This is a genomic window from Acinetobacter genomosp. 15BJ (assembly GCF_000400715.1).
Lineage (GTDB): Bacteria > Pseudomonadota > Gammaproteobacteria > Pseudomonadales > Moraxellaceae > Acinetobacter.
Genome location: NZ_KE007347.1, coordinates 1282189 through 1339859, shown reverse-complemented (window position 1 = coordinate 1339859; position 57671 = coordinate 1282189). Strand labels below are relative to the sequence as shown.

At 40.8% G+C, this 57671-nt stretch carries 46 protein-coding genes and 1 pseudogene (1 of these 47 running past the window's edge); 35 read left to right on the top strand and 12 right to left on the bottom strand.

Annotated features, from left to right (window positions below; all coding sequences use genetic code 11):
- The 3 genes in view from F896_RS07875 to F896_RS07885 are tightly spaced (at most 23 nt apart) and all read right to left on the bottom strand, a layout consistent with a single transcriptional unit that may run on beyond the window.
- A protein-coding gene (locus F896_RS07875) for an alpha/beta fold hydrolase (RefSeq protein WP_016164061.1) crosses the window boundary here: on the bottom strand, window positions 1–662 show its 5' portion. Its footprint begins 235 nt before the window's first position; 662 of the gene's 897 nt are visible here — the first part of the coding sequence; it begins with the start codon at window positions 660–662; the stop codon falls past the left edge of the window.
- A 7-nt stretch (window positions 663–669) separates the two neighbouring features.
- Window positions 670–1617, bottom strand: coding sequence for a metal-dependent hydrolase (locus F896_RS07880; RefSeq protein ID WP_016164060.1), 948 nt, complete (start codon window positions 1615–1617; stop codon window positions 670–672).
- Between the two features lie 23 nt (window positions 1618–1640).
- Entirely contained in the window at window positions 1641–2681 is a 1041-nt protein-coding gene (locus tag F896_RS07885) for an NAD-dependent epimerase/dehydratase family protein (RefSeq protein ID WP_016164059.1), read from the bottom strand.
- A 165-nt stretch (window positions 2682–2846) separates the two neighbouring features.
- Between F896_RS07885 and F896_RS07890 the strand changes: the two genes are divergently transcribed.
- Window positions 2847–3869 carry an AraC family transcriptional regulator gene (locus F896_RS07890; protein WP_016164058.1) on the top strand — a complete coding sequence of 341 codons (1023 nt, stop codon included), beginning with the start codon at window positions 2847–2849 and terminating at the stop codon, window positions 3867–3869.
- A 74-nt stretch (window positions 3870–3943) separates the two neighbouring features.
- Here the strand turns inward: F896_RS07890 and adeC are convergent, their stop codons facing one another.
- The 3 genes from adeC to F896_RS07905 form a co-directional block, all read right to left on the bottom strand.
- Window positions 3944–5347 (bottom strand): AdeC/AdeK/OprM family multidrug efflux complex outer membrane factor, encoded by a 1404-nt coding sequence (adeC, locus tag F896_RS07895; protein ID WP_016164057.1) that lies wholly within the window; start codon window positions 5345–5347, stop codon window positions 3944–3946.
- A gap of 79 nt (window positions 5348–5426) precedes the next feature.
- Window positions 5427–8537 carry an efflux RND transporter permease subunit gene (locus tag F896_RS07900; RefSeq protein WP_016164056.1) on the bottom strand — a complete coding sequence of 1037 codons (3111 nt, stop codon included), beginning with the start codon at window positions 8535–8537 and terminating at the stop codon, window positions 5427–5429.
- Window positions 8537–9682: an efflux RND transporter periplasmic adaptor subunit gene (locus tag F896_RS07905; protein WP_016164055.1), complete on the bottom strand. Its 1146-nt coding sequence runs from the start codon at window positions 9680–9682 to the stop codon at window positions 8537–8539. Before F896_RS07905 ends, F896_RS07900 begins: the two co-directional genes overlap by 1 nt.
- A gap of 143 nt (window positions 9683–9825) precedes the next feature.
- Between F896_RS07905 and adeR the strand changes: the two genes are divergently transcribed.
- From adeR to F896_RS07990, 17 genes are all read left to right on the top strand, one after another.
- Window positions 9826–10557 (top strand): efflux system response regulator transcription factor AdeR, encoded by a 732-nt coding sequence (gene adeR, locus F896_RS07910; protein ID WP_016164054.1) that lies wholly within the window; start codon window positions 9826–9828, stop codon window positions 10555–10557.
- Window positions 10558–10606: 49 nt separating this feature from the next.
- Window positions 10607–11695: a two-component sensor histidine kinase AdeS gene (adeS, locus tag F896_RS07915; RefSeq protein ID WP_016164053.1), complete on the top strand. Its 1089-nt coding sequence runs from the start codon at window positions 10607–10609 to the stop codon at window positions 11693–11695.
- A gap of 221 nt (window positions 11696–11916) precedes the next feature.
- Window positions 11917–13272: an LLM class flavin-dependent oxidoreductase gene (locus F896_RS07920; RefSeq protein WP_016164052.1), complete on the top strand. Its 1356-nt coding sequence runs from the start codon at window positions 11917–11919 to the stop codon at window positions 13270–13272.
- An 89-nt stretch (window positions 13273–13361) separates the two neighbouring features.
- A complete protein-coding gene (locus tag F896_RS07925) occupies window positions 13362–14411 on the top strand; it encodes an NADP(H)-dependent aldo-keto reductase (protein WP_016164051.1) in 1050 nt (349 codons plus the stop codon).
- Between the two features lie 432 nt (window positions 14412–14843).
- The gene (locus F896_RS07930) at window positions 14844–16367 is read left to right on the top strand and encodes a porin family protein (protein ID WP_016164050.1); all 1524 of its coding nucleotides are present in this window, start codon (window positions 14844–14846) and stop codon (window positions 16365–16367) included.
- A 24-nt stretch (window positions 16368–16391) separates the two neighbouring features.
- Window positions 16392–17459, top strand: coding sequence for an ABC transporter substrate-binding protein (locus F896_RS07935; protein WP_016164049.1), 1068 nt, complete (start codon window positions 16392–16394; stop codon window positions 17457–17459).
- 77 nt (window positions 17460–17536) lie between these two features.
- Window positions 17537–18790 (top strand): MFS transporter, encoded by a 1254-nt coding sequence (locus tag F896_RS07940; protein ID WP_016164048.1) that lies wholly within the window; start codon window positions 17537–17539, stop codon window positions 18788–18790.
- A 1-nt stretch (window position 18791) separates the two neighbouring features.
- Window positions 18792–19631, top strand: a complete 840-nt coding sequence (locus F896_RS07945) for an ABC transporter permease (RefSeq protein ID WP_016164047.1) — start codon at window positions 18792–18794, stop codon at window positions 19629–19631.
- Window positions 19632–19644: 13 nt separating this feature from the next.
- Window positions 19645–20433 carry an ABC transporter permease gene (locus tag F896_RS07950; protein WP_016164046.1) on the top strand — a complete coding sequence of 263 codons (789 nt, stop codon included), beginning with the start codon at window positions 19645–19647 and terminating at the stop codon, window positions 20431–20433.
- 12 nt (window positions 20434–20445) lie between these two features.
- Complete coding sequence (locus tag F896_RS07955; protein ID WP_016164045.1) at window positions 20446–21531, top strand: ABC transporter substrate-binding protein; 1086 nt, start codon at window positions 20446–20448, stop codon at window positions 21529–21531.
- Complete coding sequence (locus F896_RS07960; protein WP_016164044.1) at window positions 21528–22358, top strand: ABC transporter ATP-binding protein; 831 nt, start codon at window positions 21528–21530, stop codon at window positions 22356–22358. The genes F896_RS07955 and F896_RS07960 overlap by 4 nt, the downstream gene beginning before the upstream one ends.
- A gap of 36 nt (window positions 22359–22394) precedes the next feature.
- Window positions 22395–23252 (top strand): ABC transporter permease, encoded by an 858-nt coding sequence (locus tag F896_RS07965; RefSeq protein WP_016164043.1) that lies wholly within the window; start codon window positions 22395–22397, stop codon window positions 23250–23252.
- Between the two features lie 16 nt (window positions 23253–23268).
- Window positions 23269–24291 (top strand): ABC transporter substrate-binding protein, encoded by a 1023-nt coding sequence (locus tag F896_RS07970; protein ID WP_016164042.1) that lies wholly within the window; start codon window positions 23269–23271, stop codon window positions 24289–24291.
- A gap of 138 nt (window positions 24292–24429) precedes the next feature.
- The gene (locus tag F896_RS07975) at window positions 24430–25557 is read left to right on the top strand and encodes a sigma-54 interaction domain-containing protein (RefSeq protein WP_016164041.1); all 1128 of its coding nucleotides are present in this window, start codon (window positions 24430–24432) and stop codon (window positions 25555–25557) included.
- A gap of 197 nt (window positions 25558–25754) precedes the next feature.
- Window positions 25755–25970 (top strand): TOBE domain-containing protein, encoded by a 216-nt coding sequence (locus F896_RS07980; protein ID WP_004654121.1) that lies wholly within the window; start codon window positions 25755–25757, stop codon window positions 25968–25970.
- A gap of 69 nt (window positions 25971–26039) precedes the next feature.
- A complete protein-coding gene (locus F896_RS07985) occupies window positions 26040–26864 on the top strand; it encodes an ABC transporter ATP-binding protein (RefSeq protein ID WP_016164040.1) in 825 nt (274 codons plus the stop codon).
- 175 nt (window positions 26865–27039) lie between these two features.
- Window positions 27040–27972 carry a TauD/TfdA dioxygenase family protein gene (locus tag F896_RS07990; protein WP_016164039.1) on the top strand — a complete coding sequence of 311 codons (933 nt, stop codon included), beginning with the start codon at window positions 27040–27042 and terminating at the stop codon, window positions 27970–27972.
- A gap of 29 nt (window positions 27973–28001) precedes the next feature.
- Here the strand turns inward: F896_RS07990 and F896_RS07995 are convergent, their stop codons facing one another.
- On the bottom strand, window positions 28002–28619 hold the full coding sequence (locus tag F896_RS07995; RefSeq protein ID WP_004806319.1) for a TetR/AcrR family transcriptional regulator: 618 nt from the start codon (window positions 28617–28619) through the stop codon (window positions 28002–28004).
- A 487-nt stretch (window positions 28620–29106) separates the two neighbouring features.
- On the opposite strand from F896_RS07995, the gene F896_RS08000 reads away from it, so the two are divergent.
- The 5 genes from F896_RS08000 to F896_RS08020 all read left to right on the top strand — a co-directional run bounded on the left by F896_RS08000 (window position 29107) and on the right by F896_RS08020 (window position 34657).
- Window positions 29107–30066 (top strand): metal-dependent hydrolase, encoded by a 960-nt coding sequence (locus F896_RS08000; protein ID WP_016164038.1) that lies wholly within the window; start codon window positions 29107–29109, stop codon window positions 30064–30066.
- A 172-nt stretch (window positions 30067–30238) separates the two neighbouring features.
- Complete coding sequence (locus tag F896_RS08005) at window positions 30239–31210, top strand: metal-dependent hydrolase (protein WP_016164037.1); 972 nt, start codon at window positions 30239–30241, stop codon at window positions 31208–31210.
- A gap of 39 nt (window positions 31211–31249) precedes the next feature.
- Window positions 31250–32074 carry an SDR family NAD(P)-dependent oxidoreductase gene (locus tag F896_RS08010; RefSeq protein ID WP_004806324.1) on the top strand — a complete coding sequence of 275 codons (825 nt, stop codon included), beginning with the start codon at window positions 31250–31252 and terminating at the stop codon, window positions 32072–32074.
- Window positions 32075–32167: 93 nt separating this feature from the next.
- The gene (locus F896_RS08015; protein WP_016164036.1) at window positions 32168–33688 is read left to right on the top strand and encodes a flavin-containing monooxygenase; all 1521 of its coding nucleotides are present in this window, start codon (window positions 32168–32170) and stop codon (window positions 33686–33688) included.
- Between the two features lie 96 nt (window positions 33689–33784).
- Window positions 33785–34657: a class I SAM-dependent methyltransferase gene (locus F896_RS08020; RefSeq protein ID WP_016164035.1), complete on the top strand. Its 873-nt coding sequence runs from the start codon at window positions 33785–33787 to the stop codon at window positions 34655–34657.
- 74 nt (window positions 34658–34731) lie between these two features.
- Here F896_RS08020 and F896_RS08025 read toward each other — a convergent pair whose 3' ends face one another.
- The 3 genes and pseudogenes from F896_RS08025 to F896_RS08030 all read right to left on the bottom strand — a co-directional run bounded on the left by F896_RS08025 (window position 34732) and on the right by F896_RS08030 (window position 37859).
- A complete protein-coding gene (locus F896_RS08025; protein WP_004806331.1) occupies window positions 34732–35508 on the bottom strand; it encodes a M48 family metallopeptidase in 777 nt (258 codons plus the stop codon).
- Window positions 35509–35708: 200 nt separating this feature from the next.
- Window positions 35709–36344 (bottom strand): cAMP-activated global transcriptional regulator CRP, encoded by a 636-nt coding sequence (gene crp / locus F896_RS0119925; RefSeq protein ID WP_265596756.1) that lies wholly within the window; start codon window positions 36342–36344, stop codon window positions 35709–35711.
- A gap of 693 nt (window positions 36345–37037) precedes the next feature.
- A pseudogene (locus F896_RS08030) lies at window positions 37038–37859 on the bottom strand (M23 family peptidase).
- Window positions 37860–38122: 263 nt separating this feature from the next.
- On the opposite strand from F896_RS08030, the gene clpB reads away from it, so the two are divergent.
- Complete coding sequence (gene clpB, locus F896_RS08035) at window positions 38123–40702, top strand: ATP-dependent chaperone ClpB (RefSeq protein ID WP_016164032.1); 2580 nt, start codon at window positions 38123–38125, stop codon at window positions 40700–40702.
- A 167-nt stretch (window positions 40703–40869) separates the two neighbouring features.
- Window positions 40870–41310, top strand: a complete 441-nt coding sequence (locus tag F896_RS08040) for a hypothetical protein (RefSeq protein ID WP_016164031.1) — start codon at window positions 40870–40872, stop codon at window positions 41308–41310.
- Here F896_RS08040 and rlmKL read toward each other — a convergent pair.
- A complete protein-coding gene (gene rlmKL, locus F896_RS08045) occupies window positions 41303–43507 on the bottom strand; it encodes a bifunctional 23S rRNA (guanine(2069)-N(7))-methyltransferase RlmK/23S rRNA (guanine(2445)-N(2))-methyltransferase RlmL (protein ID WP_016164030.1) in 2205 nt (734 codons plus the stop codon). The genes F896_RS08040 and rlmKL overlap by 8 nt on opposite strands.
- A 285-nt stretch (window positions 43508–43792) precedes the next feature.
- On the opposite strand from rlmKL, the gene F896_RS08050 reads away from it, so the two are divergent.
- From F896_RS08050 to F896_RS08095, 10 genes are all read left to right on the top strand, one after another.
- On the top strand, window positions 43793–44164 hold the full coding sequence (locus F896_RS08050; protein ID WP_016164029.1) for a hypothetical protein: 372 nt from the start codon (window positions 43793–43795) through the stop codon (window positions 44162–44164).
- A gap of 237 nt (window positions 44165–44401) precedes the next feature.
- Complete coding sequence (locus tag F896_RS08055; protein ID WP_004806347.1) at window positions 44402–45418, top strand: aspartate carbamoyltransferase catalytic subunit; 1017 nt, start codon at window positions 44402–44404, stop codon at window positions 45416–45418.
- Between the two features lie 12 nt (window positions 45419–45430).
- Window positions 45431–46663, top strand: a complete 1233-nt coding sequence (locus F896_RS08060) for a dihydroorotase (RefSeq protein WP_016164028.1) — start codon at window positions 45431–45433, stop codon at window positions 46661–46663.
- A 196-nt stretch (window positions 46664–46859) separates the two neighbouring features.
- A complete protein-coding gene (locus F896_RS08065; RefSeq protein WP_016164027.1) occupies window positions 46860–47432 on the top strand; it encodes a hypothetical protein in 573 nt (190 codons plus the stop codon).
- 247 nt (window positions 47433–47679) lie between these two features.
- Window positions 47680–49104, top strand: coding sequence for an OmpA family protein (locus F896_RS08070; protein ID WP_016164026.1), 1425 nt, complete (start codon window positions 47680–47682; stop codon window positions 49102–49104).
- Window positions 49105–49285: 181 nt separating this feature from the next.
- Entirely contained in the window at window positions 49286–50332 is a 1047-nt protein-coding gene (locus tag F896_RS08075; RefSeq protein WP_016164025.1) for a hypothetical protein, read from the top strand.
- Between the two features lie 83 nt (window positions 50333–50415).
- The gene (locus tag F896_RS08080; RefSeq protein ID WP_016164024.1) at window positions 50416–51189 is read left to right on the top strand and encodes a Rossmann-like and DUF2520 domain-containing protein; all 774 of its coding nucleotides are present in this window, start codon (window positions 50416–50418) and stop codon (window positions 51187–51189) included.
- 87 nt (window positions 51190–51276) lie between these two features.
- On the top strand, window positions 51277–53877 hold the full coding sequence (locus tag F896_RS08085; protein WP_016164023.1) for a type VI secretion system Vgr family protein: 2601 nt from the start codon (window positions 51277–51279) through the stop codon (window positions 53875–53877).
- 1 nt (window position 53878) lies between these two features.
- Entirely contained in the window at window positions 53879–54787 is a 909-nt protein-coding gene (locus F896_RS08090) for a hypothetical protein (RefSeq protein ID WP_016164022.1), read from the top strand.
- A 1-nt stretch (window position 54788) separates the two neighbouring features.
- Complete coding sequence (locus tag F896_RS08095) at window positions 54789–57560, top strand: T6SS effector BTH_I2691 family protein (protein WP_016164021.1); 2772 nt, start codon at window positions 54789–54791, stop codon at window positions 57558–57560.
- Here F896_RS08095 and F896_RS20825 read toward each other — a convergent pair.
- On the bottom strand, window positions 57511–57671 hold a 161-nt coding region (locus tag F896_RS20825), incomplete at its 5' end, for an IS3 family transposase (protein ID WP_016164020.1). The genes F896_RS08095 and F896_RS20825 overlap by 50 nt on opposite strands.

Sequence of the window (57671 nt, the reverse complement as noted above, 5' to 3'; positions counted from 1 at the left end):
TTGATAGGCTGATGAACTGCAAATAAATTGCGGTAGTAGCGCGTGGCTGCCCATGCGATTTGCGGATGGCTAAATAGCTCACGCGTGGCTGCAAAATCTGCTTGTGTAAATTGCCATGTAGGTGACCATTTTTTCCAGATTTTCGTAACAAACTCAGCTTGATTTTGGGATAGCAATGTTTTGGCAAAATGCGATTGCATCAGTAACATATAAGAAGATAAATAGAGTTGTTTCGGAAAATATTTTAAATTGGTCAAAATATTCTGTATGGCAGGAATCGGAGGAACCGCCAGTAAACTCATACTATACAGCGACGCCGGATATTGACTGGCATAGCTCATAGCGATGGCTGCCCCCCAATCATGTCCAACCAGATGAAATTTTTGAATCCCGAGCATTTCTAACCAAGCGTTCAAGTCAGCAGTAGCAGATGCCAAGCCATAATGAGCATTGCTGCTAACTGAATCGAGTGTATAACCCCGTAACCAAGGGACGAGAACTTGATAGCCTACATCGACAAGAATAGGGTAAACCTTGTCCCAGCAATGCGGTGTATCTGGAAAGCCATGTAGCAAAACCACTAGAGGATGATCAGGATGACCATACAGATTGGCATGCAAGCTTAATCCGTCACGTTTAAGAATGATCTGATCACTTTTCATAATGGCCTCAGCGATTCATTTTGGCTGCAAGCGCTTGAGCATAGGCTTCGGCAACTTGCTGGGCAGCAGGAGAATTCGCGATATAGGCCAGCGCTTTTTTCACATCACCATCATGTTCTGGATGATAGTTAAATTTGCTCCAGCCTTTCAGTGCAGCCAGAATCATCATCAGATCGGGGAGGCTTTTTTTCTGCTTTGCGGTTTGCTGAAACTCCCAAATCAACGCCAATGGATTCTTGCGGGAAATTCGTTTTGCTTCAGGGGTATTGTCCAACTTACACAGATAGACAGATGCACCTAACCAGAACCCGACCATTGCAATAAAGGCGAAGCTCATACTGAGCTGACGACCTAAATAGCCTTTGAGATGATCACCAGTCAATGCACGATAAGCATCATAGCCAACAGTACGATGTTCAACTTCCTCTGCACCATGCCAACGTACAATATCCAGCATCGCAGGGTCAGCATGTTCCAGACCTTCAGCATCTAGTACCCAAGTGCCGAAGAAGCAGAAATAATGTTCCAAACCAGCAATAATGCCCATACGAAAGGCAAGCCACTGCTTTGAATATCGTTTAAACGGTCCATAAATACCAAAAGGGGTATCGCCCATAAAACCATCTTTAAACATCCACTCTAAAAAATGTTTGAAAGGTGTTGGGTCTATGCCATGGGTCTGGAAATAGATTTCAGCACCCTTGTGTGCATTGGCATGGGCGGCTTCCTGAGCAATAAATCCGCGAATATCGGCTTTCAGATTTTTGTCATCGACATATGGCAAGGTTTTATTGGCAAGACGACAGAACCAGTGCTCAACAGCAGGCAACAACACATGCATGCTGTTGAGTACATGAGTCGCCAATACATCATTGGGAACCCAATGACGAGGTGTTTGGGAAAAATCAAAATGTACTTTACGGGCAATAATCTGATGATCAATAAACTTATTCATCGTTCGACTCCTGTCTGTTTGGCTCAGATTGAAATCGCTTCAATTTTTTTGATTAAGCTGCGGGACTGGATATAACCATTGGCAGCAAACCATTGCAGTGAATCTCGAATGGCAATCTCGACTGGAGTTTGTGCTAAACCCAATTCCTGTACCGCTTTGGCACAATTAAAAGAGGTACCTAATTGCCCAATTTTTGCTGCTGATGGTGTGACCAGAGGTGCTTTGTGGGTAATGTGCTGGGTAACCCATAATGCAGCATGTCCTGCCAGTTGGGAGGAAACACCTTCAATCAGGCTTGGAATGGTTATCACAGGTCGCCAAATGCCCAATAAATGATGCACAGTTTTTGCCATGGCAACACCATCTAGATCTTTATTTCCCAGAATATAAGTTTCACCTGCTATGCCTTTTTCTGCAGCCAGCACATGACCTTTGGCAACATCTCTGACATCAATCATATTGTTGATCGCAGCTGGAACGGCAAGCGCTGGCATCTGAGCAATTGTTAACAGTAATTTTCCTGTTGGAGTTGGCGAGATATCCTGGGGACCAATTGGGCCTGTTGGACAAACGATCACCACATCTAGACCACCTGCTGCAAACTGTAAGGCAACTTGGTGTGCTTCAAATTTGGTCAGTACATAAGCGTCACCAGTTGCGCCTAAAGCAAACGGACTCTGTTCCGTGGCTTGAATACCTTTGGGTTGTCCTGCAAAACATGCGCCTGTGCTGGTATAAACCACCCGTTTAATTCCAGCTTTTTTCGCGGCATTGAGAACAATACGCGTGCCTTCTACATTGACCTTGCGCATCAGTTCAGGTTTAGGCAGCCATAAGGCATAGATAGCAGCGGTATGAAAGACTAAATCACAGCCTTCAACAGCTTCATCCATTTTGATCGAGTCGGTAATATCGCCTGCAATCAGTTCAACATCCAGACCTTCAAGATTGGTTAGTTTTTCCTGAGGCAGATGTAATACTCGAACTTCATAATTTTCATTGAGCAGTGTTCGCACAATATGCGAGCCAATAAAACCAGCACCACCTGTAACCAGAGCTTTCATATCTCACCAACTTCCTTCAATTTGTATCCAGAATCGAACTGGATAAAAATGCGACAATTTTGTTGTTGGTACTATGCCGAATCACCGATATGTGTCATAGTTCTTGAAATGACAGTTTTGACCATTTTACGACATTCTCTATAAAACATTGATGAGATACCGCTTGTGAATCCATCTTTACCTGGAACCTACGTCAGTCTGATGGCCGATGTGGTACAAAAATTAAATATTTCTGCAGAGAAATTACTGGAAGGAAGTGGTGTTGGCGTTGAGCAACTTTCAGAGCCGTTTTGGTATTTAGATTTTGATATTTTCAATAATTTATTGAACCGAGCGGTTGAACTCACCCATGAACCTGCGTTGGGCGTCTATCTCGGATTACAAATGACGGTGTCATGCCATGGCTCCGTTGGTCTGGCCGCCATGGTTTCACAAAATCTTGGTGAAGCACTGAATGTCATGGAGCAGTTTATTGGTCTGCGTTGTCCTGCATTAAAACCACGTCTTGAAATTGAAAATGGGCTGGCTTCACTTTATTTAGATCAGCCGATGACAAACTTTAAGATGGGGATTGTCGGTATGACCTTTCTGATGGTGGGCTTTGCGCAGATGTCCAATGCCATCACTGCAAGTAAATTAAAGATTAAGGCCGAACTGAATTATGTTGAACCTGCATTTTTACAGCAAGTTCAAGAGTTATTGCCTTGTGAGATCAGTTTTAATCAAGACAATAACCGACTCATTTTCTCTGAAAGTTACTTAGCACTTCCGCTGATTATGGCGGATCCTTTAGCTGCACGTTTGGCACGAGAACAATGTAAACATGATTTGAATAAGTTGGTGGCTAAACGTGGTGAGAAACATCCACTCACGGCCTTGGTGCGTGAATTGCTTTTTGATGAGGTAGAAGGTTTTTTCAAAATGAAAGAGGTTGCAGATAAGCTACATTTGACTGAACGAACGTTACAGCGTCAATTGGCAAAAGAGGGAACCACTTTTCAGATTCTCATGGATCAAGTCCGAGAGCGATATGCCAAAAAATTACTGAATCATCATGAATATAGTATTTCCTATATTTCAGAAAAATTAGGCTACTCCGATGTTACCCATTTTACCCGTGCATTCAAGCGTTGGGCAAATCAGACCCCGAAGCAATATCGCAATTTACGAGAGTCGGTCTCTAGTTAACATCAGGCTGTTCATTCTAGACAGAAAAAAGGCGAGATAGTTTAACTAGAGATTGAGTGCAAAAAAGTTGAAATCTACGCTGCTGGTCGAGATAAACCACCACCAAGTGCTTTATATAATTCGATCTGATTATTCAATTTGGTTTGCTCTAGCATCAGTAAGCCTTGCTGTGCTGCATAAGCAGAACGTTGTGCATCCAAAACCGTGAGATAACTATCAATCCCCGCTCTAAATCGAGCTGTGGATAATTTATAGGTGGTCTCAGTAGCGGAGACTAAACGGCGTTGTGCTGCTAAACGCTCATCAATATGGGCATGTGCAGCTAAAGCATCGTTGACCTCACGAAAAGCAGATTGAATGGCTTTTTCATAGTCTGCCAGTGCAATTTTTTGTTCAGTTTCAGAAATTTTAATATTGGCTTTACGTGTCCCCCAATCGAAAATGGGCAGATCGATACTTGGCCCAATTGACCAAGAAAAACCACCTGATTTAAATAAATCTTTAAGATCTGTCGATGCATAGCCAGCTGAACCTGTAAGGCTAATAGTGGGGAACATACGTGCTTTGGCTGCGCCAATATTTGCGCCTGCGGCAAGAAGTTGGTATTCAGCAGCTTTTAGGTCGGGGCGGTTATTTAGTAAATCGCTGCTTAAGCCTGTTGCAAAACTGGTTTCTGCTGTAATGCGCTGAACAGCTTGAATGGGCAGGAGCTGTGGTGGAACGGTTTGTCCAGCAAGAAGATTCAGTAAATTTTGAGCCTGTGACACTTGAGTTTTATAGGAGGCGACATCATTTCGGGCCGTTTCAACCGATATCTGTGCTTGACGTAACGGGACTTCACTATCAATCCCGACATCAAAACGTTTTTTATTCAGATTGTAAGAATCGAGTTGTGCTTTAAAGGTCTGTTCAGTTAAGTTTAAATTGGCTTTTGCATAGGCATAATCTAACCAAGCTTGTGAGACTTGGCTGACTAAACTGATCTGCGTGGCTTCTCTGGCACTCTGGGTAGTAAAGTAATTATTTAAGGCCACATCTTTTAAGCTTTTGACTCGACCCCAAAAATCTAGCTCATAAGCCGTCATCCCCAAACCGACTTGAAAAGTTGAATAAGGATTGTTTGGGTTCGCAGATGGATTCACCTGTCGAACAGCACTGCCATTTGCCCCAATAGTAGGCAACTGGTCATTTTTACTGATCTGATATTGCTGTTGTGCACGCTGAATATTCAGTGTTGCAGTACGTAAATCACGGTTGTTATTTAAGCTGATTTCTATCACTTGCAATAGGCGTGTATCGGCAAAGAACTGTTTATAGCCCTGAGTTGCAATTGAGTTGCCTGTGTTTGCGAGGGCAAAATTTTGTGGAATATCCGATTTGATCGCAGGTTTTGGTGCCTGTAGATTCATACATGCGGTTAAGGCAATTGAAAGCGTAGAGACAAGCAGGCCACGAGATAAGACAGTCGTTTTAGACATGATCTTCTCCAAATAAGATGAGGATCGATACTGAGGAGGAGTCAGAGGAAACCCGTTGATTCCCTCTGCTCAATGTTATTTAAGATGGATTTTTTTGTTTCGAGGAAAACAGCTTTTCAACTGCACCCAAAATGAAAATAAAGAACACTGGGACAAAGAAGATTGCCAGAATCGTCGCTGAAATCATGCCGCCAAATACACCTGTACCTAAGGCATGCTGTGTTTCTGAACTTGCCCCTGAAGCGATGACCAATGGAATCACACCACAAGTAAAGGCTAAGGAGGTCATCAGAATAGGGCGTAAACGGAGTTTTGCTGCGGCCACAGTGGCCTCAACTAAACTCATACCTTCTTCTTTCAACATCTTGGCAAATTCGACAATCAGAATCGCATTCTTGGCCGATAAACCAATAATGGTAATTAGACCAATTTTAAAGAACACATCATTCATTAAGCCACGAGACATAATCGCAACCACTGCGCCAAAAATACCCAAAGGTACGACCAGCATCACTGAAAGCGGAATGGCCCAACTTTCATAAAGCGCTGCCAATACCAAGAACACGACAAGCATTGATAACGCCAGCAGAAAGGCCATCTGCGATTCAGATTGCTTTTCCTGTAAGGAAATACCTGTCCATTCATAACCGATGCCTTTTGGTAATTTAGCAATTAGGTGCTCCATTTCACGCATAGCATCGCCTGATGAGGTATCAAAATTCGGAATCCCTGCAATACTCAACGATGGGCGACCGTTATAACGGTTATATTGCTGTGGCGCTTTATTCCATTGAGGTGTCACCACTTCAGATAGAGAGACCAATTGCCCATTTGAACCCATCACTTTCAGATTCAAAATATCTTTTAATTGCATACGTGATTTGGCATCGACTTGTACAATCACTTGTTGCATACGTCCCTGATTTGGGAAATCATTGATATACATTGAACCCATTGAAGTTGAAATAATGTCGGAAACATCAGAGAACTTCACACCCAGAACATTCAATTTTGCACGGTCGATTTTTAAAGAAATATTGTCGCCTTGCGGTAAGCCTTCATTCCATACCATATAGAACTTTTTGTTCTTGGCGGCCATTTCCATGAGCTGGTCTTGTGCAGCTAAAAGTGCAGGCATACCCAAGTTGGCACGGTCTTGCAAGCGTAAGCTAAAGCCCGAAAATGTCCCAAGTTCATCAATGGCAGGAGGTAATACAGCCATTGTCGCACCTTCTTTACTGTGCGCCATTGAGGCATTGACCGCATTGGTCATTTCAGTTGCAGTTGAAGTGCGGTCTTTAAAGTCGGTTAATGTGGTAAAAGCGACAGCCACGTTTTGACCTGCACCACTAAAGCCCCAACCCATGATGGTCGTGTTACTTTTAACATTTGGATTGTCTTTTAGACTGCTTTCAAATTCATTGACCACACCTCGTGTTCTTTCAGCAGTGGCATCCGATGGCAATTGGAATGACGTCAGGAACCAGCCTTGGTCTTCTTCGGGCATAAATGCTGTAGGCCAATACTTCATACCTGCAAAGGTAAGGCCTGTTATCACCACAAAGATCACCATCATTGGAATAGTATGTTTAATCACTTTAAGCAGGATCAATTCATACTTTTTAGTGACTTTATCGAAGCTGCGATCAAACCATGCAAAAAAGCCTTTCTTCTGATGATGGCCATCAATTGGTTTAAGAATCGTGGCACACAATGCAGGCGTTAAGATTAATGCCAATAATGCTGAGAACAGAATTGATACGGACATGGTTAAGGTAAATTGTTGATAGATAATGCCGACCGAACCACTGGCAAATGCCATCGGTAAGAATACCGCTGCCAAGACTAAGGTAATCCCAATAATCGGACTGGTAATTTCCTTCATGGCCTTGGAGGTCGCTTCTTTTGGAGGGAGTCCTTCGGTTGCCATAATTCGTTCGACGTTTTCGACCACCACAATCGCATCATCGACGATGATACCAATCGCGAGCACCATACCAAACATGGTCAGTACGTTGATTGAGAAACCTGCAAGTAGCATCACCGCAAATGTACCGAGTAACGCAATCGGTGCAACAATGGCTGGAATTAAGGTATAGCGAACATTATGCAAGAATAAATACATCACAATGAAAACCAGTACCATGGCTTCAAGTAAGGTATGGATCACTTTTTCAATCGAAATTTTTACAAAAGGTGCAGTGTCATAAGGAATACTGAACTGCATGCCTTCTGGTAAATTCAGTTTTAACTCCTCAATTTTTGCTCTTACACCTTCCGCCGTTTTGACAGCATTAGCACCTGGACTGAGCTGAATCGCAGCAGCCGTTGCAGGTTTGCCATCTTCTAAAATCGCAAAGTTGTAGGCCTGTGAACCCATTTCAACTTCAGCTACATCAGAAAGTTTAATCACGCTACCGCTAGTTTTACTTTTTAGGCTGATATTTTTAAATTGTTCAACATCGCCTAATTGACCTTGTGCCGATAATGGGATGGTAATCAATTGACCTTTTGCTGCAGGGAGATCACCTAATCGTCCTGGTGCGATCTCGACGTTATTTTCACGGATGGCATTATTAACGTCACTAATTGATAGACCGTAAGACACCAGTTTATTGGGATCAACCCAGATACGCATGGCTTTTTCAGCACCGAAGGATTGAACTTTACCAACGCCTTCAACACGTTTCAGTTCTTCAACTACGTTACGAACCAGATAATCACTCAGATCAACTTCAGAATACTGTCCATTGGGTGAATTGATTCCGACCAACATCAAGAAACCTGATGACGATGCTTCAACTTGTAAGCCTTGTTGGCGAACCACTTGCGGTAAACGTGCTTCAATGGCTTTGATTTTGTTTTGTACATCAACCTGTGCCATATCCACATCTGTACCCGGTTTAAAGGTCGCAGAAATCTCAGCAGTACCTGAGGTATCTGTGGTCGAGCTATAGTACAACAGGTTTTTCACCCCTGACATTTCACGCTCAATCAAGGTAACTACACTGTCATTGATGGTCTTGGGTGTCGCGCCTGGATAGGTCGCACTAATATTGACTTGTGGCGGCGCAACACTTGGAAAGCGGGCAATCGGCAATTTGGGAATGCTGAGTACCCCAAATAAAATAATGAAAATCGCAATCACCCATGCGAAGACAGGACGGCGAATGAAGAATTGTGACATCATCATTGAGCTCCTTGTGTTGCAGGTACTTTCCACGTGCTTATTTCAAGTTTTTGATTGGGCTGAATACGATCAACACCTTCTACAACGATTTTGTCGCCTGTTTTAAGACCTTTGTTGGCGATGTAGAACTGATCATATTGTTGTCCTAGTTCAATAGGGCGAATATCTGCCGAACCCTTGGCATTGATCACATAGACTTGTGGGTCACCAGTGATATTGCGTTGAATCGCTTGGGCTGGAACGAGCAAAGCTTGTGGCACTGAAGCACGGTCGATATTTACTCGGACATACATGCCAGGAAGGAGTTTTCTTTCAGGATTCTGAACTTCGATACGAATGGTGACATCACCTGTTTCAGGATCAACATTGATATCTTCAAATAGCATCTTGGCAGTGACGTTATACGCTTGACCATGGCTATTTGAAATACGTACGGTTTTTTCATTATTGGCAGATAATTCACCACTTTGTAGCGCAGCCTGCAAATGCTCGTACTCACTAATCGATTGTTTAACATCGACATAGACTTTATCAATCTGTTGTACAGTTGCCATCGTATTGGCATCACCTTGGCTGACCAATGCACCTTCAGTCACAAAAGATTGCCCAATACGACCCGAGATCGGGGCACGAACAGTGGCATATTGAAGGTTTAGGTTTTGACGGGTAAGCAAGGCTTTCATTTGCGCAACATCGGCTAAGGCTTGACGATATTCAGCTTGTGCATTACTGACTTCTTGCTTACTGATCGCATTACTTGGAAGCAATTGTTCATAGCGTTCTAACTGAACTTTTAAACGGACCACTTCAGCTTCGGCTTTATTGAGTGAGGCACGATTACTATTTACATCAGCTTGGAAAGTTTCTGCGTTAATTTTATAAAGAGCTTGTCCTGCTTTGACTTCACTTCCTTGTCTGAATAATACTTTTTCAATAATACCGCCAACCTGAGGACGAATCTCAGCAGTTCGGAAAGCCTGTACCCGTGCTGGCAAGTTTTCGTTAAAGTTTACCGATTGCGGCTGAATATTTAAAACGCTCACTTTCGCAGGGGGTGTTTCTGCTGGCTTTGCCTCCTCAGAACCACAGCCTTGTAGCACAAGTCCGATCGATAAAAATAATGGAAGTAATAGATGCTTTTGCATTCTGTCCAAACCTTGGGAGCTTTTGATGCTGACATTATTTTCGAACTTTGTGTAACGGACATCGCTGAAGTGTGGAAAAAGTGTGGAGATCAACAGATAAATCATCGTATGATGAATCGATTGTTTTATTGATCTAGATCCTTATGTTTGAGCACTCTTTTTCTTTCGATTGCCATGACAAGCTTATTCTTGTAGTAGAGGATGAGTATGATATTGGAGACATCATCGAGCACTATCTTAAGCGTGAAGGGATGCGTGTCATTCGAGCAATGAATGGTAAACAGGCGATTGAAATCCATGCTGCACAAACAATTGATCTGATAGTCTTGGATATTAAATTACCTGAACTGAATGGCTGGGAAGTATTAAGCAAAATTCGTCAAAAGGCGCAGACACCAGTGATTATGCTTACGGCATTGGATCAGGAAATTGATAAAGTCATGGCATTACGGATCGGTGCCGATGATTTTGTAGTCAAACCATTCAATCCGAATGAGGTGGTGGCGCGTGTTCAAGCAGTGCTGCGACGAGCTAAGCAAAGCCAGCAAATACCCAATAAAAATCTAAGTTATAAAAATATTGAAATTAATACCGATATTCATAGCGTCTATATTCATCAGCAGCATAAGAAAGTGATGCTGAATTTAACCCTGACTGAATATAAAATCTTGCTACAAATGATTGATCATCCTCATAAAGTCTTTACCCGAAGTGAACTGCTGAATCATTGTTTGCCTGATAGCGATGCTTTAGAGCGCACAGTTGATAGTCATGTCAGTAAGTTGAGAAAAAAACTGGAAGAGCATGGTCTACAACATATGCTAATCAATGTTCGTGGAGTGGGTTATCGCTTGGATCACCCTCAAGAAACGTAATCATTGAAATATATAAGAGTAAAAAGATGAATTTACCCGGAAAAGTGTTATGAAGAATAAGTCAGGTATTAGTAAACAGTTGTTTGTCGCATTAAGTATTGTGAACTTAAGCGTGACGCTCTTTTCTGTTTTGCTTGGCTATTTTATTTATAACTATGCCATTGATGTGGGGTGGATCACGTTAAGTTCTTTACAGGAAGATTGGACCGAATTTCATTTTGTCGACTGGATTTGGTTATCTACGGTGATTTTTTGTGGCGGTGTCATTTCCATTATTATCGGGATGCATTTGGCCCAGCGTTTTATTAAGCCGATTAATTTCTTGGCGGACGCAGCAAAAAAAATCAGTCAGGGTGATCTTTCCGCACGGGCAGATGATAGTCAAATTCATTCCACTGAAATTGCTGAGTTAATGCAGAATTTTAACCATATGGCACAGCAACTAGAGAGTTCAGTTGAAAATGCACAGGTCTGGAATGCTGCAATCGCACACGAATTGAGAACACCAATCACGATTTTGCAAGGACGATTACAAGGCGTTTTAGATGGGGTGTTTCAACCTGATGAAGCATTGTTTAAAAGCCTGCTCAATCAGGTAGAAGGCTTATCACATTTGGTTGAAGACCTGCGGACACTCAGCTTGGTGGAAAATCAGCAGCTCAGGTTAAATTATGAAAAGATTGATTTTAAATTGCATGCGGAGAAAGTTTTAAAACTGTTCGAAGATCGCTTGGCAAAAGCTCAACTTATTCCTGTATTGGAGGTCAACGCCACATTTATAAGTTGTGATAGTCGACGTATCGAGCAAATACTTATTGCCTTGATCGAAAATGCAATTCGCTATGCCAATGCTGGCACATTAAAAATTTCCTCAATGCTAATCTCAGATGAATGGATTCTACGCGTCGAGGATGACGGCCCAGGTATTGCTGAACAATATCAACCAGACTTATTTAATCCCTTTTTTAGATTGGAACAATCTAGAAATAAAGAATTTGGTGGTACAGGCTTAGGTTTAGCGGTTGTACATGCGATTGTCATTGCGCATAAAGGTGCAATTGAATATAGCAATCCGAATCATAATAGTGTGTTTACGATTAAGTTACCTATTGAGACTTCATCTAACTCATTTATGTAATCACTATCGTGGTGCTGTTCTTAGCCAATATCTGTTTCGAATAAAAGAGCAGGTGTTGATTCTGCAACACCTGCTCAACAGAATAATGTTGTCGCTCAAGCAGTGCTGAAATGCTTTACAACTTAAATATTTAATATTTATAAATAAAAAATCTGGCATCCAATTTGTATTAACTACAGTGAAAAGATGAATTGTGTTGAATAACAAATTTGGAGCAGAACATGAGTAGAAAAATTCGATTAGGTGCATTTATTCCAGCAACTGGACAACATGTTGCCGCATGGCGACATCCCGAGTCGCAACCAAGCAAAGCCGTTGATTTTGACTTTATTAAAGAGCAGGTACAACTTGCAGAAAAAGGCTTGTTTGATGCCTATTTCTTGGCAGATGGCCTAGCCGTTAATTTTGGACAAGCCGAGAAAACAGGTTATAGCGATAAAGTGGCAGGCTTTGAACCAGTCACCTTGTTTGCCGCTTTATCGACAGTGACCAAGCATATCGGTTTTATTGCCACGGCATCGACCACTTATGAAGAACCGTATTTATTGGCGCGTAAATTTGCGTCGCTAGATCATCTCAGTCATGGTCGAGCGGGCTGGAATGTAGTGACTTCAGCGTCGGAAGCAGCTGCGGCCAATTTTGGTTATGAGCAACAGATTCCGCATGCTGAGCGTTATGAGCGTGCTCAAGAATATGTCGATTTGATTAAAAAATTGTGGGACAGCTGGGAAGATGATGCCTTTCTCCATGATAAGGTATCAGGTGTGTTTTATGACCCAGAGAAAGTGCATAACCCGAATCATAAAGGCAAATACTATGCAGTAAAAGGTGCCTTGAATGTACCTCGTACACCACAAGGTTATCCTGTGATTGTACAAGCAGGGCAATCAGGGCCAGGACGTGATCTCGCAGCCCGTTATGCGGAAGTGATTTTTACTGCCAACCAAAAACTGGAAGATGCACAAGAATTTTATCGTGATGTAAAAAGTCGTTTGGCCAAATATGGACGTTCAACCGATGAGCTTTTGATCTTGCCGGGGGTTTCTGCATTTGTGGGCCGTACTGAAGAAGAAGCACGTGCCAAATACCAACAACTGACTGACTTGATTCATCCAGAAGCAGGACTTGCTTTATTAAGTGGTTTAAGCGGAGGCTTTGATTTTTCAGGCTATGATCTGGATGGTCCATTCCCGGAATTGGGTGAAGGCCAAGGCATGGTCAGTCGTCCTGCTTTAATTGCAGACATTGCCAAGAAAAACAATTTCAGTATCCGTCAGCTATATGAATGGGTGGCGGGTGCACGTGGACATTGGCAACTGATTGGTACCCCTGAGCAGATTGTCGATCAATTACAACAATGGTTTGAAAATGAAGCCGCGGATGGTTTCAATATTCTGCCACCGAGTACACCTGCGGGCTTAAATGATTTTGTTGAATTGATTGTGCCAGAGCTACAACGCCGTGGCCTATTCCGTACCGAATATGAAGGCACGACTTTACGTGAAAACCTAGGCTTGGCACGTCCAGAAAATCAATATGTCCTTGCTCGACAGGCTGAAAAAAACAAAGCCAGTTAAAATCATGTTAAAACTAAATTATGAATCAAAGTAACAAGGGTGACTTTTAAGCGTCACTCTTGTGTCATCACAATTGAATTGAGTGAAAAATGCAATATAGAAAATTAGGTCAAACTGATATTGATGTTAGTGTTATCGCCCTAGGCACCATGACTTGGGGCGAGCAGAATTCTGAATCCGAAGCGCATGAGCAGTTGGATTATGCAGTGGAGCAAGGCGTAAATCTGATTGATACGGCTGAAATGTATCCTGTACCACCGAAACCAGAGACACAAGGCTTAACTGAACAATATATTGGCACATGGTTAAAGCAATCACAGAAACGAGACCAAGTGCTGATCGCAAGCAAAGTGGTAGGTCGTTCAGGGAAATTAACCCAAGCCTCGCATTTCCGTTCAGGTCAAACCAAGTTGGATCGAACCAATATTGAAACTGCGCTACATGATAGTCTGAAACGTTTACAGACAGACTATGTTGATATTTATCAGCTACATTGGCCTGATCGCAGCACCAATCATTTTGGTGAATTGGGCTATACGCATGTTGAAGATGAAGAAACCGTTCCAATTTTAGAAACTTTGACAGTTTTGTCTGATCTGGTTCAAGCAGGTAAAATCCGACATATTGGCTTATCCAATGAAACACCATGGGGCGTGAGTCAGTTTTTAAAGTATTCCGAAACATTGGGCTTAGCGCGGGTCGTGTCTATCCAAAATCCATATAACTTATTGAACCGTAGTTTTGAAATTGGTAATGCCGAAATTGCCATACGAGAGCAAGTGGGATTACTGGCTTATTCACCTTTGGCTTTTGGTGCGTTGACTGGAAAATACCTAGATGGCGCACAACCAGCAGGCGCACGCTTAACGCGGTGGGAACGTTTTGCTCGCTATAAAGGACAAGCATCTGAAGATGCGATACGCCGTTATGTGGCACTGGCTAAACAATATGATTTAGATCCTGCTCAATTGGCATTGGCCTATGTGAACAGTCGCCGTTTTGTGACCAGTAATATTATTGGGGCAACCAATTTAACTCAACTGAAAATCAATATCGAGAGTATTGATCTACAACTCTCAGATGAAGTGATTCAGGGGATTGAGCAAATTCATCAAGCCCATCCTAATCCCGCACCTTAAGACATAGATAATCTCCTACAATTTAAATTTCGTTTTGTTCAGGACAGTTGAGTCAATCCAACTGTCTTTTTTTCTTTTTAGAACAAAGCGACTGAGTCTGTATATCAAAAAATAAGAAATAGAAACCTTGAAATGTGCTGTTTTGGTATAAGCAGGGTGTTGGAAAATCAACAGTGCTTCAACAGTAAGAAGCATATGTGTTTTTGTAAATATTAATAAAAACAATTACTTAATAATTGGCATGCTGCTTGCAAAGATCAAAGTATATAAATCGAAGATTGATTTTATGCAGGCTGAGGAGCACAGGATGAAGATGTTGCGTTGTTGTATGGAAAGTTAATTTCTCTCTCATTTTTTAATTCATTTAGTTCGAATCTTTTTTCGGTGTGATTGCTTATTCAGTCACACACAGGATTTTTTTACTCAAATTTTATGGTTTTAGTTTTAGGGGTTTTATTGGTGAAAAAGCATCATCTCTCTTTATCGATTGCATTGAGCATGGCAACACTGTTGGTAAGCGGTACAGTTCAGGCAGCAGAAGATATAGATACCACATTAGCGCAATTACAGGCGCAGCTGACGGCTTTGCAACAGCAAGTCAATGCATTAAAGCAAAAGAAGCAAGCTTCAACTGAGGTGAGTGAGACAACGCAACTTACAGCCCAAGACGATGCAGCGGCAGAGGCTCAGGAAGAAAATACGGAGCATAGTTTTGCGACTCAAAGTGAGCTGGCAGGTTTCCGAAGTGATTTAGAAAACTATAAATATGATCAATCACGCCAATATGAGCGGACTTCGGTGAAGTCGGCCCGAGATACAACCTTGTATGGCACGGTACAAGTCCGTGCACAAACACAAAGTCGGGATACCTCTGCTGGGAACCCTGCACCTGTTACACCTCGTCGTAATACGTTCGATATCCCTACGGCTTTATTTGGCGTACGAGGAAATTTATATCGAGATTATAAGGAAGGGAAAAACTTAGATTACCAATTGTCTTTTAGCTACGGCAAGCGTACGGGGACAGCGGGTAGTGCCAGCGATTTGAACTTGGCTGATGCTTTTTTACGCTATAACTTTACTTCAACCAATGGTGGTCCTGAAGTCCCGCGTTTAAACGTGACGCTTGGGCAACAACTGATTCCCTTTGGCTTAGACCCACAATCACCTGAAGATTTACGACCGACCATCAATGTTGCCACAGGTCTTGCTCAATTGGGCTTATTCAACCGTCAGACAGGTCTGATTGTGCGTGGTGATGTAAAACCATTTGTTGATTATTCATCAAACTATCGTGCACCGTTATTTGAATATGCTTTGGGGGTGGTCAATGGCAATGGCACCAATAAAGTCGATGACAATGACAAGAAAGATTATATCGGACGGGTGGCTTTCACTTTACCTGTTGATTATGCCAGTTGGTTCCGTGAGTTGAAATTTGGTGCTTCCTATCTCAAAGGCAGTAAAAACGTTATCGCAGGTAGTAATGTTCTCGATGGTAACGGTCGCAATGATCGTCTGGGCTTCGATATCTACTACAACCATGCACCGTTTGGCGTGACTTATGAATATGTCAAAGGACTTAGTGATTATGCAACTGCGACAGGTTCAACCTCAGAAGTAAAGTCTGAAGGACATACCGCAACTCTGTTTTATACCTTTGGTGATCAATTTTATAACAGTGTGAAATCGGTCGCCAAGTTTGATGATTTCTGGCCGAAATCGATTCAGAGCTTCTATCGCTATGACAGCTATAACCCAAATAAAGGTGCAGATGTGATTGGCATTGCAGGGCATGGGCTCGGCAAAGTCGATATTCATACCTTGGGCCTAAATTTCTTCTTCGCGCAAACCACTAAATTCCAATTAGGACTGAATCGCTGGAGTTATGACCACGAGACAGCAGCGCAAAAAGACTTCTCCGAAGTGCAAGCGCAATTCCAATACACCTTTTAATTTTTGAATATGAGTAATGACACAATGAAATTTTTAACTAAACATTTATTGATCAGTGCCGCAGCAGGTGTGCTGGTTGCCACCAGTTTCTCGGTTTTTGCTGAAAGCAATCCTACTGAAATTCGATTGGGAGTGCCGGGTGCAGGAGTCGGTGGAAAACCGAAAGTTGGTGGCAGTGCTTATGCAAGTGCCAACCTGCGTGGCATTTTGGAAAAAGAATTTGCCAAAGACGGCATCAAGGTGAAATGGTCATTTTTTCCGGGTGCAGGACCCGCACTAAATGAAGCTTTAGCCAATAAAAAGGTCGATTTTGGTATTGGGCATGGTGATTTACCTTCGATTGTCGGACGTTCAACGGGCTTGAAATCCAAACTTTTATTTGTGACTGGGCGTTTTGGACCTGTGTATTTTGCAGTTCCATCTGACTCAGGTGCGAAAAGTCTGGCGGATTTAAAAGGCAAAACCATTTCTGTATTTAAAGGCACCAACCAACAGCTGATCCTTGGTCGTTTATTACGGAAATATGGTTTCACTGAAAAAGATTTCCGTGTGATTAGTCAGGACTTTTATTCAGCTCAAACCTCACTGTCTACAGGCGATATTGATGGTTTGATTACCAGTCCATGGACATTAGAAGCAAGGGGCGTGGCAAAGCGTATTTTAGAAGTACGTAAAGATCCCAATCTGAATGGTCCATTGGTGGCATGGGTGAGTGAGGATTTTGAGAAGAAATACCCACAAATTGTACAGCGTGTGGTGACTACATTTATTAAAGATAACGTGTGGAGCTCCGATGAAAAGAACCGTGATACCCAATATAAGCTCTGGGCGCAAAGTGGTGTGCCTTACCTAGACTATAAAAAAGACTGGGATGATTACTCGCTGAAAGACCGTAACTCACCATATTTTGATGATTATGCTGTGAATTCTTTAAAGAAATCGGTACAGCAATCGATTGATTACAAACTGATTCGTCGTCCAGTGGATGTGGATTCTTGGATTGAACCGAAGTATCTCAATATAGCGATTCAAGAGCTAAAACTAGAAAACTTCTGGCCAAAATTTGATGTAAATGGCAACCGTAAAAAGTAATTGTGATTTGGGTTAGACCAAGGGCGTGTATGCCTTTGGCTAGCCAGTTTATTTGTTCACCATTTTAGGAATGACCTATGCGTCAGGAATCGGTTGCTCAGGTTGAACTGGGTCAGGGGCACTTTGTATTGGGCTTTATTGGCTTGGCATTGTGTGCAGGCTTGGGCATTGGGATTGCGAAAATCGTCACTTCTTTATATGCGGTGCAGTTAGCTGCGAATGAATTTGAAATGGGATTGATTGCCGCAGTGCAGAGTCTAGGTATTTTACTGATTGGATTGCCAATTGGTCTGTTAGTACAACGCTATGGGCCTAAGACAATGTTTGTATTAGGAAGTTTTTTCGCAGCGGTGGTGTATGTCACGGTGCCATTTTATCCAGTGGTTTGGTATCTGATTTTAGCTACTTTCTTGGTCGGGTTCTGCATGCCGATGCGGTTTGTTTCACTGAATACGGTGTATATGCAGCATTTAAAAAGCATAGGTGCTGCTCGGGCAGGATGGTTTAGAGGCACGCATATGATGGGTTTCTTTCTGCTTGGTCCTTTACTGGCAGTGGGCTTAGTAAGTGCGGTGGGGTTCTCAGGTGCATTTTGGTGGATTGCTGGACTTTTTCTTTTACCGATATTGTTTGCACCCTTGGCCTTTGGCGCAGGCCCAACTGAAATTAATCAGGCAGAGCGGGACGAGGCATTTAGCCTTGCTGTTATTGCCAAGCAATTGGTTTTATTAAAGCAAGATCAGGCTTTACGTCGCACCAGTTTGATTGAAATGGCGAGCAATGCAGTGATGGCGTACTACGGATTTTTCATTATTGTTATTGCAATCAAGGATTTTGGTTTGAGTGAAACGATTGCTGCCAGTTTGGTGACGCTACAGGGAGCTGTGTTTGTCGTAGCCTTATTTACGACGGGGGCTTTGCTGACACGATGGGGAATAAAACGCTTTTATCAAATGGGTTTTGCTTTTGTTGCGGTGGCATCTGTGATGTTAGGCATACCTAAAATTTCCGTGCTGCTTTGGGCGGGTGCTGTGATTCTAGGCTTGGGTCTCGCGATGCTGCATATCGTCAATTTCACCATGTTTGCCAATGTGGGTGAACGCTTGGGAATGGCAAAGGTTTCTGGATTAACCGCGATGGCAGGACCTGCAGGTGCGTTATTGGGAAGTATTGTTGGAGGCTGGTTAGGTCACTACTGGGGCTTACAGTCGATGTTCCTTATTTCAGCAGTTTTATTTGGCGGGTTGATCGGCTTTTCTCAGCAACTTACACAAGTTTTTATAGCACCGCCGCTAGAGATTGAAATGTATTCAGAAGTAGAGGGTCAATAAAATGAGTAGTATCGAAACTCAATTAGAAAATCAACACACTTGGCAGCGAATCAATTTAGCCCCTTATTTAAAGCAGTTTGGGTTCTGGATTGCCCGTATTTTATTGGCATTGATTATTCCTGCGGTTGCATTGGCAATCTGGCAGTATGTGGTGCAGAAACAATGGTTAGCTGAGCAGATATTGCCAAGTCCAGCCTTAGTTTGGCAAACCACCTTGGAACTGATCGATACGCATGAATTACAAGATAATTTATGGATTAGTTTAAAACGGGTGGCGTGGAGTGTGTTGGTCGGTGGCAGCATCGGATTGATATTGGGCTTCATTATCGGACTATCCCGTATTGCGCATCGATTTATTTATCCAACTTTTAATTTAATTGCCCAATTTCCCGTAATTGGCTGGATTCCATTACTGATGATTTTCTTAGGCATCGATGAAAGCCTAAAAATTGCAGCGATTTCGCTTGCTGTATTTGTACCCGTGTTGGTTGCGACCTATCGCAGTGTTTTGAATGTTCCTCCGTATTTATTAGAAGTTTCGCAGGTGTATCGCTTTAGTGCGTGGCAGCGATTTCGCCGTGTCATTTTACCTTCTGCTTTGCCAAATATTGTCAGTGGTTTACGCCAAGGGATTATGCAAGCGTGGCTGTCACTGGTTTTTGTTGAACTATTGGCCAGTAGTGAAGGGATTGGTTACCTCATCGTTTGGGGGCGGCAATTGATCCAACCCGACATTATTTTTATGGCTGTCATTGTGATCGGGATTGTTGGTTTTGTTTTAGATCATATTTTGGGCTGGGTTGAACGCTGGTTTAGCCATTGGCAACGCAGTGCATTTTAAAGGGGGATTGAATATGTCTATTAGGTCTACATCAAAAACAAGATTTAATTTTAATTATTTAAACGTTTACGGCTTGGTGCTCCCGATTGCGTTCATTGTATTGTGGGCGATCGCATCCAAGTTGAATTGGGTCAATCCTAAACTCATTCCAGCACCATTTGAGGTGGTGCAGATTGCAATTCATCAATTTCAGCAGCAAGAGTTTTGGACAGGTCTCGGTGCAAGCCTGTTCCGTGATCTGACTGGTTTTGTATTGGGTAGCATTCTAGCCATTACTTTTGGCATTGTCGTGGGTGTCTCGCGCTGGGCCAATTATTTATTTTTACCTAGTTTTAATGTATTACGGCAGATTTCTTTGTTTGCTTGGTTACCGTTAATCACCACCTTTTTGGATTATGGCAATAGCGCAAAAATCTTATTTATCGTGCTTTCCGTCTTTTATCCCGTAGCCTTACATACCATCGATGGGGTAAGACAAATTCCATTGCATCAATACGAAGTTGCCAAAGTCTATCAATTCAATGCTTGGCAGACCTTGAGCAAACTGATTTTACCTGCGGCTGCAACGCAAATCTTTTTAGGATTACAACTCGGTTTGATTTTCGCTTGGGTGGCGACTATCGGGGCAGAGTTCCTGTTAGCTAACTATGGTGTTGGACTAGGAAATATTGTGATTCGTGGGCGGGCAGCTTTAGATGTTGGTCTGATTGTATTTGGTTTAATTGTGATTGGTTTTATCGGCGTGGCGTGGAATAGCTTAGCCAATTTAGCTGAGCGTCGTATTTTGGTTTGGCGACGTTAGGAGAATAATAAAATGAAACAACAGAATTTCCGGCAGTTTTTCAAACGTCGTTTTAAATCGCTTGGACAGCTCAGTGTTTTAAGTTTAATGGCGTTGGCTTTGGTCGCCTGTAGTAAAAACTCAGAGGTACCTCCCAATCAGGTGCATGAACTCCGTTACCAATCATTAAGCAGTGTGGTGTCATTGCCTGAGTTGGCGGAGGATTTGGGCTATTTAGGTGATTTAAAGCTGAAATATGTGGGGAGTGTGCAAGGTGGTCCTCAGGACTTACAAGCACTCACGACGGGCGACGTGGATGTGGCAACTGCTTTTGACGGTGCAATCATTAAGCTCGCTGCGGCAGGGATTAAGATCAAAGCAGTGGTTGCCTCTTATGGCAGTGATGACAAAAGCTGGGTCGGTTATTACGTCCTGAATAATAGTCAGATTCATTCAGCGCGTGATTTGATCGGCAAAAAAGTGGCAGTAAACACTTTGGGTGCACATTACGAGTTTGTCTTAAAAGACTATTTAGCTCGCCAAGGTTTAAGTAATGATGAAATCAATCAAGTTGAATTCATAGTGTTGCCTCCAACCAATACTGAACAAGCTTTACGTGCAGGGCAAGTGGATGCTGCAGCGCTAGTTTCTATTTTTCAAGACAAGGCCTTGGAACGAGGCGGTTTAAGAAAACTGGTCTCAGATACGGATCTGTATGGCAGCTTTACCGCAGGCAGTTATGTCTTTACCGAGAAATTCATTCAGCAGCATCCTGAAGTGGTCAAGCAATTTGTCACAGGTGTTGCCAAAGCCGTGGAGTGGACTAAACAAACGCCACGAGAACAAGTCTTGGCCCGCTTTAAGAACATTATTGAAAAAAGAAAACGCAATGAAAGCGATGTATTGATGCAGTACTGGCGTAGCTATGGTGTCGTGAGCCAAGGCGGATTGTTAAACGCAGCACAATATCAACGTTGGATTGACCTATTTGAAAAACGTGGTGAGTTCAAACCCAATCAGGTCAAAGCAGACGCTTTATTCACCAACCAATTTAATCCCTACGCAAGTGAAAATAAAAAAGTCGCTGACGATCAGCGCAGTAAGGAGAATACCCAATGACTATCAAATTAAAAATTGAAAATGTTTATAAATCTTTTGCAGCAAAAAAAGTCAAAGGCGCAAAAGTCCAAGCAGACGATTTTGTAGCGGTTAAAAATCTATCTTTGGATGTTAAGGCAGGAGAGTTTGTTGCCATTGTCGGGCCAAGCGGTTGTGGTAAATCGACGCTATTGGATTTACTAGCAGGTTTGACGACTCCGACCACGGGTCAAATCCTTATTGATGGGCAAGCCATTAAAAAACCGGGGTTGGATCGCGGTATTGTCTTTCAGCAATATGCACTGTTTCCATGGTTGACTGCGCTACAAAATATTGAGTTTGGCTTGGATGCCAAGGGTGTCAGTAAAGAACAGCGTTATCAAACCGCAAAGTATTTTTTAAATCTAGTGGGGCTTGCAGAATTTGAACATCATTATCCCAATGAACTTTCAGGTGGTATGAAACAGCGGGTCGCAATTGCACGGAGTTTAGCTTATGACCCAGACATTCTATTGATGGATGAACCATTTGCGGCACTGGATGCACAGACCCGTGAAACCTTACAAGCGGAATTGGTCAAAATCTGGCAACAGACACAGAAGACCATCATTTTTATCACCCACAGTATTGATGAAGCAATCTATCTAGGTCAGCGCATTGCCATCATGACCTCTCGACCTGGACGAATTAAACAGGTGATTGAAGTACCTGCTGAGCTACGAAGTGATCAGGAGGATGTCCGTTCCAGCCCAGAATTCAGCCAACTGCGTCATCAGATCTGGAGCTTATTGCGCGAAGAAGTATTAAAAGCTCAAGAGCAGGAAAAACAAAAGCAATTGGTGGCTTAAGTCAAATATTCAATTATTAAAAAATTAGAGGTGATTATGTCGAGTTCAAAAGATACCTTAACCTTTCCAAAAACCATTCAGCAGCGATCGATTAGCTCAACTCAAAAGACCAAATCTTTTGGGGCTGATGTAAATTTGGCTTGGTTATCTACAACATTTAAACGTTCAGCCGCGATTTTACTATTTTTAGCCATCTGGGAAATCGTGCCACGTATTGGTTTGGTCGATTCCGCTTTCTTGCCAGCCTTTTCCACCGTGTTGCTCAGTGGTTGGGGCTTGATTCAAAATGGACAACTCTTGACGCATTTACAAGCCAGTTTGATTCGTTCACTCAGTGGCTTTATTTTTGCGATCATTATCGCAATTCCTTTAGGTTTGGCGATTGGTTGGTACACCCGTTTTTCTGAATTTCTGAGTCCTTTATTGGAAGTGTTCCGCAACACGGCTGCTTTAGCTTTATTGCCTGTGTTTATTCTTTTTCTTGGGATTGGTGAAAGTTCGAAAATTGCATTGGTGACCTATGCCTGCACATGGCCAATCTTGCTAAATACTATTAGTGGTGTTCGTAATGTCGATCCATTGTTGATCAAGTCTGCACGAACCATGGGACTGAGCTCAATTCAGTTATTCCGTAAAGTGATTTTGCCAGCTGCAATTCCAACGATTTTTGTGGGTGTACGTTTAGCAGGATCTTTTTCAGTATTGATGCTGATTGCGGCTGAGATGGTTGGGGCAAAAGCAGGTCTTGGTTATTTGATTAACTATGCACAATATAACTTCCAGATTCCTGAAATGTTCTTTGGCATCATAAGTATTACGACCATTGGCTTGCTGTTTAACTACAGTCTACTTGCGATCGAAAAGCGTTTGACCGCTTGGAAAATTGAACGTTAGTCAGGAGTACATTGACATGTTTAAGCAAGGCTGGGGAAAGCATCTATTGGGTTTGAGTCACATAATGATAATGTCGCTGGTTTTATTGGGATGTTCAAAACCAGCATCGAAATTAACTACAGTGGATGGGCTTGAATCATTAGAATTTAAATACCTCGGTTCGCCAGGCATCGTTACTCCCTTAGAGCTGGCTGAAGATTTGGGCTATCTTGCACCAATCAAATTGAGCTATCAGGGTGTTTCTACAGGCGGGCCGCAGGGAATTCAATCTGCTTTGTCAGGCGATAGTGATATTAGTAGTCCAAGTTTTGCAGGTTCCGCCGTGAAAATGGTCGCCAGTGGCGTGCCCGGGACTGTTGTGATTGCTGCCTATGGTACTTTCGATGATCCTTTTGCTGGCTATTATGTTCTTGAAAATAGTCCAATTCATTCAGCCAGAGACTTAATTGGTAAAAAGGTCGGCACCAATATTCTGGGCGCACAAGTGGAATATATGCTCAAGAGTTACTTAAAAAAAGGGGGGCTTAACCCTGAGGAAATCAATCAGGTCACGCTTGTGGTTTTGCCACCGGGTTCTGCTGAGCAAGCTTTACGAAGTGGTCATGTTGATTTGGCACCATTGGCAGGCCCAGCGATAGAACGTGGTGGGGTACGCCGTCTTTATCGCGACTATGATTTGGTGGGTGATCTCACCACGGGCAGCTATGTCATGGCGAATCGTTATATTGCAGAACATCCCAATACCACCCGTAAAGTGGTTACAGGGGTTGCCAAAGCGATTGAGTGGTCTAGACAACAGCCTCGAGATCAGGTGATTGCACGTTTCGAGCAGATTTTGCAAAAACGCAAACGTCCTGAAAATGGTGCGATGTTAAAATATTGGACTCAGTGGGGTATTCCAAGCAAAGCAGCTAAATTTGAAGATGGTGATTTTAAAATATGGGTCGATAATCTAATTGAAGAAGGTCAATTAAAAAATAATCAGATTGATTATAAAAAGATATATAGCAATCAATATAATGAATATAGCCAACATTAAATATGATTTTTAGTTTAATTAAGGATGGTATGTTTCTATTTTAATAAATGGAAATAACAAAGGTGAATTACTGATTTCTATTTAAACCAATAGTCATGCAAGATAACCTCTCTTTTCGAACAATAGGGAAGTAAATGCATGTCATTCATTACTTATCCACAAAATCATACCTTAACGCGGACTGAGCGTGCGACAGCCATGGTTTTTGAAGATCAAAAATCAAGAGATTTGCTGGATCGTATTGAACAGATTGCACCGAGCGAGGCCAGTGTTCTGATTATTGGAAATACCGGAACAGGTAAGGAGCTGGTTGCAAGGCAAGTGCATATGATGAGCCAGCGCAGTCGAGGTCCTTTTGTGGCAGTAAATTGTGGTGCATTTACTGAATCATTGGCTGAAAGTGAGTTATTTGGACACGAAAAAGGCGCATTTACTGGAGCAATCAATAGTAAGGCAGGATGGTTCGAAGCAGCCAATCATGGCACCTTGTTCCTGGATGAGGTGGGTGATTTATCTCCAGCGATGCAGGTCAAATTATTAAGGGTGTTACAAGAACGTGAGATTGTTCGGGTGGGTTCACTTAAGTCGATTAAACTCAATGTTCGTGTGATTGCCGCAACCAATGTGCATCTGGATGAAGCGGTACAGGCCGGAAAATTTAGAGAAGATTTATTCTATCGTTTGAACGTGGCATTGCTGAAAGTATCACCCTTGGCAGAACGTCCGGGCGATATTCTACCCCTAGCAAACTTCTTTATTGCACAGTATTGCAAACGTTTGGGTTATCCAGTTGCGAGCCTGAGTCCAAGTGCGGTACAGAAATTGTTGAGTTATAACTATCCTGGTAATATTCGAGAATTGGAAAATGCCATTCATCATGCCTTACTGGTCTGCAAGAACCATCAAATTCAACCTACTGATTTTTGCTTTGCCTCCTTATCCAGTAGCCTGAATTTACGACAAATTTCTGACTTGGAAAAAAGTACCCAGACCATTCCACGAACAGATTTATTGCCTAAACAAATGTTGCAGCATGCACTTCTGAATTTATTTGAGTCCTCCCATGCCTTGAAAAATGAAAATCTTGATCGCTTGATTGAGGAAGCAACGATTCGTATTGCTTATGAATATTGCCATCGCAATCAAGTGCAAACAGCAAAGCTTTTAGGGATTAGTCGCAATATTGTGCGTGCAAGATTGGTCAAATATGGCTTAGTGGGAAACGATAAAGTGGTCAATATTATGTTGGAAGAATTATTGGGTTAATTGTATTAAATAATCAGGTGACAGAAGTTCACCTTTTTATTGATTGGAAATTACTTTGCTAAAAAAATAATAATCAATGATTGAAAATAAATATAATTTTTTAATCAAAAAATATTCAAAAATAATAGTTCTAAATATTCATACTTTGCCTAATATGGTGGTACATAATTTAATAAACAGATGCAAAGTGGTGAAAGATGAGTATTCCTCAAATTAATGTGCGTAATCAGTTTCGTGGTGTGGTTAAAGAGATTATAGAAGGGAGTGTGGTTTCTGAGGTGGATGTAGAAACACCTGCGGGAGTTTTTACTTCAGTGATTACCACACGATCAGTAAAAAATCTAAATTTAGAATTAGGTAGTGAAGTCATTGTTTTAATTAAGTCTACAGAAGTTGCTTTGGCAAAACTATAGGAAGTCATATCAAAAATATAGTAAAGATAGATTTTATTATATTTTTGATTTCTATTTTAGGGAGCTAAAATGACATCATTAAATGTTGGTTCAGTAAAAGTTAATCATCTCAATAAATCATATGGGCAGTACCAAGAACATGCCTTAACCGTATTGGATGATATTTCTTTAGAAATTAAGGCGGGGGAATTTGTCAGTATCGTTGGTAGTAGCGGATGTGGAAAATCAACTTTATTACGTTTACTCGTCGGCTTGGATGATCAATTTGAAGGTAAGATTTTGGTCGATGGACAACCGATTCAAGGCACCAGTCTAGAGCGAGGTATTGTCTTTCAAGATCATCGATTATTTCCTTGGTTGAATGTACAAGATAACATTCGGGTTGCATTGTTAAATCGTAAATTGACGGTCGCTGAACAGAATCAGTTGATTGATGAACATATTGAATTGGTCGGTTTGACTAAGTTTAAAGACGCTTATCCAGCACAGCTTTCAGGGGGCATGAGTCAACGTGTTGCGATTGCAAGAAGTCTGATTAATCGACCCAAAATATTGTTGCTAGATGAACCTTTTGGCGCATTGGATGCACTCACACGCGCCAATCTACAAAAGGAATTACAACGGATCTGGCAAACCGAAAGAATTACCATGATTATCGTGACGCATGATGTGGAAGAGGCGGTTTTCCTCGGTGATCGTGTTGTGGTGATGCAACCGAATCCAGGTCGAATCAAACGGATTGTTCCTGTTCATTTACCACATCCACGTGTTCGTGAAGATGTTCGACTTGCTGCGATTAGAAATGATATTTTGACTGATTTTAGTCATGCAGTCGAAGATCATTTAATTATTCCTGTTGTTAACGATTTTAATCAGTTTCAGTTTGCTTGGTAATTCCAAGTAAGCTGAATTTTATAATCATAAAAATAAATAAATTAATATAAAAATATTGGTTCTTATATTTCACGGTTTGCATATATTTAACTAGATCACTAATTTTTGTGATTGGGGAATCATGAATAAAGCTTGATGCTTTGAAAAATATAATGAATGATTTATAGGAAAGAAAATGACCGTACTCACACAGCTTTCAGCCGCGATCGAAAACGCACCGCGTTGGCATGAATACAAGAAACATAGTTTAGATACCGTGCAAATCACACCGATTAACGGTGCATTGGGTGCGATTGTGACTGGATTAGATGCCAGCAAACCACAAAGCGGGGAAGTGATTCTCAAGCTGAAAAAGGCATTGCATGAACATTTAATTTTGGTTTTCAAGGCGCAAGACTTGCAAGACAATGATTTATTGGCCTTTGCCAGTTATTTTGGCGGGATTTTCCGTCCACCAACAGATGTGCCTGTATTGGCTACGCGTAACGATACCAATGCACCACCTGATATTGTGCCCGTATCCAATGCGGTTGGAGAAGGTGATTATACTGGTCATGGCGAACTCACCCCGCATAGTGATCATCACTGGACACCACAGCCTTCTAGCGGATCTTTGCTTTATGCAATTGAACTTCCAAAAGATGGTGGCGCAACCAGTTGGTATAATACGGTACAGGCCTATGAAGACCTTGATCAAGAAACTAAAGATGAGATCGAAGGGCTACAGCTGATTACTTATAATCCATTTTTGCGCTTAAAGGATAAAAGCCCGATTCCCAAATATCGTTTCTCGGATCAACCGATATTAGGCGCTGCATTTCCGCATCCATTGGTTCGTACGCATTCTGAAAGTGGTCGTCGTGGTATTTATCTGGATGCACAGACAGAAGTTGAAGTCGTAGGTTATGACGATCAAAAGGGGGCTGCACTGATCGAACGTTTAAGAGCCCATATTGTGCAACCTCAATATCGTTATGAACACCAGTGGGAAATTGGGGATATTGTCTATTGGGATAACCAGCTGACCTTACATTCACGTACAGCTTTTCCAGCCGAGCAGCGTCGTTTATTGAAACGAGTTAGTTTAGCGGGTGCAAGACCATTCTAAAGTTAAACTGAGCCAGCAAAAGCTGGCTTTTAATTTCCTGCTTTTGCCAATTCTGCTTCGATATAACTAATAATCATGGTACTTAAACCTTTGACCATTTCATCAAAGCTGATCTGTGGATTGGGTAAGATCAAATGACGAGCGACATTGAAAATACTACTATTAATACTGATATACGCTGTCACGCTGAGATTATTGACTTTTAGGTAACGAGGGTGACGAATCATATACTTCATCAAAACTTCCATCAGTGCCATCTCAATTTGACCTATATATTTTTCATATTTGAGTTCTGTCGCATAACGGAGGCAGATCAGATAACGATCGTCATCACGGGTTAGCAAATCACGGAAAGTATAGAAGATCATTTCAAATAAAGGTTCGAGTTCCTGCTCAATCATGATCGGCGTGAGTTCTTTCACCATATCCAAGACTTCTTTGACAAAAGTTCTGGCCATCGCATCATAAATTTCTTCTTTGTTCTTAAAATATTCGTACAGCGAGCCAACACTGACCCCTGCAATATCAGCAATATGCCGCGTGGTGGTGCCACTGGTACCATTGGTTGCAACTGCAATAAAGCCTGCTTCAATAATGGTGTCTACTGTGACTTTAGAACGTGACTGACGTGGTTTACGAGTTGCCATAAAATCTTATTATTAAAATCCGAACATAACTTCAGATTAACATGCGGTTGAAAGCAGGGGAAGTCAGAGTAAATTAATCCGAACAAATAAAATTACATATATTTTAATATTTATATTTTATCTGTAATGAAATCTAATTTCTAAAAGATGGATACGGATTTACATCAATAATCTTTGTTTTTAATTTTAATTATCTATTTGATAATAAATATAAAAATAAAAATTAAGTTTTACTTACTTCTATTTTAAAAAATTGGCAACGAACAACTTATATGAAAAATATATCTGCTAAAACGTCAAGAATTACCCGAATTGAATCCGAACATAAGATCGGTTTAAAGTAATTTCATATCAGGATCAGGTTCAAAAAAATCTCCCGAATATTTTTTCAGACTTCTCAAATGAGCAGAAGGATGAAAAGAGATGAACCCGATGCAACGCATGTCAAAGGGCAAATGACGCTCAAGTGAAGTAGGTAGGTGTAGCCATGATTAGCAGCACATTAAAGAAAGGTTTAAGCTTATTTAAATCGAACCCAATAACTGAGCAAATCGATTTTGCAGGTAAAAAAAGCATTCCAATTCGCCACTTAGCTATCGGATTTGAAGGTAAGACGGTTGATTTATCATTTTATATGAACAATCAATTCGCAACCATTTTCTTCGCGACGCTTTCAGTTTTTTTGACTTATGGTGAAGACCTCGTGATTGAAACAGCACGTCATCACCGTGATCAACTGAAAGATCCAATTTTAAGACAGCGTGTGACTTCATTGATTGGTCAGGAAGCCATTCATTCAAAATTACATAATGAATTTAATGATGCAATTGTTGAACTTGATTATCCAGTAAGACTTTATCGCTTTTTGGGTGAACAATTTTTTGATCACATTTTCTTGAAATTCCCACAACCGCTTAAGCTTTCCCTCATGGCTGGGATTGAACATTTTACTGCCGTGTTAGCGGAATACATGATGGCACATGAACAGAACTTCTATTTCTCTGATGATGCGAAAACACGTGCTTTGTGGATGTGGCATATGTTGGAAGAATCTGAGCATAAAGATGTTGCCTATGATGTGTATCAAACACTGAATGGTAACTATGCCTTACGTATCTCAGGTTTCTTACTTGCTTATTTCACCATTCTTGGATTGATCCCGTTTTCGGCAACCATGGTGCCAATCTTACGTAAGCCACAAGAAATGTTGACCACGAAATTCTGGAAAGATGCACGACGTGGCGTAAAGCTGATCTTTAGTCCGAAGGATGGGGTTTTTGGAAGCACTCAAGGTCGTATTTTTGATTATTTACGTACGGATTTCCATCCAAATGATCATGATGCAACAGCTTATTTTGAATACTACGAAAAGAAACTTTTATCAGAAGGTGGTGCATTGTATCCATTCTTTGTAAAAGAGTTCACACCTAAGGTTCAGGCTGCGTAATCAGGAATTTTTGAATGATTTAAACAAGTGCAGAAGGGAATATGGCTGAGCTTGGCAAAAAAGCTCAATGTCTTATGAGCAGTTTGGTTCTAGTTATATTTTAATCCTGCACTATGCTGTTTAAATAATCAAAGAGTCTGTGATTCTTCAATCTCTATATGGAGATCAAGCAATGGTCGTTCAAGTTCTTCGAAATGTCTTTTCAGACAAAGTCAGTACACGATATCAGGGGATTGTGCAGAGTTTAGCAAGCAAATCACCGATTCCAATTCGTCATTTTGATTTTAAATTCGATCCTGAACGGTTGGATATTAAGTTTTTAATGCAGAAAGAATGGGCAACGGCGTATTTTGCTGCTTTATCAATTTTTCTCACTTATGGTGAGGATTTGGTGATTGAAACTGCACGTTATCATCGTGATTTTATTGATGATCCTATCTTAAAGCAAAGATTAACTTCTTTGATTGGACAGGAGGCAATTCATTCGAAATTGCACAATGAATATAACGAAATCATGATTCCAAATGATGTACCTGTACGCTTATATCGGTTTTTGGCAGAGCAAGTTTTTAACTATACTTTTTTAAAATTCCCCCAACCGCTTAAGCTTTCGTTGATGGCAGGGATTGAGCACTTTACTGCCGTGCTCGCTGAGTTTGGCATGAAGCATGAATATATTTTTCAATATTCTGATGATGAAAAAGCACGTGCTTTGTGGATGTGGCACATGCTTGAAGAATCTGAACATAAAGATATTGCTTACGATACTTATCAGGTACTCTCTGGAAATTATTCGTTAAGGATTTTTGGCTTTTTTCTAGCGTTTATTACCATAGGGGCTGGTGTTGGAGCTGGTGGTTTATTTTTATCATTTTTACGCCGTCCGAGTAATCTGATTAACCTACGTTTCTGGAAAGAAGCGGGTGCAAGCTGGTCTGTACTGTTTAATTTAAAAAATGGCATGTTTGGTAGCACATTACCTCATATCTTTGATTACTTACGTCCAGATTTTCATCCCAATGATCATGATACAACGGCCTATTTGGCGTACTACAAAGAACGTTTATTAAACCCAGAAACAGGTTTATTAAGCCCTTATTTCCTGAAAGAGTTTGTACCACCCGTACGTGCAGCCACTGCATAACTTGGTCCATATCAATACGAGATTATTGGAAAAGCAAAAATGAAATTATTTGGGAAAAAAACCAAGCCTAGCCAAAAAGCATTCGCTGTGGTGACAGGTGCAGGAAGCGGGATTGGTCGTAGTTTTGCTCTTGAACTGGCAAAACGTGGCGGCACAGTGGTGTGTTCGGACATTAACCTTGATGCAGCCAAAGAAACAGTCAGTTTAGTTGAGGCACTTGGAGCCAAGGCCTTTGCTGTGCAATGTGATGTGGCCAAAGAAGAGCAGGTCAATCAGTTGGCTGAGCAGGCTCAACAATTGATGCAGAATCCAGTCACATTGGTGATTAATAATGCAGGAATTGGTTTAGGAGGCAAGTTTGATGAAATGTCTTCTGAAGATTGGCATTGGTGCATGAATATTAATTTATGGGGTGTAATCCATGGTTGCCGTGCTTTTGTACCAAAGTTTAAACAACTTGGACATGGTGCAATTATCAATGTGGCATCAGCAGCGTCTTATACTGCAGCACCAGAAATGACCGTCTATAACGTGTCTAAAGCAGGTGTTCGTGCCTTGTCAGAAACACTTTCAGCTGAACTGCGAAAATCGAATATCAAGGTCAATGTACTTTGTCCAACCTTAGTACCGACCAATATCATTAAAAATGGCAAAGTCCCGCATAAAGGGCTTTTAGATTATGCCCTCACCAATTTGGCTTTTACCACCAGTGACAAGGTCGCCAAACTGACCTTGGATCGTTTGGATAAAGGTGAGCTTTATACCATTCCACAAATCGATGCCAAGTTGTTTTGGTTAATGAAACGTACTGCACCGAATTTATATGCAAAATTCTTAGGTACCTCATACAGATTTATGAAGTAATCACCTCGGATAAAAGATTTTAAACACTGTAATAAGACGAAACTCAATCGGCGATAGGCTTATTTCAGTTGAATGAATAAAGGATATTTTTAAATGACAGCTCAAGCAAAAAAATTAAACTCAGCTGAAGGAAAGGCTTTACCACCACACATCTATGATAGTTTTATCGTAGGTGCGGGGATTTCTGGTATTGCAACTGCAATTCGTCTTGATCAAGTGGGTTATAGCAACTACAAGATCATTGAAAAAGCGACTCGTGTTGGGGGAACTTGGCGCGAAAATACCTATCCAGGTTGTGGCTGTGATGTACCATCGGCATTGTATTCATATTCATTTGCACCTAGTGCAAAATGGAGTCATTTATTTGCTCGTCAGCCAGAGATTCTGAGCTATTTAGAAGAAGTGAGTGAAAATTTCAATGTCAGCTCAAAAATTGAATTTGGTACAGAGTTATTGAATGCGGCATGGGATAAAGAGCGTAATCTGTGGGTGATTGACACCAATAAAGGTCAAAACCTATCTAGAACTGTGGTTTTTGCAACAGGTCCAATTACCGAAGCGCAAATTCCAAAACTTGAAGGTCTAGAAACCTTTAAGGGCGAAATGTTCCATTCAGCGAAATGGAATCATGATTATGACCTGACAGGCAAGCGTATCGCTGTGATCGGGACAGGCGCATCAGCGATTCAGTTTGTTCCTCAGATTCAGCCATTAGCAAAAGAATTGTACGTGTATCAACGTACAGCGCCGTGGGTGGTACCAAAGCCAGACACGGATTTAGGTGATATTAGTAAATCATTGATTGAGAAATTTCCACTGATTCAAAAGACGTGGCGTCAAGCGGTTGCGCAATCGTTGAATGCAATTAATTTCGGCTTACGTAATCCAGCCGTGTTAAAACCTGTTGGCGAATTGGCAAAATTGATTTTACGTTTCCAGATTGAAGATCCTGAATTACGTAAAAATGTAACGCCGAACTTTACGATTGGCTGTAAGCGTTTGCTGTTCGCCAACAATTACTATCCAGCCTTACAACAACCGAATACCAAACTGATTCCACATGGATTGGTCAAAGTAGAAGGCAATACTGTGGTGTCTGCTAATGGTGAACGTCATGAAGTGGACGTGATTATTTGGGGAACAGGTTTTGAGGTATCTCATCCACCAATTGGCAAGCGCGTATCAAATGAGAAAGGTGAATGTCTGAATGATCTATGGAAGAGTAGTTCACCAGAAGCATATTTAGGTACCAGTATTGAAAATGTCCCGAATGCTTTCTTAGTGTTAGGACCAAATGTCTTGGTGTATGATTCATTCATTGGTTTGGCTGAAGCACAACTTGATTATATCGTTGATGGTTTACTGAAAATCAAAGAAAAAGGCATCAGTAAGTTGAATATTAAGCCAGAAGTGATCAAGCATCATAATGAGCTCGTGCAAAAACATCTTAAAACAACAGTGTTTAATGCGGGCGGATGCAAGAGTTACTATTTGGATGCCAATGGCCGCAATTTTGCTGCATGGCCGTGGTCATTGAAAAAGTTAAAGCAACGTTTGAAACGTATGGACTTAAATGATTATCAAGTGACGTATCAAACTGAAAAAACTAAATAATTTTTAATTTAGTCATTAATAAGCAGTAAATTTTGTCTAGCGATGGAATTTGCTGCTTATTTTTTGCAAGATAGCAATAGAAATAGGGGAATCAAAATGAAAGAAGGACAATCGAGTCGCACGGCCGAAGCTGCCGCAGCATTACGTGCCAATCATTTTCAAAATGCAGAAAATCCAGTCTTTTCTGACCCTTTTGCTTTTGAGTTGACGAGTAAAGGTTGGAAGGCTTTATTAAGCACGCCGTTCTCAGTAAAAGTGATGAATTCCTCGGTGTTTAATCGTACTTTTGGTTTATTGACTGGACAGGTGGTTGGGCGTTCACGTTATGCAGAAGATCAACTCCATGCAGCGATTGAGCGGGGCGTAGCACAATATGTATTGGTCGGGGCTGGATTAGATTCATTTACCCTGCGACAAGCACAGCAGTACCCACAGCTTAAGATTTATGAAGTTGACCATCCAGATACCCAAGCAGCAAAACAACGCAAATTACGCCAATATGGCGCACTTCCAGCGAATGTCGAGTTTGTTGCAATTGATTTTGAAAAAGAATCGATTGCAGATGCTTTAGTACGTAGTTCGTTTAAGCAGGGCCAAGCTGCTTTTTTCTCATGGTTGGGGACGACCCATTATCTAGAACCAGAGACAACGTTAAATACTTTAAATAGCATTAAACAGATTGCTGCACAGGGGAGCGAGGTGGTCTTGGACTACTCGATTGACTATCGAGAGTTAGAGGGCTTGGAACGTTTGGGAACATTGTTTGTGTCGCAATTTACACGGTTTTTAAAAGAACCATTAAAAGGGCAATTTAGACCAAAGACATTGCATCAGGCAGTAGAACAAATGGGGTACATCGTTACTGAGGATTTATCAGGTGACGGTTTAAGTGAGCGTTATTTTCATGCTCGACCTGATCATATCCGTCATACCATCGCAACGCATATGCTGCACTTGCGATTAATGTGAGCTTAGTTCAGTAATAAATGAGTTGATACGAAAAAACCCTTAAATTCGAACTTAAGAATTTAAGGGGGTGTTGATTAACGACGTTGGTTATAAACAGCCAAAGCTGCAGGTAGGTTTTTACGCATATCACCAATACGTTGAGTATTTGATGGGTGAGTTGATAAGAACGAACCGCCACCAGCGCCATCTAAACGATTCATTTTTTCCCATAGACTGATTGCTGCATTCGGGTTATAGCCTGCTTTTGCCATGAGCATTAAACCGCCATAATCGGCACGGCTCTCTAAATTACGGGAGTATGGTAAGCCAATGCCCACTTGACTGCCTAAATCGATTGCTGCGCTGCCTAGATCACCTATGCTGCTACCTGCATACGATTTACCAATGCCAATCGCAAGATTTGTTAAAGCTTGAGCACCAATTTTACTTTTGGCGTGTTCTTCGAGCGCATGGGTCATTTCATGTCCCATTACCGCAGCAATTTCATCATTGGTTAAATTAAGCTTGTTCACGATCCCTGTATAGAAAACAACTTTACCACCTGGTGCTACATAGGCGTTAACAGTATCTGATTTGAGTACTGCAAGTTGCCATTGAAAACGTTGACCAGTCTGGTTCATTTGATCTGCATAAGGTTTTAAGCGATTAAATACAGTATTGATACGTTGATAAGTACTTGAACTACTATCCAACTGATTTTTGGCACGTGCTTCTTGGGTCATTTTTGCGAAGCTCTGTGCAGATTGAGCATTTAAAGTTGCGCTATCTGCGCCAGCCATGTCTGCAAAAGATGCGCAGCCAGAAATTGTCATTACGGTCATAGCACAAAGGCTTAAAGCTAATTTCTTCATACTTATTCTCTCCAAATCAGTATCTTATGAATATAGTCTTGATTAGGGTGGATTATAGAAAATGTTGGCAGCAGTTAATATTCTGAATATCTCTATAATCATTGTAATTATGTAATCAGCAAGGCTTATTCTTTGTTAAAAAATGAAAGCCAGTGACAGGCACTGGCTTTCTTAAAGCGTTAATCCGATCTTAAATCGAATTAGTCTTCGTCATCATACTCTTCTTCTGTAAAATTATTTTCTTCTAAAGAAGCATCAAAAATTAAGATTGCTTTACCATCAGTTTGAATCATACCTTGATCTTCAAGTGTCTTGAGGACACGTCCAACCATTTCGCGAGAGCAACCCACGATACGACCAATCTCTTGGCGGGTGATACGAATCTGACGACCATTTGGCAAAATCATTGCCTCAGGTTGAGCCGATAAGTCAATTAAACAACGTGCAATACGTCCTGACACATCAATGAAGGCTAGATCAGTGACTTTACGTGTTGTATTTTTAAGACGACGTACCAGTTGAGCAAACACAGCGTAACTTAGATCTGGGTATTGTTTACTTAACTCGTGGAAATTGTCGTAAGAGATTTCTGCAATTTCGCAGACATCTCGTGTACGTACTTCTGCGGTACGTTGAGGGTTTTTTTCAAAAAGCCCCATTTCACCAAAGAAATCGCCTGGGTTTAGGTAGGCAACGACAATTTCACGTTCGTCATCTTCACGTAAGATAATTGACACTGAACCTTTTAATATTAAATACAGTGATTTTGATTCCGTTCCAGCGTGAATTCTAGTATTACGTGTGGCGGTTTGAAAAATCTTATGACAATCTACCAGATGTGCAACTTACTCAGATGGTTTACCTCAATCTAACGCTTTAGTACTACGATTAGACAATGACATGGCAATGCTTATAAAATAATGCTTTTGTGACAGATTAAAACCAATGCCTTTAGTTGAATATTTTCTAATCAAACCAGACAAAATTTCGTATGTGCCCTTTTTATAGGGTGAAAGTAGGTCACAGAAATATTATTCTGTGCTTCAATTATCTGCAATGCTATCATGTGCTGCTAGGTTACAGAAACTTGCATAGGAGGACAAATCAGACAGTTGCCCAACTATATTTTTCGGTGCTTCAGCTGAAGACGTGCGCAAAGACTGTGGTCTTGGTCCAGGTAAAGTGATTTAGATAGGACTTCGTGGATGTCCTTCATTAAGTGTTGTGATCGTTTTTTTGATATCTTGCCAAGATATTACATGTGCTTTCCAATGGCCCAGTATTTTCCGTTCTTAAACTACGCCTGCGCTGTCCAGAATAATTTATTTACACTTCATTATAGAATCTTAATCAGGGTCAACGATACATGTTCGAAAAGCATTTGAACGCTCCACACAGGATAATTGTTCAGTCAGTAACTCACCCTTAGATAATGGTCTTAAAATTGCCCATATCGTTGAATTGATTAAAGCCGCTTAATGATAAAATTCATGAGTTGTACTAAAAAGTGTTCCAATTTTATGGAGCAATCATTTTCTACGTATCTCTTTAAAATTAAGTAACAAGTGGGTTGCAACGAGTGCATTTTTTAGGCTACCACCCCTACGTATATGTAACCCAGTGACGCAACCAGTTTTACCATCAAATACTACTTTTACGCCATTTCTTTTCAGCTGTCGATACATAATATTAGTTTGACTCTAAATGAGTAAAGTACTGTTTAAGCCTGGAACACCATCTATTAGTGCCGCATTCCCATAAACGGTATGATCTCCAATGTGAAGGTGAAGGCATTCAAATGTTACTACTACCATTTGCCCAATAAGCGCAGGAGGGGCTAAATCGCGCACTTCAACTTGTACTTCACCATTGAAAAAACGTTTTCTACCAAATGAATTACTGAATTTACCAGCCGTAGGCCGAATAAAGTTAGGAAACTGAGTCCAGTTACTTTGGGAAAAAGAGCTATAAATATCATTTTGCTCTTTCGCTTCTTGAGCGTAACGGTTGAGTTGATCTTGACTGGGATTGACATAGTCTTGGTTTTTGACTGTTAAACGCTGTTCGGCATATTGATAGGGCTTTACTTCGATTTGAATTGGTGTGGTATTGCTTGTTAAGGTCAAGCCACCTAAGGGAGCTGAAAGTGGAATGCCAAACACGGCATAGCGTTGTGTACCTTGTTGTGTAATCAAGACTGGTTTTTGTTCATAAAAAACTTGTGTAGTGGTTGTTGGAAGTGGGATCACAGCAACACCACCGGCACGTCTTGAGTCCTGTGGCAGTTGCGCAAAAGCAGCATGAAGAGGAAGCAGGGAAACAACGCTGAGCAAAATTGTTTTTAAAGACATGATGAGCATTTTTAATTGAAGCAAAGCGTTAAACTAAAAGGTTCACCTTAAAATCACAATAAGGATTTTGTGCAAAACGGAATAGACCGAAAAATTATACAAAATATACTTGAAATAGATCATTTATATACCCATATTAATACTGAGTTTTATTTCTTAAAAATTTCATAAAATATTGAAAAATATATAAATTTTATTTGAAATTTTAAAAAGCGTTCCCATCTAAGTGATAAGTTAAGAATTTGTTGTGAGGAATAACAAGAATGCGATTTGAAAAATTTACAAACCGTTTACAGCAAGCACTCTCAGACGCACAATCATTGGCAATGGGTAAGGATCATACTGCGATTGCAGGGATTCATATTCTGTCGACTCTTTTGAAAGAACCTGCCAATCTGAGTTTATTGCAACAAGCGGGCGCACGTTTACCAGAGTTAAAGCAAAAACTTGAACAAGCGTTAGAGAATGCACCAACATTGGCAAATCCTACAGGTGATATCAATCTGAATCCTGAAGCGGTAAAGGCATTGAATTTAGCTGACCGTTATGCACAAAAAGCAGGTGATGAATTTTTATCAACCGATTGGGTGTTGTTAGGGTTGGCAGAAACAGGTGAAACCAAAAGCATTTTAAATAGTGTTGGTGTAACACCAGAAAGCTTACGCAAAGTAATTGAAAATATTCGAGGAAATGACAAAGTTATGAGCAATAATCACGAAGATCAACGTGACTCACTCAATAAATATACCATTGACTTAACTGAGCGTGCTTTAGCGGGCAAGCTTGATCCTGTAATTGGTCGTGATGATGAAATTCGTCGTACCATTCAAGTTTTATCACGTCGTACCAAAAATAATCCTGTCCTGATTGGTGAACCAGGGGTAGGTAAAACAGCGATTGTGGAAGGTTTAGCACAACGTATTGTCAACGGTGAAGTGCCTGAAGGGTTGAAGAATAAGCGTGTACTGTCATTAGACTTAGGTTCATTGCTTGCAGGTGCAAAATATCGTGGTGAGTTTGAAGAGCGTTTAAAAGCTGTACTCAAAGACCTTGCTAAACATGAAGGCGAGATCATCCTGTTTATTGATGAGTTACATACCCTTGTCGGTGCTGGTAAGGGTGATGGTGCGATGGACGCAGGTAATATGTTAAAACCGGCTTTAGCACGCGGTGAATTACGCTGTGTCGGTGCAACGACCTTAGATGAATATCGCCAGTACATCGAGAAGGATGCGGCGCTTGAACGTCGTTTCCAGAAAGTATTGGTCGATGAACCAAGTGTTGAAGATACTATTGCGATCTTGCGTGGTCTAAAAGAAAAATATGCGACCCATCATGGTGTGCAAATTTTAGACTCAGCGATTATTGCTGCAGCGAAAATGTCACATCGTTATATCACTGACCGTCAATTGCCTGATAAAGCCATTGATCTGATTGATGAAGCGGCATCGCGGATCAAAATGGAAATTGACTCCAAACCAGAAGCTTTGGACAAACTTGATCGTCGTTTAATCCAGTTGAAAATGCAATTGGAAGCGGTGAAAAAAGATGAAGATGCTGGCAGTAAAGCTGAAGTAAATCATCTTGAGCATCAAATTGCTGAAAAGCAAAAAGAGTACAACGATCTGGAAGAAATCTGGAAAGCTGAAAAAACACTGGTTGAAGGTGATAAGAAAGCACAAGTTGAGCTTGATCAGGCACGTGTTGCTTTGGAAAAAGCTAAACGCGAAGGTGATTTGGCAGAAGCGGCACGTTTGCAATATGGCGTGATTCCAGAGTTGCAGAAACGCTTGGAACAAGCCGAAGTCGCTGAGGAAAATGAAGAGCCGAAACTGATTCGTACCAAAGTCACCGAAAACGAAATTGCAGAAGTCGTTAGTGCAGCAACAGGTATCCCAGTGGCGAAAATGTTGCAGGGTGAACGTGAAAAACTGCTGAATATGGAAGAGTTCTTGCATAACCGCGTGGTTGGTCAAGATGAAGCGGTGGTTGCCGTTTCCAATGCGGTACGTCGTTCACGTGCGGGCTTATCTGACCCGAATCGTCCAAGTGGGTCATTCTTGTTCCTTGGACCAACAGGTGTGGGTAAAACTGAGTTGACCAAAGCATTGGCAAACTTCTTGTTTGACAGTGACGATGCCATGATTCGTATTGATATGTCCGAATTTATGGAAAAACACTCAGTCAGTCGTTTAGTGGGTGCACCTCCAGGCTATGTTGGTTATGAAGAAGGTGGTGTTTTAACTGAAGCGGTACGTCGTAAGCCATATAGCGTGGTGTTATTTGATGAGGTGGAAAAAGCGCATCCAGATGTGTTCAATATCTTATTGCAAGTTTTAGATGATGGGCGCTTAACGGATTCGCAAGGCCGTGTGATCGACTTTAAGAATACCGTTATTGTAATGACTTCGAACTTAGGTTCACAGGATGTACGTGAACTTGGCGAAGGGGCAACAGATGATGAGGTTCGTACTGTGGTCATGAATGCAGTCACACAGCATTTCCGTCCAGAGTTTATTAACCGTATTGATGAGTTAGTGGTTTTCCATTCACTCCAGAAAGCACAGATCCGTGGTATTGCTGATATTCAGTTAGATCGTTTACGTTCACGCTTGAGCGATCGTGATATGGGCTTAACAGTGGATGATACTGCTTTCGACTTATTAATCGATGCTGGTTTCGATCCTGTGTACGGCGCACGACCATTGAAACGTGCGATTCAGCAGCAAGTTGAAAATAACTTGGCTCAGAAAATCTTATCTGGTGAATTCCAACCAGGAGATAACATTTTGATCAAAGGTGAAAATGGTCATCTTGTGTTTGATAAAATGAAACTCAGCTAAGTACAATTTTAACGATTGGCTAAAAAGATGGTGATGAAAGTCACCATCTTTTTTTGTATCAGTGTTATTGGTCAGATTTTTACAGGAATATTACCGATAACATTGCGACTTGATAAAAAACTTGATAGCTTCGGAACAAATAAGAAAAAAATTCAGGATGAATTGCAATGGAAAACAACAGACATCATTGCACACATGCTTGTGTAATTTTGTTGTTAACAGCCTTAACTTCGATGGCGAATGCTGCGCAGCCATTGAATGAAGGATCACTCGCCTTACAAACAGGTATGCTGAATAATGCACTGCCTAGTATTATCATTAAAGCTCAGCAAGATGCTTTAAAGCCTGAAGAAGAACGTTGGCGTTCACAACGTATCCTTAGCGATAAATACTTAGGTGATATTCGTGTCAGTACCATCTTAGGAGGCGTATTATCTCCTCACGAAGAGCAAAAGAAAGTAGTGACCGTTGATTATAGAGATAAGCGGGCTGCGACCATCAAACCACACGAACAACCGCCTGATCGTCTCATGATTTATGAGTTTGAATCAGGCAATGTCCATGTAACTTATAACGATGACGTGAAAGCCGAGCTAGTGATTAAATAGCAGGGTGTTGAATTTTCCAAGCACGATGAATTTTTTGATTCCGTTTAAAATCTGGACCAATTGTTTCAGAGGTGATTTCTTCAATTTGATACATCGCCTCAATTTCTTCATCTAACTCAAATCCACGATAGTTATTTGAGAAGTATAAGGTTCCATCACTGGTTAAGCGGTTCATAGCGCGCTTAAGAAGTGAAACGTGATCACGTTGTACATCAAAGGTTCCATAGAACTTTTTCGAGTTAGAGAAGGTTGGTGGGTCAATGAAAATCAAGTCATATTGCTCATGACCTTCTTTTAACCATTCAAAGCAATCACTTGCAAAGAACATGTGCTGTTCATCGGCATGATCGACTGTTAAACCATTGAGTACAAAGTTTTCTTTCGACCAATTTAAGTAAGTATTGGATAAATCGACACTGGTCGTACTTGCTGCGCCACCTAAAGCAGCATGTAGGCTTGCTGTAGAGGTGTAGCTATAAAGATTTAAGAAATGCTTGCCACGTGCTTCTTTGGCAATTCTTAAACGAATTTGGCGGTGATCCAAGAATAATCCTGTATCTAAATAATCGGTCAAATTCACCAAGATACGCGCATTGCCTTCCTGAACAATAAAACGTTTAGAGGCGGTACTTTGTTTGGTGTACTGGTTTGCACCTGCTTGTTTCGCACGTGTTTTAATGAAGATTGCATCACGACCTAAACCTGTCACAGCACGGATGGCAGCAAGCGCAAGGTTAAAACGTTTTTTTGCTTTTTCTGGATCAATCGTTTTAGGTGGTGCGTATTCCTGAACATGCAAACGATCTCCATATAAGTCGACTGCGACGTTAAAGTCAGGTAAGTCGGCATCATATAAACGTAAGCAGAATACATTTTCTTTCACAGCCCATTTTTTCAATGTTTGCATATTTTTTTGCAAACGATTGGTAAAGTCTTCGGCACCCTCAATTTTTTCAAATTGTTGTGGTTGCCAAGTGGCAAGGAAAGGTTGTGTCACTGTTGCTGGTTTGACGGTACCAAAACGAATATAAATTGGTAATTTACCATTCATTAAACGTAATGTTTGAGGGTCGTTAATAGCAAGTACATCTGCTTGTTCAATTTGTGCCGCAATGACAGCCACAGATTGATTTGGGAAATTCTTTTGTAGCAGCCCCGATAAACCTAGATAAAATGAACGACTAGAGGCTTTATCACCTAAACGTTCGCCATAGGGGGGATTTGTTACGATAAATGCTTTTTTACCTTCGGCATGGAAGTCATCCCAATCGGCCAAGGTACGTTCTTCAATTTGAATTTGATCGAGTAATTTTTCAAAACCAGCAGCAATGATGTTTTGGCGCGTTGCTTTTACAGCCTCCCAATCAGCATCATAAGCATAGAATTTAGGTAGCGGCTGTTCTAAAGCCTTTTCATGACGTTCAGCAGCTTCGGCTTTCAATGCTAACCAAAGTTCATGGTCATGACCATGCCAACCATTAAAACCAAAACGACGCACTAAACCAGGTGCACGGTCTGTTAAAATGAGTAGAGATTCAATAATAAATGTGCCTGAACCACACATTGGGTCAAGGATAATATCGGGTTGGTATTTTGATAATTGGGCTTTTTGCAGAATCGCTGCTGCCAAGTTTTCTTTAATCGGTGCATCGGTCATATAGCGTCGGTAGCCGCGCTTATGTAAAGAATCACCAGATAAGTCTAAGCAATAGGTATGTTCAGTTTTACCTGCTAGAGCGTATAGCGTGATTTCAGGCTGCTTAATATCAATGCTCGGACGCTTGCCAACGGCTTCCATAAAGGAATCCACTACACCATCTTTAACGCGTAGGGTCGCGAACTGTGTATTGACCTTAATTTCTCGTTCTACATGCAAACGAACAGCAAATGTGCTTTGTGGGGCAAAAATCAAAGACCAGTCAAAGCTAATCGCGCCTTCATAGAGTTCTTCAGCTACATCACGTGCGTCATGGGTATGTTCAAGTTCGTGGGTATGAATGGGTAAAAGCACGCGAGAGGCAAGGCGTGACCACATACAAACGCGATATGCATTTTCAAGTGTGCCTTTAAACACTAAACGCCCAGCAAAACGTTGGATATTTTGAATGCCTAAATCTTCAAGCTCTTGTTGTAATAAGGTTTCAAGCCCGTCCGCACAGGTCACCCAATAGTCTGTTAGACGTTGTTTAGCATTCATTCAAATTTCCAAAAACATTTTTAGCAATCGGCTATTTTAACTGATTTTTGTTTGCTCTGTCGGTGCATATTTGTGTGATTGTCAGCTTTATTCTGCATTAATCGATATTTTTTGAAGAATTTGTTCTGTATTTGCGAGATTCAAAAAATGTGATGCGGTGCATTTTTATTTTCTATTTTAATAGTTGGTACATCTTTTGCATCTAAGTTTGCAGCACATCAGTGAACTATTTGACTTAAAGCTGATGAAATTTAAGAATTTTAATTTGATGGCTGTGAGGATGTTATGAAAGAAAGCATGAATAACGAAGTGTTGGTCAATGCCGAAGCTTTTACGATTGCGACTCAAATGTATGTCCGTTTAAGACGTGTCTGTGGTCGTGTGATCGATGTAATGTATCTCGTTAACAATAAAGATTATGCCAAGCATGTACTGGATATCGCCTTAACAACTCAGGACCCAGAGTTGGAACGTTTTGTACATCGTTTAAGCCCATTGATTGATTTATATCCTGAGCCAAATCCATTGGTTATGGAGACAAAAACTGCGACTGAGAAACAACCAGTTGAGGTTTTGGAAACTTATTCCATGGAAGTTACTGATGAAGAAATTTATCAAGCGCAGGTCCATCATCACTATATTGGTGCATTAAGGTAAATTATAAGTCATTAAAAAATAGAATATTAAAAGGATGTAGTGATGATGCTTACATCCTTATCTTTATTTTGGAGTATTTGTATATGGATCAATATTCAGAATCTATGTTCTCATATTGAATAAAAATAAGATCATGGAAAAGATCTAAAAGATTTTTACTTAAGTGCTGAAAAGTTCAACTGCGAATGAAATCTAAAGTCTGTATAATGCGTTAACTTAACGTGTTAGGAATCTCTTATGCACTTGGCGGCATTGCATACTTTGAGTCAGATCCAGCTCAATCAACAAGGAAATCTCAAGCACTTTTTAACAATTGAAGGTCTTTCTAAAGAAACCTTAACCAAGATTCTAGATACAGCGCAAAGCTTTTTAGATGAAAATAATAACTTGATCAATCGTCCGTTGCTTGAAGGACTGACGGTGATGAATCTTTTCTTTGAAAACTCCACTCGTACCCGTACTACTTTCGAAGCTGCAGCAAAGCGTTTGTCTGCCAATGTCTTAAATATTGATATTGCACGTTCAAGTACCTCTAAAGGTGAAACTTTACGTGATACGCTTTGGAATTTGGAAGCGATGGCTGCGGATATTTTTGTGGTACGTCATTCATCCTCAGGTGCAGCACACTTTATTGCCAAAGATGTTTGCCCTAAGGTTGCAATTATCAATGCAGGTGATGGTCGACATGCGCATCCGACCCAAGCGATGCTGGATATGTTGACGATTCGTCGCGAGACCCAAAAGCCTTTTGAAGAATTAACGGTTGCGATTATTGGTGATATCAAGCATTCACGCGTCGCACGCTCAAATGTAGCAGCGTTGCAAACATTGGGCTGTAAAGACATTCGTGTGATTGCGCCAAATACCTTATTGCCAGTGGCCTTTGATGAATATGGCGAACATGTACGTCTGTTTAACAAAATGGATGAAGGCGTGAAAGACTGCGATGTGATTATTGCCTTACGTATTCAAAATGAACGTATTGATTCACCTGCATTATCTTCACAAGCTGAATTCTATAAAATGTACGGCTTAAACAAAGAGCGTTTGGCATTGGCTAAGCCTGATTGCATCGTGATGCATCCGGGGCCAATGAACCGTGGAGTTGAAATTGATTCAAGCGTTGCCGATGGTGATCAATCTGTCATTTTGAAGCAGGTTACCAATGGGATTGCAGTTCGTATGGCAGTGTTGGCACTTGCGATGCAAGGGCAGTTACAAGAACAAGGTTTAATTGAAGCGATTGCGCTGTAAAGGATAGATCACATGAGTATAGTAAAAATTGAAAATGTCCGTGTGCTCGACCCAATTCAAAAAACTGATCAAGTAAAAACGGTTTATATCGAAAACGGCAAGTTAGTTGATGTAGTAGATCAAGTCGATGAAACGATTGATGGTCAAGGCAAATGGTTAATGCCAACCATGGTTGATCTGTGTGCACGTTTACGTGAACCAGGGCAACAACAGCATGGAACCTTAAAGTCTGAAGGTAAATCGGCGCGTGCTAATGGTATTTTGCATGTGATGACACCACCGGATTCAAAACCAATTGTTCAAGATAATGGTGCTTTGATTCATGGCTTGATTGAAAAAGCACAATTGGATGGCGGCATTTATCTACAAATTATTGGTGCACAGACCCAAGGTCTGAATGGCAAACAACCTGCCAATATGGCGGGATTGAAGAAGGGTGGATGTACTGCGGTTTCAAATGCCAATGCCAGCTTTGAAAATGATGATGTGGTGATTCGTACTTTAGAATATGCAGCAGGTTTGGGCTTGACGGTCGTGTTCTATGCAGAAGAGCCTCAGATTGCTAAAGATGGCTGTGCACACGAAGGCTTTATTGCTTCTCGTCAAGGTTTACCCATGATTCCTGCGATTGCTGAAACCGTTGCGATTGCCAAATACTTGATCATGATTGAAGCAACAGGCGTGAAAGCGCACTTTGGTCTGCTGTCTTGTGGTGCTTCGGTTGATTTGATCCGCGCAGCAAAAACCAAAGGTTTACCTGTCACTGCCGATGTTGCGATGCATCAGTTACATCTGACTGAGCAGCTGACCGATGGTTTTAACTCACTTGCACATGTACGCCCACCGTTACGATCTGAGCAAGATAAAGCATTATTGCGCCAAGGTGTGAAAGAAGGGGTAATTGATGCAATTTGTACTCATCATGAACCGCTCAGTAGCTCGGCGAAAATGGCTCCATTTGCTGAAACACAGCCAGGGATTAGCGCTTTTGATACCTATGTGGGTTTAGGTGTACAGTTGATACAAGAGGGTGTGTTTGAACCACTGGAATGGGTTGAAAAAGTGACATCAATTCCAGCGCAAGTGGCCAATATGACTGATCGTTGGTTGCAAGAAGCAGGTTGGGTCTTGATAGATCCAACACTAGAGTGGACGGTGTCTAAAGACAGTATTCTTTCGCAAGGGAAAAATACGCCGTTACTTGGTCAACAGCTGACAGGTAAGGTGATGACCACCTTTGCATAAATGATATGAAGTGGCAGGATAAGACGATCAAGTCTTATTCTGCTTTGTAAACTGTGATGTAGATATTGTATTTAAATTTTACAAAGCTGATAAAAATAAAAAAATTAGATTAAAGTAAGAAAATAAATGAGATGTGCTTTACATAAAATTATAAAAAATGAGAAATAAACAATTTAAATAATTGGAGCTAAATCATATGGCTATTCACCCAATGGAGTTACTTAAGCAAAAAGTATCCTCTATTATTGTCAATGATCAAACTTGTCTGGTAAATGAAAAAAATGATGTTTTATCAAGATTTTATCCTATTTTTTTGCATCGTTTTTTACAGAAACCAGAACTCGTTGATCAGTTAAAAGAGAAACTGACACCTTCAGTTTTTGACCTGATGGAAGAAAATGAAAAAGTAAAAAATGCATTACTGTTGAGGTTGGCAGCAGGTAAAGTTTCTGTCGCAGAGGTAGAAATCACATTAAATCGAGCGATCCCTAAGAGTCTAGCAGTACTTTCAAATGAAATCGGGAATGATGCAATCAGCATTATTCATTACCTTCGCGAATATCAAGAGTCTATTCATGGATTATTGCCTAATTGGTCGGAAGAGGTGCTTGCACTGTTAGATGAGGTTCCAATCGTAGCAGTGTCATTAGAAGAAATTACCGAGCCGGTTGAGATAGCGCCTGAAAAGAAGCCTTATCGGTTATTTCCGTTTCTGACCCTTATTTTTGCGAGTTTTTCCTTGCTGTTTCTATATCAATTAAGCAAGTAAAATGCCTTATTATGAAGATGAAATTATTCTTTATCACACAATTTTCAACTCAACTGAATAATCATCTAAAGCCATTTGGCTTTTACTCTGTTTTGTAAAGTGTGATGTAAGTATTGTATTTAAATGATATAAAAACGAATAAAAAACACACAAATGATTAGAATGAAAAAGCTTCAGTTTGCTTGTACTTCGTATTTTTCTTAAGCGATCTGAATATTATAAATTTAATGTGTTGGAGAGAATAACAATGTCAATAAACCCAATAGAACTGTTAAAACAGAAAGTGACCTCTGTGCTTGTGAGTGGTCAAGACGGATTAGCGAACGAAAAAAGCGCGCTGTTATCTAAGTTTTACCCGATTTTCCTTTCAATTTTAGCTGCAAAACCTGAATTAATTCAGAAACTAAAAGAGTCGATTTCACCTTCATTATTCGATTTATTTGGTCATAATGATCAAGTTAAAAATGCATTATTATCCAATCTCGCAAGTGGTCAGCTTCCCACAGCTGAAGCAGAGCAAACATTAAACCAAGCGCTTCCAGTCAGCCTTGCTGCTTTAACCAGTGAAGCGGGTAATGACACTCAAAGTATTGTTAATTATTTAAAACAGCATGCCGATTCAATTCGTTCACTTTTACCTGCATGGGCGGTAGGTTTGCTTGCGCCTTTAGGACTCGTTTCGAGTGCTACGGCTTCAACAACCAGCTTCGCCAGTGCGACTGCGACGACAGGAAGTAAATCACGTGCTTGGCTACCGATTTTAGCGCTGATTATTTTGGCACTTCTGGTCGCATGGTTGTGGAAGTCATGTCAACATAAACAAATGGAAGTGCCTGTAAATAATGAAGATTCACCTGCATCACAAGTCGGTACGATGATTGCGCCAGCGAGTTTGGCATTAACCACCGATGCTAGTGGCAATGTTGCACAGTGTCAGGTCATGGTTGGTGATCAAGGGTTCCTGGCCAGTATTCAGGCCAAAATCAAAGAAGTTTTTTCTTCTAATCAGGACTGTACGGTAGATACAGCAGGTACGGCTGCAACACATGCAGGCTCGTTTGCCGATCAAGCAGGACTTGCAGGTGTCTTGGGATTGCTTAAAGGGGTTCCAAATGTTTCCTTGGAATGGGTTGGTGATAAGATCACCTTAAAAGGTGCAGATACAGCTAAACTCAATGAGTTACTGGGCAAGATCAAAGCACTAGTGCCGAATACCGAGGTGGTTGTCGAAGCACCTGTCAGTGCGGCAGATTCTGTAAGCAATAGTCTAAATGCAGCGCAGGATGCATTGGCAAGCATTGATGCCAATCAGGTTGATATTAACGCCGTGATTAAAGCACTTAATCTACAGATTATTAATTTCTCAACGGGATCCAATCAGATTCCAGATGAAAACAAAGCGATCTTGGATAAAGCCGCTGGCTTAATGAAAAATAGTAAAGATGCAAAACTGACCGTTGCAGGTTATACCGACTCAACAGGTAATGCCAATAGCAATAAAGCACTGTCACAAAAACGTGCACAGGCTGTGGTCGGTTATTTAGTTAGTCAAGGCGTGGATGCGGCTCAACTCACAGCGGTGGGACATGGTGCAGATAACCCTGTTGCAGATAATACAACTGAGGAAGGGCGTTTTAAAAATCGTCGTATTGAGTTTTCAATTACTCCTTAATTGGTGGTTTGTTGAAGTTTTAAAGGAGTTATTGAGAAAATAACTCCTTTTATTTTAATTGTTTATTTGAGTGAATATGATTTTAAATGCAAACGCCTAAATAAAATCAAATAAAAGACTCGAAAGTATAGATTTAAATTGAGTAGAATACGCTCGAAAAACAAGATAATAGAGCACTAATATGAATAAGTTTTTTATATTCACAGCATTAACCGCAGCAGTATTATTAACTGGTTGTGATAAGTTCAAACCAAAAGATAAAGCTGAGAATACCAATGCTGCAGTTGCTGAGTGGAGTTGTACCAATCAAGATAACTTGAATAATATTCAAGCGGCATTGAAAAAAGACTATTTAAAACAAATCGAACGTAGCCTAAGAGAAAGTCAGTATCAGGCAGACTATGATGTTCTGGATAAAATCAACAAAGGCCTGAAATTCGAAATTAAAAATGTGCGCACCTTGGATACAGCAGAAGGTGAGCAGGCTTCAAAAACACAATTGAGCTGTGAAAGTCAGTTAATCGTTCAATTTCCAAAAGGCTTACAAAAGCGCGCAGAAAATGCTTATGCAGAGCAGCAAAAGAATTGTGAAGAGTGTGAGGGTGATTACAGCGCGAGTACTTTAGCTGATTATTTTGCGGATAATGAATATTCATTGACCTTAGAAAATGATCAACTCAAGGGTAGTTTTTTCTATGACATTACCAAGACTGATAAAGATGGTTTAGTCTTTAATATTCCTGATCAAAATGCAGTGATTGATGGTGTGGTCTTTATGGCGACCAAAGCCGTGCAATATGTGGCTTATTTAAAAGAAAACCGCTTGATTGAACAAAGCAATGAACAAGCTCAGCAGCAATATGATGCAGAAGAATCGGCTCAAATGGGCTTGGCTCAAAAAGCAATGGATATTCGCAAAAAAGAGTTGGATGCTGAAAAAGCACAGCAGGTTGAGCGCTTAAATCAAACTTGGGACAAGTTTAGTCCAGAGCAAAAAGCACAGTTGCAGCAAGACCAGTCTGATTGGTTTGAAAAACGTGATGTTGATTGTAAGGTGCTTGCTCAAAAGCATGTATCTGATATTCCAGAAAAAGATTTGGAAACCTATCAAAAGCAATCACGGTATTGGAATGATGCGATGCGTCAACAAGATCAAGATATGCAGTACACCAAGTGTTTCACCCAACGGACCATTGAGCGCATTGTCTATCTCAATAATGTCAATTAAGTAAGCAACAACAAGAAGGACGAATTGATTCGTCCTTTTTTTATTGGCATGCTTAGCACAGCTATGGTTTTAAGATAAATATTATGCGAATTACATTGATTGGAGCAGGTCGTGTTGCAACCCATTTGGCTAAAGCATTGCAATTGCAGCATCAGATTGTACAAATCTTTAGTCGGAATCTACAACATGCTCAGACCCTTGCAGACCAGGTCAATGCCCAAGCAATTGATGATGTGCAACAGCTGGATGCTCAAACCGATTTAGTGATTATTGCAGTCAGTGATCAGGCGATTCACAGCGTGATTGATTCGATTGCGCCATACCTCACTGAAAATTTGATTGTACATACTTCGGGGAGCACGGCTTTATCTTTACTGGAGCAGAGACATCCACGCGCGGGTGTTTTTTATCCCTTGCAGACTTTTAGTTTAGAAAGAGATGTAAATTGGGTGGATACGCCTTTGTTTGTTGAAGCGGCTCAACAGGAGGATTTAACATTATTAACTGATTTAGCAAACAGTTTAAGCCAACGTGTTTATCAATATAGCTCTAGGCAACGGCTGGCTTTACATTTGGCAGCTGTATTTGCTTGCAATTTCAGTAATTATTGTTATGACATGGCCAAACAAGTGGCCGATGCTGAGCAGGTTGATTTTAGTTTGCTCTACCCACTGATTTTAGAGACCGCAAATAAAGCCACAGCCAATGATCCCAAGGATATGCAGACAGGTCCCGCAATGCGGGGTGATCAAAATATATTAAGCATGCATAGCCAGTTATTAGCAGATTCTCATCGATCAGACTTACAGAATATATATCGTCTTATCAGTGAATCTATTTTAAAACGACATCATTAAATTGGTTTAACAATAAGTGTACAAAATAGACAAATCGGTCTGTTTTGTATACCATGACTAAAATTTGATTTAATTCTATATAAAAAGATGTTGGCTAATATATTTCAAGCTTTAGAGAGTCTCGGCCTTACTGCACAAAAACGTGCAGTACATATTCAATTTTCCAATCAAAATTTAAATACTCAAGTCTTTCTACAACGTATTGATGGTCAGCATCAACTGAATGACGGATTTAAGGCAGAACTGATCTGCCTGTCGACCAATGCCACCATTCCACTCAAACAATTTATTGGCAGCCAAGCGGCAATTGATACGGTGACAGATCAAGGTCAATTGACCCGCGTCACAGGGATTATTACTCAAGCTTTACAAGGACAATCAGACGGTAGCTTGACCGTATATAAGCTGACTTTAGAAGATCCAACTGCATTGTGGAAACAACGCCGTAACAGCCGCCTGTTTATGAACAAGAGCGTGCGTGATGTGGTGGAAATCGTTTTCAAGGAATGGCAACAAAAAAGCCCCTTATTTGCATCCAGCTTAATGCTTGATTTAAGCGGACTCAGTCAAGACTATGATGTCCGTCCATTCATTATGCAAAATAATGAAAATGACTATGATTTCCTAACCCGTCTCATGCGTAGCGAAGGCATCAACTGGCTCATCGACGAAGCTGAACGAACGGTTCCTCAAAGCAGTGCCGCGATTCAGCCGCAAAAACTCCGTTTGATTGACGACAATAGTCAGTACCAAGCACTCGATCGTCGACAGATCCGTTATCACCGTAGTAGTGCCACAGAACAATACGACAGCATGACTAGTCTGGTTGGGCAACGCTCTCTACAACCGAGCAGCGTACATGTACAACGCTGGCAAGCCGATGCACTGGAACAAGAAGATGGTGCAGGCAGTGTACAGAGCACACATAAGCACAGCGAACAACATGACAATGCTAGTCTTGGTCTAGAACAAGCATGGCATTTTTCACCCGCATGGATGCAAGACTTAAATGGGGAAGATGGTGCAACCGCATCGGGCAATGCTCAGATTGAAAAGCTGAATCAAAATCTGGGTCAATATTACGACTTACAATCCAAACAATTTACAGCCCATACCACAGTCCGCGATACCCAAGTGGGTTACTGGTTTGAATTGGCTGAACACCCTGAAATTGATCAACATGATGGCGCAGACAAAGAATTCCTGATCACAGGTAAAAACTTCTATAACCAAAACAATTTACCCAAAGACTTACAGCAACAGATTCATCAGCTATTAGCGCAAAGTAACTGGCAAATAAAAGAGAGTGACGAACGCCAAGCCAATCAACTGACGTTGCAACGCCGCAGCATTAAAACTGTACCCGAATATCATCCTTTACAACACCGTCCAGCAGCGTCAACACAACGTGCCAAAGTGGTTGGGCCAAGCGGTGAAGAAATCTATGTGGATGAATGGGGAAGGATCAAAGTCCGTTTCCTGTTTACCCGCAATGACGATCATAGCCACGATGGTGGAGCAGGGGCTAATGACAACGACACCGATTCAGCGTGGGTGGATGTACTGACGCCTTGGGCAGGTGAAGGCTATGGCGCACGTTTCCTGCCCCGTATTGATGAAATCGTGGTGATTGACTTCTTTGATGGCAATATTGACCGTCCATTTGTAGTAGGACGCATTCACGAAGCCCATCGCAGCCCGACCAAGTTTGACAATGCAGGCAAGCTGCCAGATACCAAGAAACTGGCAGGAATCAAGTCCAAAGAGTATCAAGGTGGAGGTTTTAACCAACTGCGCTTTGATGACACCACAGGTCAGATCAGTGCCCAGTTGCAAAGCAGTCATGCTGCCAGCCAACTCAATCTCGGTAAACTCAGCCATCCGAAAGACAAGGCAGAGAGTGAAGATCGTGGTGAGGGTTTTGAACTACGCACTGATCAATGGGGTGCAGTACGTGCAGGCGATGGCTTACTGCTTTCAACGCATAAACAGGATCAGGCCCAAGGTGAACACTTGGATGCCCAAGTGGCAAAACAGCAGCTAGAAGGCAATCAAAGCAATGCCAAAGCCTTAAGTGAAGTAGCCAAGAATCAGCAGACTGATGAAATAGAATCACTGGATCAGCTAAAAGCTTTTGCTGATGAGATTGAAGCTGATATTGCTAAGTTTAACAAGGCGATGCTGTTATTGAGTTCGCCAGCAGGCATTGGTCTAAGTACCAATGAAGATATTCATTTATCAGCTGATGGGCAGATTAACCAGTTTGCAGGTGATAGCATAAATCTGAGTACACAAAAGAATCTGGTCGCCCATGTTAGTGGTAAAGCCAGTCTTTTTACAGCACAGAATGGTATTAAACAAATTGCGGCAAAGGGTAAGTTTGAGATGTTGGCACAGGCTGATGGAATGGACTTATTAGCAAAACAAGGCATCCAGATTATTTCGACTGAAGATCGTATTGAGATCAGTAGTCCGAAAGAGATTGTGATTACTGCGGGCGGCTCTCAGATCAAGCTTGATGGCTCAGGTATTTTCCCAACCACAGGTGGCAAGTTTGAGGTAAAGGCTGGGCAGCATTTATTTATGGGTGGGGCATCGGTGAATGTCCCTGCAATTGATTTACCAGATTGTTCTGCGAAACAGGCTGATGCGGCAAAAAATGGCTCAGCAAAAGTGATATTAGACTAGAATGAAGTTTTTACTGCCAAAAGAAGAGATAGCTTCTGAAAATTTAAGTGAATTAATCGCTGATTTGTTTGAACAAAATGGTCATGTCACTTTTTTATGTGATGAAACTTTATTAAGTGGTTTTTTTGATGAGTTTGTTGATGAGTTAACAGATTATGAATTAGAGCCAATAGAGATTGCAGCTTCTAAAAAGAATATTCATCCAGCTCTTTTCTTTATAAAGATAAAAGTAAAAGAAGATTTAGAACATTCATTAGATTTTATCATTCAAACCTTACTTATGAATTTAGATCAAAATGAGGATGGCTATTTTATTCATGGATTTGGAAAAGTAGATGATCTAAAAAAGACAGTTCAAACTTTTAAAAAGCTTGTTATTGCGAAAGATACAAAGAATAAATTTATTTTTCGGTGGTATGACCCTCGTGTATTGGTTTATTTACCTGCAATTATTGATAAAAAAATTGAACGAATTGAAGCATTTTTAGAGGATTGGCATTTTGTTTTTTTTAATGGTTTGTATGAAGTGAAAACTCAGGAAAAAAGAGCACTTTTTCCACTTACTTTTACAAATGACGAGTCAGCAAAACTAGATTTAATTGAGCTATCGAATACAGTGATCAAGCAATCTCTTATATATGACGAGCAGTTGTCGATTCGTCAGGATGAGATATTAGAGTCACTCCATCAAGCAATAACGCAATATGGAATTTTACATATAACTGATCTGATTGCTTATGGGATGTATTCAGTTATTTTGCATAAAGATTTTATGAGAAGTTCGCGAGTATCTTCAATAATTAGTCATTATTGGGTTGAGAGATTGGAACCAAACTCATTTACAACGGCGATGGACTATTTAGAAGAAAATCAATATTCACAAGTTAAACAAGAATGTGAAGAGGGCTAGCATGGCTAATGATAAACCAACTTTCGCAAATAACATAAAAAAGTTTGGGACAGTTGATCAGCAACAGAAAAAACTAACTCAGACTTTAGGTGCCAGCCCAAATCCGAGCAAAATTAGCCAACAAGCTGCTGCATCCACAACTCAGAATAATAAAATTCCAGTGACTCAGGTCGCCAAAAAAGAATGTACTAACTTTTGTCGACCGACGGGTATCAATATATTACCGCTTAAGTATTCGGTGGCGCGTTTGGGTGTGAAGCCATTACCTGCACAGTTAGGTGCAAATGTTACTAATGTTGCACTTAAGGAGTATAGATATACGGTTCGAATGATTGACTCGGGGTATATTTATTTATTGATCAAAAGAAAGTCTGGAAAGAAAGAGTGGGTTGCATACATTACCAATAAAAAAGGATTTCATCAGGAATTTCCTATAGGCAGTAAAGCACCCCTTGTGGCTCAGGATTTTGCTTGTAATAAAGCTGGGCATAGTGCTAATGCATCTTTAATAACGATTCCTTCAGTGAATAACGATGATGCACAGACGGTCTATTTACTGCATGCACATGCACCTCTCAGTCAAAAAATGAGAACGCAGTTTGAGAAAAATGCTGATCAGTATGCAATTTCAGGCTATTGGCAAAAAATAGATGTAGCAAAAGGAGCTACTCAGCAACATTGTCTTTCAGGTGCTCAATTAACTACGATAGCGATGGCACTGGAAAGCTATGGTTCTGCTCGATGGGGGGCAATAAATAAGAAGTTTAGTGAGAAGCCGAAAGAGCATATTGGTGTTGCGCTGTATGATCCGATTGGAATCACCTCTAAGCTAAATGAAGACCGTAATATATTAAGTTTTGCAGGAATTGATAGCTTTTTAAAAGAAGATAAAGATGGTTTTAGCAATGAACATAAGCTTCAGACCATGACCTTAATCGATAATATGAAGCAAAACTTAGTTGCAAATTCCATTCAAGCAAAGTTCAAAATTATTGATTCAAATGAAGAGCAAAGGAAGAAAATTACAGATCCTTATCTGCAAGCGGAGATTCAAAGAGCTGAACGTATGGGCGATAAAAAAGGACTCGATAATCTAAAGAATTTCGAAAAAAATGCGCCTGCAAAAGCTGCAGCTGAACTTGAGAAACAGAGAGCAGAGGCTGTTAAAAAAGCAACTGTAGATGGTAATAATGCATGGAAAAAATACCAAGCACAGTTAGATATGAATGGCTTGGAGAAGTTTCGTAAAGACGTCGATAAAAAATCAGAAGAGAGTTATGCTGCTGCAGCTAGGTATGTAGATGATCATTATAACTGGCTGGTTTCTTCTAATCTTTTAAAAGGTCTATTCTATTTTGACCAAAGTGAAGAATTGAAACAGGGGAAAACACCGAAAGAAAGTAATGGTTTTATTTTCCATGCAGTCATTATGGATTTAATGTATGGCATGAATTTATTACAGAAGGGTAAAGACTTACTTAATAAATGGATATGTGAAAAAAAGGTTTCAGATAAAAATTTATTCCTGAGAGCATATTGTTTTAACAATAAAATTTTGATGGATGAATATGCCAAGATTTTTGAAAGTACAATGTCAGCAAAAAGTTTACTGGATTATAGTAAACAGGGTTTTGGTATATTTACCGCAGCCGATGCTGCCTTTGATAGTTGGTTAGGCAATATTGAGGGGAAAAAGTTTATTACGGCACAAAACTTTAAGGCGCCAGAAAAACTGCTCTACTGGATGTCTTTGATGCTGAATACAGCTCTAAAAGAGTTTGGTGATATCCGCTTAAAAACCTTACATATTAGTCAAATTACGGTTATGGCGACTCAAGGTGCGCAACGACATACGGCTCAATTACTTTATTTAAGATCTGGGAGTCTAGCGCAGCAAGTACCATTGGCGCGGCTGATGTATAACCTAGAATTTAGAGCCGCTGCAATTGCTTCTTTACCACAAACCAGTACGAGGTATACCTACCGTAATACCAGAGCTGTGGAAATTAAAAACTCGGTATCCCTTGCAGTTAAAGGACAACCTGATATTACCAAAAACCGAATACTTGCTATCGTAGGTATTTTTGAGCTACTGAATTTTTACTTCCAATATGATGCGTGGAAATCTGATATTAAAGATAAGCCAGAGCTATCCGTACAATTGGTGGGTTCGATGTTCTCGGTATCTGCTGTTGCATTTGATATGTTAGGTGAGAGTTGGAGCCGTAAAACTGTAGCAGGTGCAGCGGCCTCTGCAGCAGCATTTAGATTGACTGCTGGAAGCTTTGGTATTTTAGGAGGAGTAGCAGGCTTATATTCAGATAAAGTTAGCTATAACGATTCTAATAGTTTAATTATTAAAAGAATTATTTTACTTAGGATGGCTACAAACTTAGCTTTGCTAGTTGGCCAAGCTGGAGTTTTAGCCAGTGCTATTGTTAATTACACAAAAAATGCGTTAATTAAAAGTGCTTTAACTAGGCTCACAACTAATTCAATAGTTGCATTTTTAATGGGTGCCCGAGTAATTTTAGGATTAAATTTATTAACATTAGGATTAATAGGTCTAGAAAGTGCGCTTAAGGCATGGGTGTTAGATGATGCAATGGAAGATTGGTGTCAGAAAACGGCATTTAAATTAGTATCTGATCCTAAAAAAGAATCAATATTTAAGTCTGCGTTGATATGTGCTGAATTAGCAGGAGACTTTCACTTGGGATATGCTAGGCAGCTAACCGATAAAAGTTCTCTGCTATTTGATTTGGCGTTTTAAAATCCAAACTCTTTTGAATTCTTCGCTGATTATAAAATAACACAATGTATTTTGTAATATCTGCTTTAGCTTCATCTCTGGTTTTATAGTTGCAATGATGCACTAATTCAT

Coding starts and splice junctions, on each gene's coding strand:
- F896_RS07880 (WP_016164060.1), bottom strand. CDS start 1,617: ATGAATAAGTTTATTGATCATCAGATTATTGCCCGTAAAGTACATTTT.
- F896_RS07885 (WP_016164059.1), bottom strand. CDS start 2,681: ATGAAAGCTCTGGTTACAGGTGGTGCTGGTTTTATTGGCTCGCATATT.
- adeC (WP_016164057.1), bottom strand. CDS start 5,347: ATGTCTAAAACGACTGTCTTATCTCGTGGCCTGCTTGTCTCTACGCTT.
- F896_RS07900 (WP_016164056.1), bottom strand. CDS start 8,537: ATGATGTCACAATTCTTCATTCGCCGTCCTGTCTTCGCATGGGTGATT.
- F896_RS07905 (WP_016164055.1), bottom strand. CDS start 9,682: ATGCAAAAGCATCTATTACTTCCATTATTTTTATCGATCGGACTTGTG.
- adeR (WP_016164054.1), top strand. CDS start 9,826: ATGTTTGAGCACTCTTTTTCTTTCGATTGCCATGACAAGCTTATTCTT.
- adeS (WP_016164053.1), top strand. CDS start 10,607: ATGAAGAATAAGTCAGGTATTAGTAAACAGTTGTTTGTCGCATTAAGT.
- F896_RS07920 (WP_016164052.1), top strand. CDS start 11,917: ATGAGTAGAAAAATTCGATTAGGTGCATTTATTCCAGCAACTGGACAA.
- F896_RS07925 (WP_016164051.1), top strand. CDS start 13,362: ATGCAATATAGAAAATTAGGTCAAACTGATATTGATGTTAGTGTTATC.
- F896_RS07930 (WP_016164050.1), top strand. CDS start 14,844: ATGGTTTTAGTTTTAGGGGTTTTATTGGTGAAAAAGCATCATCTCTCT.
- F896_RS07935 (WP_016164049.1), top strand. CDS start 16,392: ATGAAATTTTTAACTAAACATTTATTGATCAGTGCCGCAGCAGGTGTG.
- F896_RS07940 (WP_016164048.1), top strand. CDS start 17,537: ATGCGTCAGGAATCGGTTGCTCAGGTTGAACTGGGTCAGGGGCACTTT.
- F896_RS07945 (WP_016164047.1), top strand. CDS start 18,792: ATGAGTAGTATCGAAACTCAATTAGAAAATCAACACACTTGGCAGCGA.
- F896_RS07950 (WP_016164046.1), top strand. CDS start 19,645: ATGTCTATTAGGTCTACATCAAAAACAAGATTTAATTTTAATTATTTA.
- F896_RS07955 (WP_016164045.1), top strand. CDS start 20,446: ATGAAACAACAGAATTTCCGGCAGTTTTTCAAACGTCGTTTTAAATCG.
- F896_RS07960 (WP_016164044.1), top strand. CDS start 21,528: ATGACTATCAAATTAAAAATTGAAAATGTTTATAAATCTTTTGCAGCA.
- F896_RS07965 (WP_016164043.1), top strand. CDS start 22,395: ATGTCGAGTTCAAAAGATACCTTAACCTTTCCAAAAACCATTCAGCAG.
- F896_RS07970 (WP_016164042.1), top strand. CDS start 23,269: ATGTTTAAGCAAGGCTGGGGAAAGCATCTATTGGGTTTGAGTCACATA.
- F896_RS07975 (WP_016164041.1), top strand. CDS start 24,430: ATGTCATTCATTACTTATCCACAAAATCATACCTTAACGCGGACTGAG.
- F896_RS07980 (WP_004654121.1), top strand. CDS start 25,755: ATGAGTATTCCTCAAATTAATGTGCGTAATCAGTTTCGTGGTGTGGTT.
- F896_RS07985 (WP_016164040.1), top strand. CDS start 26,040: ATGACATCATTAAATGTTGGTTCAGTAAAAGTTAATCATCTCAATAAA.
- F896_RS07990 (WP_016164039.1), top strand. CDS start 27,040: ATGACCGTACTCACACAGCTTTCAGCCGCGATCGAAAACGCACCGCGT.
- F896_RS07995 (WP_004806319.1), bottom strand. CDS start 28,619: ATGGCAACTCGTAAACCACGTCAGTCACGTTCTAAAGTCACAGTAGAC.
- F896_RS08000 (WP_016164038.1), top strand. CDS start 29,107: ATGATTAGCAGCACATTAAAGAAAGGTTTAAGCTTATTTAAATCGAAC.
- F896_RS08005 (WP_016164037.1), top strand. CDS start 30,239: ATGGTCGTTCAAGTTCTTCGAAATGTCTTTTCAGACAAAGTCAGTACA.
- F896_RS08010 (WP_004806324.1), top strand. CDS start 31,250: ATGAAATTATTTGGGAAAAAAACCAAGCCTAGCCAAAAAGCATTCGCT.
- F896_RS08015 (WP_016164036.1), top strand. CDS start 32,168: ATGACAGCTCAAGCAAAAAAATTAAACTCAGCTGAAGGAAAGGCTTTA.
- F896_RS08020 (WP_016164035.1), top strand. CDS start 33,785: ATGAAAGAAGGACAATCGAGTCGCACGGCCGAAGCTGCCGCAGCATTA.
- F896_RS08025 (WP_004806331.1), bottom strand. CDS start 35,508: ATGAAGAAATTAGCTTTAAGCCTTTGTGCTATGACCGTAATGACAATT.
- clpB (WP_016164032.1), top strand. CDS start 38,123: ATGCGATTTGAAAAATTTACAAACCGTTTACAGCAAGCACTCTCAGAC.
- F896_RS08040 (WP_016164031.1), top strand. CDS start 40,870: ATGGAAAACAACAGACATCATTGCACACATGCTTGTGTAATTTTGTTG.
- rlmKL (WP_016164030.1), bottom strand. CDS start 43,507: ATGAATGCTAAACAACGTCTAACAGACTATTGGGTGACCTGTGCGGAC.
- F896_RS08050 (WP_016164029.1), top strand. CDS start 43,793: ATGAAAGAAAGCATGAATAACGAAGTGTTGGTCAATGCCGAAGCTTTT.
- F896_RS08055 (WP_004806347.1), top strand. CDS start 44,402: ATGCACTTGGCGGCATTGCATACTTTGAGTCAGATCCAGCTCAATCAA.
- F896_RS08060 (WP_016164028.1), top strand. CDS start 45,431: ATGAGTATAGTAAAAATTGAAAATGTCCGTGTGCTCGACCCAATTCAA.
- F896_RS08065 (WP_016164027.1), top strand. CDS start 46,860: ATGGCTATTCACCCAATGGAGTTACTTAAGCAAAAAGTATCCTCTATT.
- F896_RS08070 (WP_016164026.1), top strand. CDS start 47,680: ATGTCAATAAACCCAATAGAACTGTTAAAACAGAAAGTGACCTCTGTG.
- F896_RS08075 (WP_016164025.1), top strand. CDS start 49,286: ATGAATAAGTTTTTTATATTCACAGCATTAACCGCAGCAGTATTATTA.
- F896_RS08080 (WP_016164024.1), top strand. CDS start 50,416: ATGCGAATTACATTGATTGGAGCAGGTCGTGTTGCAACCCATTTGGCT.
- F896_RS08085 (WP_016164023.1), top strand. CDS start 51,277: ATGTTGGCTAATATATTTCAAGCTTTAGAGAGTCTCGGCCTTACTGCA.
- F896_RS08090 (WP_016164022.1), top strand. CDS start 53,879: ATGAAGTTTTTACTGCCAAAAGAAGAGATAGCTTCTGAAAATTTAAGT.
- F896_RS08095 (WP_016164021.1), top strand. CDS start 54,789: ATGGCTAATGATAAACCAACTTTCGCAAATAACATAAAAAAGTTTGGG.